We start from the raw sequence: 56,569 nt of genomic DNA on the forward strand, positions 1-56,569 counted from the left end.
TCCTCGCGGCGCGCAGCGCCCCTCGTCCTCGCGCTCGCCGCCGCGGCCTCGCTGATCGATCTGGGCGGCTCCCACCGGCTCGAGCAGGGGGACTCGCTCGTCCCGGTGCTCGTGTCCCTGCAGCGCTGGACACCGTTCTTCTGGGACCAGGAGCGGTTCGGGATGCTCGTCCCGCTGCTCGCGCTCCCCGTCCGCGACCCCCTCTGGAACCTGCTCCTGCAGCGCGCGCTGACCGCGTTCGCCGGCCTGTCCGCCCTGGTGCTGCTCGCGCGCCACTCGCTCGCGGGGCGCGACTGGCCGCTCGCCGGGCTCCTCTCGGCCGGCTCGCTGCTCGTGCTCGCGCCCGCGCCGTGGCTCTTCGAGTACCTGGTCTCCCAGCCCTACGGGCTCTCGGCCGCGCTCGCGCTCGCGGGGCTCGCGCTGGCCGAGCCCGGGCCGGGCGCGGGGGACGCGGCGAGGTCGCGGGCGGCGCGCGCCCGCGCGGGGCTCCGGGCGGTCGCGGCGCTCCTCCTCGTGGTCGCGGCGCACTGGGTGAACGCCGTCGCGGGGGTCGTGCTGCTGGGGCTCGCGGCGGCCCGCGCGGCCGCAGACCTGCTCGAGCGGCCGTCACCGGCCGGGATGCGCGGGCGGCTGCTGCGCGAGGTGGCGTTGCTGGCCGCCGGGCTCGCGGCGGGCCACCTGTTCCTGCGGCTGTACCCGCTCCTCACCGGCCGTCGCCTGCGGCTCGCCATGAGCGCGCTCCCCGTCGAGCGCTGGCCCGAGGCGTGGACGTCGTTCTTCGGGCTCGCGTGGCACGACGAGCGGCGGTGGGGGCTCACCCTCGCCGCCGCCGCCGCCGCGGGCCTGACCCTGCTGCTCACGCGACCGCTCCGGCCGCACCTCGCGGGCGCCCTCGTCCGCGCCGGCGCCCTCCTCGCGGCGGCGCTCGGCTATGCGCTCTTCACGGGCGCGCTGGAGTGGGTCGAGGCGAACGCCTTCCACTGGCGCTACCTCGCCCCGTCCGCGGTCCTCGTCCACCTCGCCGCCGTCTCGCTCCTGGCCGAGCCGATCGCGCGGCTGCCCAGGCTCGCGCCGGCGGCGGGCGCGGCCGCGCTGGCGCTCCTGCCGGTCGCGGCGATCGTGACCTACGGCGCGCCCTCGCTCGGCGGCGTGCGGGCGGACCTCGACGCGGCGACCGGGGCGCGCACCGAGGACGTGCTGGCGGCGGGCTGCGACCTCGTGGCGGGGGACTACTGGTCGGTCTGGCCGACGGTCTGGCACGCCGCGCTCGTCGCGCGCGAGCGCGGGCTCGACCGGCGCGTGTACGGCCTCACGCACCGCGCGAACCCGACCGCGCAGTTCTGGAAGGGGCGTGCCCCGGAGACGCTGCGGATCTGCCGCCCCACCGGCGAGGAGGAGCACGCGGAGCGCTGGCTCCGCGCGTTCCACCTCTGGCCGGTCCGGGGAGCGGGGCGGCAGGGGACCGTGGACGTGCTCGTCCCGGTCGCCCGGGAGAAGGCTACAGGCGGAACGACGCCAGCAGCATCGCGCTGAGCGTCGTGTCGTCGTAGTCGCCCGCGAAGTACGGGTTCACGCCGAGCTCGGCGCCCAGCTCGAAGCTCGGGGTGACGGCGAACCGCGCGCCGCCGGCGAGGCGCATCGCGAGGCCCAGCTCCGAGTCCGAGTAGTCCTCCGCGAACCCCGCGTAGCGGTAGTCGTACTCGTGCGAGAACGTCCCGACGTAGAGGCCGAGGCCGGCGTCGCCGTAGAACCCGAACCGCGGCGCCACGTCGAAGGAGAGCCGCGCCGCCGGCAGCAGCTTGAACAGGTTCCAGCTCCACTGCTCGCGCACGTCGCCGTAGCCGTCGCGGAAGTAGAACGAGTCGCCGAAGTGGGTGAAGCCGAGCGACACGACGAGCGACAGGTTCGCGTTCGGCCCGACGCGCGTGGGCATGAACTCCACGTCGCCGCGGAGCGCGAGGCCGCTCTCGGGGCCGCCGTCCTCGAACCCGAGGAGCACCGCGGCGTTGCTGAGGCCGCTGCCGCCGCGCGCCCGGTGGCCCTGCGCGAGGGCGGTGGTGGAGACGAGGAGCGCGGCAAGGACGACCGCGGAGCGGAGCACGTTCTTCATGATTCCTCCGGGAGGGTGCGCGCCGGGAGAGGCGCGGGCGCGCATGTTAGCCACAGGCCGGCCGGGTGCAAAGGGAGCGGGCGGCGGTGCCTGTGTGGCGGGGCGGGGAGGTGTGCGGTGCGCTCCCTGCCGCGTACGGGTCAGGCCGGCGTGCCGCCCGCGGGCTGCGACGCGAGCACGTCGCGCTGGTGGAGCGGCGCGAGGCGCTGGAGCACCAGGAAGCCGGGGATCGCCAGCGCGATGCAGGAGACGAAGAACAGCGAGTACCCCAGCCGCTCGGCGAGGAAGCCGCTGGGGATCCCGGAGAGCGTCCGGCCGAAGCCGAAGAGGCTGGAGAGGAGCGCGTACTGCGTGGCGCTGTAGCGCTTGTCGCAGACGCGCAGGATGAGCGCGAGCAGCGCGGCCGTGCCCATGCCCTGGGAGGCGTACTCGGCGGCGATGCCCACGTAGGTCCAGCCGCGGGCGAGCGCCGAGATGGGCTCGAGGGTGGCGCAGAGCGCCACGTCGAGCGGCGCCGCGCGAGCGGCGGCGGCGAGCGCGTAGAAGCCGATCGCGCCGGCCTGCGCGACGCCGAACACCCACAGCGCCCGCCCGAGGCCGAGGCGCGACATGAGCGCGGCGCCGACCCCCGTGCCGGCGATCGTGGCGGCCGTGCCGATCACCTTCACGGCGAGCCCGATCTCGGCGTTCGAGAAGCACATGTCCTTCAGGAACGGGTTCACCATCGTGCCCGCGGCGTTGTCGCCGAACTTGTAGAGCACGAGGAAGGCGGCCACCGTGAGGGCCTGCGGACGGCCGAAGTAGGTCCGGAACGGCTCGACGACCGCGGCCGCGAGCGAGCGCGGCGCCGAGGCCGGCCGCGCGGGGGGATCGGCCCACAGCGTCAGGCCGATCGACGCGAGGAACAGGACGCCCAGCAGGGCGAACACGGCCGGCCAGGGCAGCCACTGCGCCGAGAAGATCGCGAGCGCCCCCGCGATCAGCATCCCGATGCGGTACCACATGACCCGCAGGCCGCTCGCCGGGCCCTGCTCCTCCGGCTCGAGCACCTCGACCGAGTACGCGTCCAGCGCGATGTCCTGGGTCGCCGAGGCGAGGGTGATGAAGAGCGCGATGGCGCCGAGCGTCGCCGCGGCGCTCGCGGCGAGCGCCATCCGGCCGGTGGCCGCATCGCGCTCCAGGGCGAAGCCCGCGTAGGCCGCGAAGGCGAAGAAGCCGAGGGCGAGCGCGATCTGGGCCACGACGATCCAGCTGCGGCGGCGATCCGGCCGCGGCAGCGCGTAGCGGTCCACGAGCGGCGCCCACAGGAACTTGAGGCTCCAGGGGAGCGACACGGCCGAGAGGATGCCGATGGTCTTCAGGTCGACGCCGGCGCTCCGGAGGAAGATCTGGAACGTGTTGAAGACGAACCCGAGCGGCATGCCCGAGGCGAGCATGAGGACGCCGAGCACCTGGACGCGCTTCGACTTGAGGACGTTGGCCAAGGCCCGACGAGACTAGACGCGGGCAGGCCGCGGCACAAGCCGCCGGTCGGCGCTCGAAAGGTCGCGGGCCGGGAGGTAGCGCGGGGTCGCGGGCGGGGTCGCGGTCGCGGTCGGGGTCGGGGTCGCGGGGTCGGGGTCGGGGTAGCGGGCGCGGGCGCGGTCGCGGTCGGGGTCGGGGTCGCGGTCGGGGTCGCGGGCGCGGTCGGGGTCGGGTGTGTAGGATCGAAAGGTCGGGGTCGCGGTCTCTTCATTCGTCACATCCCACGGCGACAGCACGCGCATTCGGGCAGGTCGTGTGCCGTCGCCCGTACGCAGACGGGGCTCGGGCATCGAGGGGAGAAGCGCTCAGTTCTCGGCGCGCCTCGCGCATCGCACGGGCGGGTCTTCGTCGCCGTCGACGCGAGGACTGGGGAGCGGGCGGAGCAGGTCCGAGGAAGGTCGCGCAACCGTCTAGCGGCATTCACTAATAGTACCTGCTATCTCCAGCGACAGCGCTTGCGGGCCACTCGAGTCCCAGTTGCGGTGGGTGAACGTTGCCCTCTTGACGAGGTTCGAGGCGAAACGCGCTTCGACGTCCGCGGTACGTCGAGAGCACGTACCTCGCGAGCGCAGGCAGGCCGCGCCGTGCGCGTCCGGCGCGCCGCGTGGACGGCGAAGGGGCGGGGCCGGAAAACGGCGCAGGCGCGATCCTGGTGCGTCTCGGGGGGTGCGGAAATCGCGTGTTACGAAGGGTGCACAGGAGGTGCACCATGCCCGCGATCGCCCCTTCCGCCCTCGACTCGACCCTGCTCGCCCAGCGCCTGCGCGAGCTCGCCGGCGAGGAGCGCGACGTCCAGGTCGAGTTCCTCCTCCACCTCGAGGAGTTCGATCGCCGCCGCGCCTACGTGGAGGCCGGCATCCCTCGCTCTGGGCGTATTGCCTGGAGGTGCTCCACCTGCGCGAGGGCGCGGCCGGGCGACGAATCCAGGCGATGCGGGTGCTGCGCCGGTTCCCCAGCCTCGAGGACGCCCTGCGCAATGGCCGCCTTTGCTTGTCCACCGTCCAGCTGCTCGGCCAGGTGCTGACCGAGGAGAACCTGCCCGACCTCGTCGCCCGGGCCGCGTACCGCACCAAGGCGGAGGTGGATCACCTCGTCGCCTCGCTCCAGGCGCGCACCGCTCAGCGGGCGGGCCTGCGCAAGCTGCCCGACCGCGCCTCAGCCGCGAGCGCCCTGGCGCTGCCGCTGGCGGCAGTGGATGACGGACCTGCCGAGCCGCAGGAGGCGATCCCCGCGCCGCCGGCGGCTGCTGGTGGGTCGCCGGCCACGGTTTCCGCCCCACTCGACCCGCCTCGCCCGAAGGCGCGGGCGGAGACCCGTGCGGTGAGCGAGAGCGGCTGGTCGCTGCGGGTCACCATCGACGCGTCCTGCAAGGAGGACCTCGAGACGCTCACCGCGCTGCTCTCGCACAAGTTCCCGGACGGCGATCTCGCGGCGGTGCTCCGCGAGGCCATCCGCTGCGCCATCGAGACGCACGGCAAGCGCAAGGGCGCGGTCGCGCCGCAGCTGCAGCGTCAGCGGAAGGCGGACCGGGACCCACGGCCCTCTGCCGAGCCCGCCGCGCCCACGAGCACGATCCCGGCGGCAGTGCGGCGCGAGGTCTGGAAGCGCGACGGTGGACGCTGCGCCTGGGTCGCTCCGGACGGGCGGCGCTGCGACAGCCGCTGGCAGCTGGAGCTCGACCACATCCAGCCGCTCGCTCTGGGGGGTCTCTCGACGCTCGAGAATCTCCGGGTCGCCTGCAGGTCGCACAACCTGTTGCACGCCGAACAGACCTACGGGCGCGAGCACATGGACCGCTTCCGGCGTGAGAGCGTCTCCGAGCGGACGGGGCATGCCGGCACCGCGCCAGCTGCCATTCAGCAGGGCTTGTGGGCAACGTGACCGCGGTCGGCGGAACGGGAGCAAAGCCGACCGCAGCGCCTTCCGGCGACGCGGCGGACGCGCGGCGACGCCGCCCCTCCGGCCCTCGTAGGCCGCTTTCCCTCGCTCGTACTGCTGCCTCGTGCGTGCCCACCGCGGGCGCGCGGTCGGCACCTCGTCCCGAGTCCAGCGCGAGCCGATGTGACGAATGACAAGGTCGCGGTCGCGGTCGGGGTCGCGGTCGGGGTCGCGGTCGGGGTCGCGGTCGGGGTCGCGGTCGGGGTCGCGGTCGGGGTCGCGGTCGGGGTCGCGGTCGGGGTCGCGGTCGGGGTCGCGGTCGGGGTCGCGGTCGGGGTCGCGGTCTGACTATTGATCACATCTCGCCGCGCGCCGTTTCGAGGGCGAGGAAGTAGCCCTCCTCGATGCTGAGCAGCTTCTCGAAACCTCGCCCGAGCACCTGCCAGCCCGGGTCGCCGTTCGAGACGAGGTGTCCGCCCAAGGCGGCGACGGCGAGCATCGCCTCTCGCACGGTGAGCGACTCGGGGAGCTCCCGTTTCCGTCGCTTCTTGTAGGCGAACCGCAGGCATTTCACTTGGACGGAAGTGAGCGCCGTCGCGGCAGGGGCGTCGCTTGCATCTCGCGCCAGCGTTCGCAACGCCAGCAGTCGCCAGGCAACCGAGGCGAGGACTGCCAGCGCATTCAGGAGCGCAGCGCCGGACTCGAGTTGACGCTTCTCGATGCTGCAACCGGTCTTGAGCGACTTGAAGAACTCCTCGATCACCCAACGAGCACGGTACGTGTCGACCACTGCCAGCACGTCGTCGGTTGTCGCTACACTCTCGTTCGTCCAGAGCCACCACTCGACGGGTTCACTGTTCGGCGGAGTGTCCACCTCCGCCACGTGAACGAGATTCAAGGTGAGCTGCGCATGGGGACTGCGGTTGGACGTGACGGGGCGCGGGATGGTGACCTGCCCGGCGCTGACCTGGAGCTTCGCGACGCGGCTGATACGAGCCGGATGGCGCTTGCGGGTTGACGGCATCTGCTGCCGCCGACGGGTCGCGAGTGGCACCTCTCTCTCCGCAAGAACCGGGGCGTCTCGCATCGCGGACGTCACGGTGGTGTGTTCACCGTCGGTGTCTTGATTCGGCGGACGTGGAAGCCGTCGATCCGTCGCCAGCCGAACCACGAAGCGCGCCTCGGCGGCAACCATGTGCGAGAACAGGGCGTAGTTGTCGCCCTCGCGATCCATGACATGCACCGCGGACGCCTTTCCTGCGAGCGCGGCATTCGTCTCGTCGAACAGCGCCCTCCATCGAAGGGACGAGTTGTCCGGATTTTCCTGGTTCTTCCCGTGCTTGAGCCGCTTCGCCTTCTCGGTGCGCGAGAGGGTGTGGAGACCGAGGACGCCGAGCGGCAGGCGACTGCCGTCGGCGGCGACGGCCAGCGCGAAGTGGCCGAAGAATCCGTAGCTCCGGCCACGGCCCACGCGGCCGAGGCCCTTCCGGGGGAACAGGCCGAAGTTGAACTGGCTCGTGTCGTGGACGACGAAAACCCGCCGGAGAACGGCAGCGCGTTCGATGGTGCGGCGGACGTGCGGCCCGAGGCACCGCTCGGGCGTGACCTTCGGATTGTTGAAGAAGCGGTAGGTGCCCTCGAGCGCCGCGTCGTCCGCCGCCGCCTCGGGAAAGCTGCTCGATGGGTCCGCCGCCAGCGAGGTCGCAATCGCCGAAAGGCGCCTCGTCAGCCGTTCGTCATTGAAGTCCGCGGCGCGGAGCTCGTCGCGCAGAAAATCAGCCCGTCCAATGTCGTGGCGAGTCACCCCACCCGTAGATCACGGGGCCGACCGCCCCGGCAAGATGTGTAGGATCGAAAGGTCGCGGTCGGGGTCGCCGTCGCGGTCCTTCGACGTCGCGCCGTGGCTGCCGCCGCGTCGCGCAGCCTGTCCTGAGCGTAGCGGCCGGAGGCCGCGGAGCGAAGCGCTCAGGGTGGCCGGCCTCAGGAGATCCGGCGGTCGAGCTCGAGGTCGCGGCTGCCGTCCGCGCTCACCCGACCGGGCGCACCGCGCGCCGGAACTCCTCGGCGCCGAGGGTGTTCAGCACCTGCCGCCGGCGCACCCAGCCGCGCCGCGCCACGGTCACGGCGTTGCGCAGGTAGCCGAGATCTCGCACCGAGTGCGCGTCCACCGAGAGGACCACGCCGATGCCGCGCGAGGTCGCCGCCCGAAGCCAGCGCGGCTCGAGCTCCAGGCGGCGGGGATCCCCGTTCACCTCCACCGCGCCGCGCGAGGCGGCGAGCGCGTCGAGGACCTCCTCCACGCGGCAGGCGAACGACGGCCGGTCCAGCAGGAGGCGCCCCAGCGCGTGGCCCCAGATCTTGAACACCGGCAACGACATGCAGCGCACCAGCCGCCGCGTCATCGCGTCCTCGTCCATCTTCATGCGCGAATGGACGCTCGCGACGACCACGTCCAGCTGCTCGAGCACGCGATCCGGGAAGTCGAGCGCGCCGTCCTCCAGGATGTCCGACTCGGTGCCGCGCAGAAGCCGCACGTTCACCTTCTCCTGGACGCGCGCGATCTCGTCCCACTGCCGCCGGAGCCGCTCCACGTCGAGCCCGCCCGCGTAGGAGGCGGTGACCGAGTGGTCGGTGACGGTCAGGTACTCCACCCCGAGCGCCTCGGCGGCGCGCGCCATCTCCTCGAGCGACGCGCGCCCGTCCGACCAGTTCGTGTGGCAGTGCACGAGGCCGCGCACGTCCTCGAGCCGGACCAGGTCCTCCGGCAGGGTGCCCGCGCGCGCCGCCTCGAGCTCGCCCGTGTCCTCCCGCAGCTCCGGCGGGATGAACGGCAGCCCCAGGGCGGAGTACAGCGCGGCCTCGCTCTCGATCGGGACCTTCGCGGCGGGATCGGGGGCGATCTCCTCGCTCCCCGCGTCCCGCACGCCGGCCGGCAGCCGGTGCAGGCCCCACTCGCTCAGCGTGAACCCGCGCTCCCGCGCGAGCCCACGCAGCTTCACGTGGTGGGCCTTCGAGCCGGTGAAGTGGTGGAGCAGGGTGGGGAAGTCCTCGGGCGGCACCACGCGGAGGTCCACCTGCAGGCCGGAGGCGAGCTCGACGCTGGTCTTGGTGCCGCCCCTCGCGAGCGTGCGCGCCACGAGGGGATGGCCGACGAGGCGCACGGAGAGCGCGCCAGGGTCGCGGGAGGCGGCGACGACGTCGAGATCCGCGACGGTCTCCTTCCCGCGCCGGGTCGACCCCGCTACGGCGACGTCGAGCGCGGCCGGCTCGCCGCGCAGGTGCGCCACGATCCCTTCGCCCACGGCGAGGGCGTCCGCGAGCAGCACGCGCCGCTCGGTGGCGCGCTCGCGCATGCGACGCAGGCCGTCCAGGATCCGCTCCTCGGTCTTGGCGCCGAAGCCCTTCACGCCGCGGACGCGCCCCGCGCGGCAGGCGGCCTCGAGCTCGGAGACGGTCCCCACCCCGAGCGCCGCGTGAAGGGCCGCGATCTTCCGCGGGCCGAGATCCGGCACCTGGAGCAGCTCGAGGATGCCGGGCGGGTGCTTCGCGCGCAGGCGGTCGAGCAGCGCGAGCGTGCCGGTGCGGTGCAGCTCGGCGATCTTCTTCGCGAGCGCCTCGCCGATGCCGGGCACCTCGGTGAGGCGCCCCGACTCGACCCGGGCGGCGAGGTCCTCGACCGCCTCGACGGCCCGCGCCCCGTTCTCGTACGCCCGTACCTTGAACGGGTTCTCACCCTCCAGCTCGAGGAACGTCCCGAGCTCGCGCAGCGCCCGCGCGACGGCAAACTTGTCGAGCATCGGCCGCTATATATAGAGGGCGACCCCGCCATGCCGCCTCCCCGCGTCGTCACCGTCCTCGTCGCTGCGCTCGCCGTCACGGTGGGTGGCTGCCGTGGCGCGCACGGCCGCGCCGCCGCGCAGCCGCCGCGGGAGGTGCTCGTCGAGGTGCTGCCGCGGACGGCGCGGGTGGAGCTGGACGGGCGCCCCCTCGCGCCGGGCGACGGCGCGATCGCCGCCCCCGCGGCGGAGGAGGAGCACGTGCTGCGCGTCTCGGCCGACGGCTTCGAGCCGGAGGAGCGGGTCCTCCCGGCCGAGAGCCTGGACGGCGCGCGAATCGCGACGGCGCTCCGGCCGAGCGGCTTCGACGCGGCGGGCGCGATCGACTACGACGACGCGGCGGGGCTCGCGATCGCCGCGACCTGGCTCGCGGAGGCCGGCGAGCCTCGCGACGCGATCGACTATGCGGAGCGCGCCATCGCGGTGGACCCGGGCGTCGCCCTCGCCCACCGCGCGCTGGGCGACGCGCGCGCGCGGGAGGGTGATCGCGCCGCCGCGATCGCCGCCTGGGCGGAGTACCTGCGGCGCGCGCCGGAAGCGCCGGACGCGGCGGCGGTGGAGCGGCGGATGGAGGCGGCGCGCGGCGACGTGCAGCTCCGCTAGGGGCGCGCCGGGCGCCGGGCACGAAACTCTCGAGCCCCGCCTCTCACGCGAGGCGGTGGCGATCAGGACGGCGAGGAACATGGGACACGAGGACCACAGGAGAGAGGCCCCGAGGACGGTGAGGGTCTTCGTCGTGACCGCGTCCGACACACGCGGCGAGGCCGAGGACGAGAGCGGCGCGTATCTGAAGACGGTCGTCGCCGCGTCGGGCCACGCCCTCGCCGGATACCGCTTGGTGAAGGACGAGCCCGCCCTCATCCGGGCGGCGCTCGACGAGGCGGTGCGCGCGGGCGCGGACGCGGTGATCGTGAACGGCGGGACCGGCATCGCCGCACGCGACCGAACCTACGAGGCCGTGGCGGGCCTGCTCGACAAGCGGCTCGACGGGTTCGGCGAGCTGTTCCGGATGCTCTCGTACGGCGAGATCGGCTCGGCCGCGATGCTGTCGCGCGCGGTGGCCGGGGTGTGGGGCGGGCGCGCCGTCTTCTCGGTGCCCGGCTCCGGCGCGGCGGTGCGGCTCGCCTGGGAGAAGCTCATCGGGCCCGAGCTCGGCCACGTGATCCGCGAGCTCCGCAAGGACTCGCCGCGGCCGGCGTGATCACCGGAGGGGAGAGAGGTGCCCGTGACCCGCAGGCGCTTCGTGCAGCCCTCGCTCCCGCTCCCGCTCCCGCTCCCGCTCCCGCTCCCGCTCCTCGCGCTCGCGGCCGCCCGCCGCGCCCGCGCCCAGGGGCGGAGCCCAGGCCGGCGGCACGTCCTCGTGCGCCCTCGCCGCTTGGCGAGCTCGCCAGCCGAAGCCGGGGCGGTAGGCGCGAGGCAACGGAGCAGGTGGGGTGATATCGGCAAGTGTGCCGATTTCTCGCACATGCTCACACCTGCTGCTAGCATCGCCGTCATGCAGACACCGGTGCGGATCCTGGTGGTCGACGACGCGGAACCCGTTCGAAAGATCCTCGTGCAGACGCTTCGCGCGATGGGCTTCGAGGCGTTGCAGGCCGACTCGGGGCCCGCGGCGCTCCTCCAGGTGCTGGCCTCCCCGCCCGACGTCGCGATCGTGGATCAGTGGATGCCGGACATGACGGGCGCGGAGCTCGTCCGGCTCATGCGCGGCTCCCTCGATCCCCGCGTGCGCTCGATCGCGGTCATCGGACTGTCGGGGCGCCCCGGCAGCGAGCGCGAGCTGCTGGCCGCCGGCGCGCTCACGTTCCTGCCCAAGCCCTTCCGCATCGCGCAGCTCTCCGCTGCGCTGAGGCTCGCCGTGGAGCCCGCGGTCCCCGCCGCCTCCTCCGCGGCCTGAATCACCCGGCGTCGAGGGTGCTGCCGCCGCGATCGAGCAGCGCGGCCATGAGCTGAACGCGGCGCTCCGCGCGCCGCCGGGCGCCCGGCTCGAGCGAGCCGTCCCGCGCAGCGCGCACCTCGATCCGTAGCTCGCCGATCCGCCGGTTCCTTCCGCAGTCCCGCTCGCCGAGCCAGCTCCTCATCCGCTGCTGCATCCCGCACCTCCGTGGTCGACCTGAACGGAATAGCAGGGGGCTCTGACACCCGTTGCCCGGCGGGGACGGGCGGTCCGCGCTAAGTCCGACTGGCATGCGCCGCCGGCCGCACCTCCTCTCCCCCGAGCGCGCCGCGGCGCTCCGGCCGCTGCTCGACGCGCTCGACGCCGCGCTCGATCGCACCGCCCGGATCGCGGCGGATCCGGTCGAGCTCCCGCGCCGCTACCCGGATCCGGGCGACGCGGAGGTGGCGGCGCTCGTCGCCGCGAGCCTCGCCTACGGGCGGGCCGACGTGTTCAAGCCGGTGGTCGAGCGGGTGCTCTCCGCGATGGGGCCCTCCCCGGCGGCGTTCGCGAGGGACTTCGCGCGCGCCCCGGACGCCGCCTTCTTCTCCGGCGCGACCTACCGCTTCAACCGTCCGCCCGATCTCGCCGCCCTCGCGGCGGCCATCGGCGAGGTCCGCGCTCGCCACGGCTCGCTCGGCGCCCGGTTCGCGGCCCTGCTCCGCGAGGCGGGGGGCGGCGACGGCGCGCTGCGGACCGCGCTCGCGCGCTTCGCCTCCGAGCTCCGCGCCGCGCCCGCCGTCGCGCCGCTGCTCGCCGGCCGCGGAGCACGCGGCCTGCTCCACCTGCTGCCCGACGCGGCCGGACCGGGCGCGTCGAAGCGCTGGAACCTGTACCTGCGCTGGATGGTGCGGGGTCCCGACGGCGTCGATCTGGGCCTGTGGCGTGAGGTCCCTCCCTCCGCGCTCGTCGTGCCGCTCGACACGCACGTTCACCGGGTGGCGCGCGCGCTGGGCCTCACCCGGCGGCCCGACGCGAGCTGGCGGACGGCCGAGGAGATCACCGCCTCCCTGCGGCGGGTCGATCCCGCCGACCCGGTCCGCTACGACTTCGCCCTCTGTCACCTCGGGATGAGCGGGGCCTGCCCGGCGCGGCGGGACGCGCGCCGCTGCGCCGCCTGCGCGCTCGGCGGCGCCTGCCTCACCGCGGCGAGGGGGTCGCGTGCGCGAGCGCGGTCGGCTCGCCCGCGTAGCGGCAGCGCCAGAGCTGGAACGTCGTGACCGTGTCGTCGCCGCGCTTCACCTCCAGGGGCGGCAGCGGCGTGAGCGGGCGGCAGGCCTCCTCCCGGCGCTCGCACGTGTGCTTCTCCCGCGGGTCCAGCACGAGGATCCCCTCGCGTCCCTGGAGCTCGGCGGGCACGAACCACAGCCGGTACTGCAACCCCGGGTCCCCCGCGATCTCCGCCGACCAGGTCCGCGGCCGCCCGGGGAGGTAGTACGCGAGCTCGGCCGAGACCTTGTAGTTGCACCCCGCCACGAACGCCTCGGGCCCGAGCGAGGCGCGCTCGCTCTCGACCCTCGCCGCGAGCGCGCGCCAGCCGGCGGAGCCCTCCTCGCGCGCGGTGAAGGGAACGGCGGGCACGAGCGGGACGAGGTGCGCGTACAGGGTCCCGAGCAGCGCGAGGCCGACGCCGGCGAGCCCGATCCGGCGCCGCCAGCGTCCCCCCGTGAGCGCCAGCGCCGTCGCGGCGGCGACCGCCGTGGGGTAGACGGGCGCGAGCCAGTTGCCCTTCACCCAGAGGAACGGCGACGCCGCGGCCGCCACCAGCAGCAGCGGCACGGAGAAGATGGCGCAGACGCGGAAGGCCGGGTCGGCGCGCCGCTGGATCGCCCGCGCCACGCCCTCGAGCGCGAGCAGCAGCACGAGGGGCGTGACGAGGAGGGCCTGCAGCCCCAGGAAGCGCGCGACGCGCACGGGGCGCAGCGACAGGTGCGAGACGCGCCCCTCGGTCTGGAAGGCGAAGCTCGCCAGATCGTGCCGGAGGTTCCAGGCGATCACCGGGGAGAAGGCTGCGAGCGCCAGCGCCGCCCCGGCCCACGGCCAGGGCGTGCGGAGCATGCGCCGGCCGCGGGGGTCGAGGAGGAGCACGAGCAGGATCTGGGGGAGCAGCAGGACCGCCGTGTACTTGCCCAGCAGCGCCCAGCCGGTGGCGGCGCCCGCCGCGAGCAGCCAGCGGGGCCGCTCCTCGTCGAGCGCACGAACCGTGAAGTACAGCGCCATCGCCCAGCCGGAGAGGAGCGGCCCGTCGGGGGTGACGATCACCTGGCCCAGCGAGAACAGCGGGACGGCGAGGCCTGCCCCCAGCGCGACGAGCGCCGCCCGCGCCCCGAACAGGCGCCGCGCCGCGAGCCAGTAGAAGACGCAGAAGATCGCGGAGTGCAGCGCCGCCGCGAGCCGGATCGAGCGCTCCGAGTCGTCCAGCGCGCGGGTGGTGAGGGCGATGGTCCAGGCGGCGAGGGGCGGGTGATCGAAGTAGGAGAGGTCGAGCCGGCGCGCCCACTCCCAGTAGTACGCCTCCTGCGGAGCGAGGGCGAGGAGCCCGGCGTACCCCACGTGCGCGAGCGTCGTCGCCGCCACCAGGCACAGCGCGGCGGCGGCGAGGCGGCGGTCGTGCACGGCGTCCCCGCTCACACGCGACGGAGCTTCTGGCGCAGCTCCAGCGCGATCTCGCCTTCCCGGAAGACGCGGACGGTGCCGGTGGTCTGCGACACCGTCACCGCGACGCACTTCGACTCGGCGGAGATCGACGCCGCGGCGCTGTGCCGCGCCCCCAGCCCCATCGGCAGCTTCACGTCGCGCGACATCGTGAGGAGGTAGCGGCCGGCGGCGAGCACGACCCCGTCCTCCCGGATGATGAAGGCGCCGTCCAGCGCGGAGAAGGTCTTGATGGCCTCGCGGATGGGAGGGTCGAGCGCGTTCCGCTCCGCTTCGCTGATCCCCTGGAACGGGTTCAGGATGAGCTGCCGGCTCTTCTCCATCACGGCGGTGGAGTCGCCGATGACGAGGATGGTGCCCACCGGGTGGCCCTCGTACCCCTCGGCCCCGATCTCCATCGCCGTATGGATGAGGCTCTCCACCACCTGCGACGAGAACCCGGGCGGCAACCCCAGCGTGTCGACCCGGATCTTCTCCTCGGGATCCTCGGAGCCGATCTCCACCTTGACGAGCGTGTCCACCACCCGATCCTGGCCGGGACCGGACAGGGCCAGGATCGTGTCGCCGTCGCGCACGAGCCCCGCGGACTGCGCGGCGACCACGGCGACCTTGATCTTCTCGATCCGCGTGTAATCGTAGGGCGGGATGACGACGGCGGTGTACTTGCGGGCCCTGAGCTGGTTGGCGAGCCCCTCGCTCGTCACGGCGTAGACGAGCTTGCGCTTGATCGGCCGCCCCCGGATCTCGTTCGGCGACATCGGGTGGTCCGAGACGAGCAGCAGCCGGTCCACCTCGGAGCGCGCCGTCAGCGCGAGCGCGCCGCGCAGGAACTCGCGGTCGAACTTCCCGTCGGCCATGGTCCGAGAGCATGTGCCGTAGGCACACACGAGTAAAGCTTCCCGCTGAAGCTTCCCGCCGGCGGCGGCGCAGCGGGGGAGCCGCGCGCGACCGCGCAGAGCGCCCGTCGCCGCCGCGCTCAGCGGTCCGCGACGCGCCGGTGGCCGCCTTGACAGCCCACGGCACGCAGACTAGTTTCTCCGCTCTTTTTCGGTGCCCGCCCCGGGGGGCGCGCGAGCGAGGTGGTCGCTTGAACAAGAAGGATCTCAAGAAGTTCAAGACGATGCTCGAGGAGTCGAAGCGGCAGCTGCTGCTCTCCGCGAAGAAGACGCTCACGGAGGAGGCGAGCTTCGACACCGACGATCTCCCCGACGAGATCGATCTCGCGTCCAGCGAGTACACGCAGTCGATGATCTTCCGCCTGCGCGACCGCGAGAAGTTCCTCCTCGCGAAGATCGACAAGGCGCTCGCCCGCATCGAGAACGGCACGTTCGGGATCTGCGAGCGCTGCGAGGAGGAGATCTCGGTGAAGCGTCTCGAGGCGCGGCCGGTGACGACGCTCTGCATCCGCTGCAAGGAGGAGCAGGAGCAGAAGGAGAAGTCCTTCGGCTAGCTCCCGAGGCGCCTCGCGCTGCACCTCGCGGCCGGGCCGAGCGCCCGGCCGCACGCGTTTCCGGCCCCCTGCGCGACGTCCGCCGCCCGCGTCCGCGCCGCGGTAGGATCGCCCGCATGCCCGCCTCCGCAACCTCGGCCCCTCGCCGGCGCCGCGCGTTCTGGCTCTTCGTGGCGGCGATGGCCGTCGCCCTCCTCGGGGGCGGCACCATCGTCCTCCTCGCGCGCCGGGCCGTGGGTGAGCACCGCGCCGAGCAGGCGCGGATCGAGGCGGAGAACGCGGCGGCCGCCGGACGGGCTCCCGCGCGCGGTGCTCCCTGAACCAGGGCGCCCGCGACGCGCTCACCTTCGCGGAGGGGCTCCGCGCAGGCTCGCCCCCGCCCGCTCCCCGCGCGGCTAGCGGAGCTTCTCCTCCACCGAGCGCATCTTGCCCGCGATCGTGTGCTCGCGATCGCGGCGGTCGTCGATCTTCACGAGCGTGGACACGCGCACTGCACCTTCCGTGAATGGGTGCTCGTGCATCCGCCGCACGACCGCGAGGATCTCGTCGAGGTCGCCCTCGATGATGGTGCCCATCGCGGTGAGCTGGTGGGTGAGCTTCGTGCCGCGGAGGATCCGCTCCACGCCCGCGACGTAGCGCGAGACGCTCGGCGTCCCGGTGCCGAGCGGCGTGATGGTGACGAAGACGACGGCCATCCGTTCTCCTCCCGCCGAACGGCTCCGGCGGACGGCGGCACGAGCGCCCCCTCGGCGCGCGCCGCGCGATGTCGCGGCGCACGTTACCCGCGCCGGCGTGCGCGCTCAACCGTCGTTCCGCTCGGCCGTGGCGCCGCCTGCCGCGCCGCGTTACGGAGAGAGGACGGAGGGTAACCGAGCTGCCCGGACTTGCCGCACCGGGGCACGAACCGATACGCTCGCACGACCGGCTTGCTGCGCCTCAACGACATCCTGGACCGGGTCGCCGGCTACCATCCGGGTCCCGACCTGGACCTGATCAAGAAGGCGTACGTCTACTCCGCCAAGGTCCACCAGGGGCAGATCCGGAAGTCGGGCGAGCCGTACCTCATCCATCCGCTCGAGGTCGCGGGCCTCCTGGCCGAGCTCAAGCTCGACGAGGCTTCGGTCGTCACGGGGCTCCTCCACGACACCATCGAGGACACCCTCGCGACGAAGGAGGAGATCGCGGAGCTGTTCGGGCCCGAGATCGCGGAGCTGGTCGACGGCGTCACCAAGCTCTCCCAGTTCAGCGCCGCGAACACCCAGGAGGAGAAGCAGGCCGAGAACTTCCGCAAGATGGTCGTGGCGATGGCGAAGGACATCCGCGTCCTGCTCGTGAAGCTCGCCGATCGCACGCACAACATGCGGACCCTGGACCACATGAAGCCGGAGTCGCAGGAGCGGATCGCGCGCGAGACGCTCGACATCTACGCCCCGCTCGCGAACCGGCTCGGGATCCAGTGGCTGAAGAGCGAGCTCGAGGATCTCTCGTTCAAGTACCTGCGGCCGCAGGACTACGTCGAGCTGTCGACGCGCGTCGAGGCGGAGCAGAAGGAGAAGGGCGAGTTCGTCGAGGAGGTGGTCGACCTCATCCGCACCCGCCTCACCGGCGCCGGCATCAACGCGCAGGTCTCGGGGCGCGTGAAGCACGTCTACTCGATCTGGCGGAAGATGCGGCAGCTCGACGTGGACTTCGATCAGATCCAGGACGTCATCGGCTTCCGCGTGATCGTCGACTCGGTGGCCGAGTGCTACGAGTCGCTCGGCATCATCCACTCGCTGTGGAAGCCGGTGCCGGGCCGCTTCAAGGACTACATCGCGATCCCGAAGCCGAACCTGTACCAGTCCCTCCACACGACCGTGGTCGGGCCGCGCGGCGAGCGCATCGAGGTGCAGATCCGCACCAAGGAGATGCACCGGATCGCCGAGGAGGGCGTCGCCGCCCACTGGGCGTACAAGGAGAAGGGGCGGGACGGGAAGGGCGCCGAGCTCTCGAAGAAGGACGCGGAGAGCTTCGGCTGGCTGCGGCAGCTCGTCGAGTGGCAGCGCGAGCTCGCCGATCCGCGCGAGTTCCTGGAGACGGTCAAGGTCGACCTCTTCTCCGACGAGGTCTTCGTCTTCACGCCGAAGGGCGCGGTGAAGAGCCTGCCCCGCGGCGCCACGCCCGTGGACTTCGCGTACACCATCCACTCCGAGGTGGGCGAGCACACCGTCGGCGCGAAGGTGAACGGCAAGCTCGTACCGCTCCGCTACAAGCTCAAGAACGGCGACACGGTCGAGATCCTCACCTCGCCGAACGCGCACCCCTCGAAGGACTGGCTCAGCTTCGTCAAGACGAGCCGGGCGCAGGCCCGCATCCGGCAGTTCATCCGGCAGGCGGAGCACCGCCGCTCCCTCGAGATCGGGCGCGACGTGGCGGAGCGCGAGTTCCGGCGCTTCGGCGTGGCGCTCGGGAAGGTGCAGAAGGGCGGCGAGCTCGAGAAGGCGGCGCAGTCCCTGGGCTACCGGGCGGCGGACGACCTCCTCGCCGCCATCGGCTACGGCAAGGTCGCGCCGGCGGAGGTGATCCGGCAGCTGGTCCCCGCCGACAAGCTGGCCGAGACCGCGCCCACCGAGCCGTCGCCGACCTCGCGGCTCACCGAGATCTTCCGCAAGGTGGCGCGCCGCCCGGCGGGCGGCGTGCGCATCAACGGCATCGACGACGTGCTCGTGCGCTTCGGGCGCTGCTGCAACCCGGTGCCGGGCGACTCGATCGTCGGCTTCATCACCCGGGGGCGAGGCGTGACCGTCCACACGCTGGCCTGCGACAAGGTCATGGAGATCGTGCCGGAGCGGCGCGTCGACGTCGCGTGGGACGTGAAGGGCGACTTCAAGCGCCAGATCTCGATCCGGGTCATCACGAGCGATCGCCCCGGCATCCTCGCGAAGATCTCGCAGATCTTCAGCGAGGCCGGGCTCAACATCTCTCAGGCGAGCTGCCGCACGACGCCCGGCGAGCGCGCCGTGAACGACTTCGAGGTGACGGTCGGAGACCTGAAGCAGCTCAACTCGGTCATCCGCAACCTCGAGCGGATCGAGGGCGTCCAGTCCGTCGAGCGCGTCTGATGAGGGCTCGCGCCGTCCGTTGAATCGTCGCCCCCGGGCCGTTACCGTGGAGGTCATGAAGCGGATCCTCTCCACCCCGGCCGCGCCCCAGGCGATCGGCCCCTACAGCCAGGCGGTCGAGGCGCGCGGAGCGCGCACGCTGTTCCTCTCCGGCCAGATCCCGCTCGATCCCGCCACGGGCGAGCTCGTCCCGGGCGACGTCGAGGCGCAGACGGCCCGGGTCATGGAGAACCTTCGCGCCGTGCTCGCCGCCGGCGGAGCCGGGTTCGAGCACGTGGTGCGCACGACCATCTTCCTCGCCGACCTCGGCGACTTCGCCCGCGTGAACGCGGTGTACGGAAGGTACTTCCCCGGCGAGCCGCCGGCGCGCGCCACGGTCGGGGTCGCCGCGCTGCCCCGCGGTGCCCGCGTCGAGATCGACGCCGTCGCCGTCGTGGACTAGGGGTCGAGGGCCGTGCGTCGTCCCCCGCGGGCCGCGCGGGAGGCTCCGGGGCGCCGGCCGGGCCTGCGATCTCGGCCGCTTCGGCGCGGCATGCGCCTCGCGATCCGACGCCTCGTCCGTCGGAGAGCGAGGCCAACGCATGTCACGGATCGAGTCGAGCGCCACACCCCACGTAGCCCTGCCGCCACGCGAGCCCCAGGGGGCGCGCGACCTCCTCTGGAACGGCTTCCGGCCGTCCTACTCCCTGCATGGACGGACCCCCGAGCAGCGCGTCCTCGCGCATCGCGCGAACGTCGCTCACCGCCGCCTGGACCTCGAGGATTTCAAGCGGTTCCTCGGCGAGTGGGTGGCATCGGCCAGGACGTGCCGGACCCTCGACGCGCTCGCGGCGCACCCCCGCGTCATCGATCCCATCCGAGAGCTACAGCCGTGGGAACCCGGCGCGACGACTGCCGAGAACCAGGATCTCGCCGCCGTCCACGGCGACTTCCGGCACGAGCTCGCGGACGCCCTGCGCGAGGTCGAGCGGCACCGGGCACGCCTGGAGCGGCGGCCAGAGCCCCTCGCCGTGAGGCTCGAGGCGACGGTCGGCCTCGAGGCCGCCGTTCGCGGGGGGCGCGTCGGCGCCCAGGTGTCGCTCCCCGACGGCGTCGCCACGGCGAGCCTGGGCGCGCGGCGCGCCACGCTCCGCTGCGAGCTCGATCGCGCGGGCGGGACGCGCTGCTCCGTCCAGCGCGCGGCGTTCACGGCCTCTCCGGACGGGCTGGAGCCGCTCGAGGTGGCCCGCGCCGCGGTGTCCGGCAGCGCGCGGCGCGACGGCTTCGGCCTGACGGCGGGGCCGGCGCTCCGGCTCGGCAGCCGCGGGCTCCACCTCGAGGCGCAGGCGAGGATCGGCGTCCGGGTCCAGCTCCTCGACGTGGAGACGGCCCGCCGCGCGCTGTCGAGCGAGGACTTCTGGACGCGGAAGCGCTGAGCCCATCCCCCCCAAACATCACGGGAGAACGCCATGTCACGTGCCGCGCTGCTCGTCGTCGTCGCCTCGCTGCTCGCCGCCTGCGCTCCCGACACGCACGGCGATCTCCGCGACGCCGTGAGGCTCCACCCCGCCGGCTGGCCTGCGCGCATGACGTTCGCGGGGGTGGGGGTCGGCTCCGCGCTCGGGGAGGCGCGGGCCGCCTTCGGCGGCGAGCTCGTGTTTCCGTGGGACGGGACCCACCTCGCCCACGAGCGCGTCGCCGACTTCGGGACGAAGCTGGACGTCTGGTACGGCCTGACGCGCGACGGGTCGGACGCGCTCTCGGGCCTCACGCTCGAATACACGGGGAACGCGCTCGCCATCTCGCGGCTGGGCGGGCGCTGGCGCGAGGTCTTCTCGGCCATCCCCGGCGCGTGCGGGGAGTCGGCCTGTCAATGGAACGACGAGGAGGGCCGCATGATCGCGCTCCTCACCACGATCATCCGCTGGACGGGGACGTCGTCGTTGACGGTGACGATCGAGCGATGATCGGGCCGTTCCATTTCGCGGCCGACGCGCCGCGAGATGCTCGCAGGCGCACGAGATCGTCCCTCGACTCCGCTCGCGCGCGAGCTACGCTCGGGATGAACGGGCCCGAGGCGAGAGGCGCAGCGACGAGTGGCGAGGCGTACTGCCACCGTCGTGTTTTCATCGCAAGTCGGCAACGGTTCCGCCGGGAACGGCCGTGTCCGCCGCCGCGGGCGGTTCCGAGGCTGGCTCGAGACGAGGGGAGGGGCGACCGAGTCGCCGGCGGTTCGAGTTCATCCCGGATGAACCGCTCGTGGTTCACCTGGACGAACCAACCTCTCTCGTCGTGGTCGCTGTCCGCTCGGGATGCCTGCCCGCGAGGCAGCGCGGCGGAGATCCTCGAGCGCGGCCTCGGAGCGCGCCGAAGTCGAAGGGCGCAGGCTCTGCCTAGGGCTCGAGGTACTCGTACTCCTTGCCCGCATAGTTCCGCAGCACCCAGCGCTTCCCCTCGTGCGAGACGACGTAGTTCGGGTTCACCGGGATCTTCCCGCCGCCCTGGGGCGCGTCGACCACGAAGTGCGGAACGGCCAGCCCGGAGGTGTGGCCGCGCAGATGCTCGATGATCCGGATGCCGGTCTCGACGGGCGTCCGGAAGTGGCTGATGCCCTTCGCGAGATCGCACTGGTAGATGTAGTAGGGGCGGATCCGCATCAGCAGGAGCTTGTGGTTCAGCTCCTTCACGAGCTCCGGCTCGTCGTTGACGCCCTTCAGCAGCACCATCTGGTTGCCGATGACGCAGCCCGCGTCGGCCAGGCGGCGCGCCGCCTCGAACGCCTCGGCGGTGCACTCCTTGGGATGGTTGAAGTGCGTGTTCACGTAGACCGGGTGGTGCCGGCGCAGCATGTGGACGAAGTCGTCGGTGACGCGCTGCGGGAGCGTGACGAGGTTGCGGGTGCCCAGCCGGAAGATCTCGACGTGCGGGATCGCGCGGAGGCGGCCGAGGATGTAGTCGAGCCGCTCGTCGGAGAGCGACAGCGGATCGCCGCCCGAGATCACCACGTCGCGGATCTCGGGGTGCGCCGAGATGTACGCGAGCGACTCCTCGATCTGGCGCTTCGCGGCGGCGCTCGTCGGGTCCGACACCTTGCGCTTGCGCGTGCAGTGACGGCAGTACACCGGGCAGTTGTGCGTCGTGTAGAAGAGCACGCGATCCGGGTAGCGGTGGGTGATCCCCGGCACCGGCATGTCCCGCTCCTCGGCGAGCGGATCCTCGAGGTCGGCGGGCGCGATCGTCAGCTCGCCCATGGTCGGCACCGACTGGAGCCGGATCGGGCAGCTCGGGTCGTCGGGGTCCATGAGCGCGGCGTAGTACGGCGTGATGCCCATGTGAAACTCGGCGTCGCTCTCGATCACCGCGCGGCGCTCGTCCGCCGTCAGGTGGATCACCTTCTCGAGCTGATCGAGGCGCGTGACGCGCTCGCGCTGCTGCCAGTGCCAATCGTTCCAGAGCGCGTCCGGGACGTCCTTCCACGCGGAGCGCGGCCCGGGCGGGAAGCGCGTGCGGACGCCCGCGACCGGCCGGATGCCGTCGTCTCGCGGCGACGTCGCGCGGGCCTCGCCGTTCGGGCGCTCGGGCCGCGCGGGCACCCCCACGAGCTCGCCCCCGCCGGTCAGTGGAAGATTCGCCATGTCGTTCGCTCCACGAGGGGCCCTTCGCTCGGGCTGCCCTGTCCTTTAACACCACGGCTGCCTGCCGCCAGGGTACGCCGCCCCTCCGACTGGGGGGCGTGCCACCTCCCGCAGACACCCCGGGGCGGAGAGCGGGCAGGCCGTCGCTTCGCGGGCGGGCGGCGTTTGACCGCAGCCGCCAGGGCGGTTAGCTTCCGCGCCCCGCCGGAGGTCGGCATCGCGGGCCGGCCGGAGCGGGCGATCCAATGGACTGGCGAGCCCGATTTCCTGACGTCCCGGAGAGCGACTGGCGCGACTGGCGCTGGCAGCACCGGAACGCGCTCCGCACGGCCGAGGAGCTCGGGCGCGTCGTGTGGCTCGGCGAGGAGGAGCGGCGCGGGCTCGCCCAGGCCCTCGGGCGCACGCGCGTGGCGGTGACGCCCTACTACGCGTCGCTCATGGATCCGCGGCACCCGAGCTGCCCGATCCGCCTGCAGGCGATCCCGTCGGCGCGCGAGGCCGAGGAGGCGCCGGGGGATCTGCGCGATCCCATCGGCGAGGAGGCGCACCGGCCGGCGCGGGCGATCGTGCACAAGTACCGCGACCGGGTCCTCTTCCTCGCCGTGGATCGCTGCTCGGTCTACTGCCGCCACTGCACCCGCCGCCGGATCACGTTCGGCGCGGACGGCGGCTTCGACCGGGACGCGATCGAGGAGGGGATCGCCTACGTGCGCGCGCACCGCGAGGTCCGCGACGTCATCGTCTCCGGGGGCGATCCGCTGGTCCTCTCCGACGAGCGGCTCGACGCGCTGCTGGGGGGACTGCGCGCGATCCCGCACGTGCAGCTCCTCCGCGTCGCCACGCGCGCGCCGGTCACGTGCCCGATGCGGGTGACCCCCGCCCTCGCCGCGCTCCTCCGGCGCCACGCGCCGCTGTTCGTGGTGACGCACTTCAACCACCCGGCGGAGTGCACGCCGGACGCGCGCGCGGCGTGCGAGGCCCTCGTGGACCACGGGGTGCCGGTCGAGAACCAGTCGGTGCTGCTGCGCGGCGTGAACTCCTCCGCGCGCCTCCTCACCGATCTGAACGAGCGGCTCCTCACGTTCCGCGTGCGCCCCTACTACCTGCACCAGGGCGATCTGGCGGAGGGGACGGCGCACCTGCGCACGCCGCTCGAGGCGGGCGTCGCCATCCTCGAGGCCATGCGCGGCCGCACGAGCGGGCTCGCCATCCCCCACCTCGCGGTGGACCTGCCGGACGGCGGCGGCAAGATCACGCTGCAGCCGAGCTACCAGCTCGGGCGGGAGGGCGGCGCCCACGCGCTGCGGAGCCACAGGGGCGGACGTTACCTGTACCCGGACCCTCCGGAGCGCGACCTGACCTGCCCCTACGAGCGCGTCTTCTACGGGGAGAGCGAGGGCTGAAGGGCCGGACGCCCGCGGCCTCGCTACAGGTCGCTCCGGCCCTCGACCGCCCGCTGCTCGGCGGCCGCGCGGCGGCGGGCGCGCAGGTACTCGACGATCCCGGGCGCGATCGACACGAGCACCACCACCACGATGACCTTCTCGATGTGGTGCTCGAGGTTCGGGATCGAGTTCCCCAGCCCGTAGCCGAGCAGCGTCATGGAAAGCACCCACGCCGCGCCGCCGACGACGTTGTAGCTCGCGAACCTCCGGTAGCTCATCTGCGCGACGCCGGCCACGACCGGCACGAACGTGCGGACGAGCGGCATGAAGCGGGCGATGATGATCGCCTTGCCGCCGTGCTTCTCGTAGAAGTCGTGCGCCGCCTTCAGGTGCTCGGGGCGGAACAGGCGCGAGCGGGGGCGGTTGAAGATGTGGGGGCCGGCGCGGGCGCCGATGGTGTAGCTCACCGCGTCCCCGACGACCGCCATCGGGATGAGGAGCAGGTTGAGCGCCCAGATGGAGAGGTCGCCCTTCGCCGCGTACACTCCTGCCATGACGAGCAGCGAGTCCCCGGGCAGGAAGAACACGAGCGCGCCGGTCTCGAGGAAGACGATGAGCGCGAGGGCGGGGTAGCCACCCCATCGGATCAGCTCGCCCGGATCCCGGATGAGCTCGACGAACCACCGGATGATCTGCACCGCTGACGTATACACATCGCGCACCCGGGCCGCCAAGCGCGGGGCGCGCCCGGCCGGACCCGCGCGGCGCCGGGCGGCGCTCGTCCGCACGGTCGCCCTCGGGCTCGCGCTCGCCGGGGCGGCGGGGGCGCGGGGGGAGGAGCTCATCCGCGTGCGCGTGTCGGAGTCGCCCGAGCGGATCGAGGAGCTCCGGCTCGAGGACTACGTCGCCGGCGTGGTCTCCGGCGAGATGCCCGCCTCCTTCCCCGCGGAGGCCCTGAAGGCGCAGGCGGTGGCGGCGCGCAGCTACGCGCTCACGCGCAAGATCGAGGCGCAGGCCGCCAACCGGCGCTGGGACATCGCGACCGGCGTGCTCGCGCAGGTCTACCGGCAAGGCGCGAGCGGCCCTGCCCGCGCGGCGACGGCGGCGACCGCGGGCGAGGTGATGGTGGCGGGCGTGGAGCCGCTGGAGGCGTACTTCCACGCGTCGTGCGGGGGCACCACCGAGGCCGGCCTGGCGGCGCTGGGGCGCGGCCACCCCTATCTCCCCTCGGTGGAGTGCGGGCGATGCGCGCGCGCCCCCGGCGCGCGCTGGTCGGTCCGGATCGACGCCCGCGCGCTCGCCTCGGCGGCGCGCCTGCGCGGCGCCGCCACGGACGCGCGCGTGACGTCGCGCACGCCGAGCGGGCGCGCGGAGCGGATCGAGATCTCCGCCGGGCCGCGGCGCGCCACGGTGGCGGCCACCGATCTGCGCCAGCGCCTCGGCTACGGCCGCCTCCCGTCGCTCGCCTTCGCGGTGCGCGCCGAGCGCGGCGCGTTCGTCTTCGAGGGCCGCGGCCACGGGCACGGCGCCGGCCTGTGCCAGTGGGGCGCCGCCGGGCTCGCCCGCGAGGGGCGGGGCTACCGCGAGATCCTCGGCCACTACTACCCGGGCGCGGACGTGGTTCGGATGTACTAGGACGAATCGTGAGGCTATCGGACTTCGACTACGAGCTCCCCGAGGAGCTGGTCGCGCAGGAGCCGGTCACGCCGCGCGACGCGTCGCGGCTGCTCGTCCTCCCGCGCGAGGGCGCCGCCGAGCACCGCGCGTTCACGGACCTCCCGGACCTGCTCGCCCCGGGCGATCTGCTGGTGTTCAACGACACGAAGGTCATCCCGGCGCGGCTCGTCGGGACGAAGCCGACCGGGGGCAAGGTGGAGCTGCTCCTGTGCGAGCCGCTCGGCGGCGGGCTCGGGAGCCGCTGGCGCGCGATGGGGCAGGCCTCGAAGCCCATCCGCGAGGGCACGACGCTCCTGTTCGAGGGGCTCGAGGCGCGCGTCGAGGCGAGCGAGGGGGAGGGCTTCTACGTCGTGACGCTCGACCGCGAGGGCGAGGCCCTCGAGGCGGCGCTCGCGCGCGCCGGCCGGATCCCGCTGCCACCCTACATCCGCCGCGCCCCTTCCGACGTGGACCGCGAGCGCTACCAGACCATCTGGGCGCGCGCGCCCGGCAGCGCGGCGGCGCCCACCGCCGGGCTGCACTTCACGGAGGCGATCCTCGCGCGGCTCGCCGCGCGCGGGGTGGAGCGGACCGCCGTCACGCTCCACGTCGGTCCGGGCACCTTCCTCCCGGTCCGCGGTGACTCGGTGGAGGGGCACCGCATGCACGCCGAGCAATACGAGGTCCGTCCGGAGGCGGCGGCGGCCATCGCGGCCTGCCGCGCGCGTGGGAGCCGCGTGGTGGCGGTCGGGACGACCTCGGTGCGGACGCTGGAGAGCGCGTGGCGCGGGGGAGCGGTCGCGGCGGGGGCGGGGCGCACGGCGCTCTTCGTGCGTCCCGGCCACGCCTTCCGCGCGGTGGACGCCCTCGTCACGAACTTCCACCTGCCCCGCTCGACGCTGCTCATGCTGGTGTGCGCGTTCGGTGGAACCCACCGGGTCCTCGCCGCCTACCGCGACGCCGTCGCGCGCCGATATCGCTTCTTCAGCTACGGCGACGCGATGCTCCTGGCGCGTGCGGATTGACCCACCGTCCGGCCCGGCGTCTGCCCGTGCTATAGGATTCTCTCGGCGAAAGGAGCGGGGGGGCCACGATTGCACAGCGTCTCGGTGAACCTGGAGCCGGCCCAGTTCCTCGCTGGGTTCCGGCCGGAGAACGGCAGCCTGTTCGTCCCCGCGCTGTCGGACTCGCGCGTCGGGGACGAGGTGGCGCTCCGGATCGGCATCTACGGCCAGACCATCCGCGCCACGATCTTCGGGAAGGTCTCGCTCGTCCGGCGCGTCGGCCGCCCCGCGCTCCCGCCCGGCGTCGAGATCCAGCTCGACCGCGGGAGCCTCGCGGCGGCGGGCTTCCTCGCGTCGGCGGCGCGAGGGGACGCCATCAGCTTCCGCGAGCGCGCGCCGCGCTACGCGGTGGCGCGCCGCCTCGTCGTCGAGCACGGCGGAAACCTGTTCGAGACGGCGACGGTCAACGTCTCGGAGGGCGGCTGCGCCATGCGCTGGACGGGAGCGCTCCCGGTCGTCGGCGACGTGGTCGAGCTGAAGCTGCGGGCCGGGTTCTTCCCTCCCAGGGCGCGGGCGATCGTCTGCTGGAACCAGGCGGGCGGCGCCGGCGAGCGGAGCGTGGGCCTGCGCGTCGTCATGCAGGGGCGGGGAGGGCGCGCGTGGCGGGCGCTCGTGGCGGACGTGGCGAGGAGCGGCGCCCGCGCGGCTTGACAGGCGGCGGCGCGCGTACGAAACCCGCCGCGTGATCCGGTTCGAGCTCCTCGCGCAGGACGGTCCCGCCCGCCGGGGCCGGCTGTCGACCCCGCACGGCGTCATCGAGACGCCGGTGTTCATGCCGGTCGGCACCGCCGCCACGGTGAAGACGCTCGAGCCCCGCGACCTCGAGGCGCTCGGCGCGCGCATCATCCTCGCGAACACGTACCACCTGTTCCTCCGCCCCGGACACGAGCGGGTGCGGCGGCTCGGTGGGCTGCACCGCTTCATGTCGTGGGGCGGCGCCGTGCTCACCGACTCCGGCGGCTTCCAGGTGTTCAGCCTCGGGGAGCGCGGCGCGGCGGGGCGCGACCGCGCCGGCCCCGGGCTCGTCACCATCGCCGAGGAGGGCGTCACGTTCCGCTCCCACCTCGACGGCTCGCGCCACTTCCTCTCGCCGGAGCGGGCGATCGAGGTTCAGGAGGCGCTCGGCGCCGACGTCATCATGGCCTTCGACGAGTGCCCCCCCGCGCTCGCGGACCGCGCCTACCACGAGACGTCGCTCGCGCGGACGCAGCGCTGGCTGGTGCGCTGCCGCGACGCCTGGCTCCGTCACGAGGCCGAGAAGGAGGGGGCCGGCGCCACCCCCTGCGCGCTCTTCGGCATCGCGCAGGGTGGGCTCCACGCGGAGCTGCGCGCCCGCGCCATCGCCGACGCGGCCGCGCTCGAGCTGCCGGGGTACGCCCTCGGCGGCTACGCCGTGGGGGAGGAGCCCGCGCAGATGTGGGACGGGGTCGCGCGCGACGCGCCGCTCCTGCCGGCCGACAAGCCGCGCTACCTCATGGGCGTCGGCACGCCGGAGGACCTGCTCGCCGGCGTGGCGGCCGGGGTGGACATGTTCGACTGCGTGCTGCCGACGCGGACCGCCCGGAACGGGCTGCTCTTCACGAGCCGCGGCAAGCTCGTCATCCGCAACGCCCGCTACGCGGACGACGACGGTCCGGTCGACCCGTCGTGCGGCTGCTACACGTGCAGCACGTTCACCCGCGCCTACCTGCGCCACCTCTTCAAGGCCGGCGAGATCCTGGCGCTCCGCCTCAACACCTTGCACAACCTGCACTTCTACCTGTCGCTCATGCGCGACGCGCGAGCGGCCATCGAGGCGGGGAGCTACGAGACGTTCCGGCGAGGGCGGCTCGAGGCGTGGCGAGAGGCCGCAGGGTAGGACCCCGGCGCCGGGCGAGCGTGCGGGCCCACGGCCGGAAAGGGGTTGCGGGTAGGCGCCAACTCAGGCTAAAAGACGGCGCTTTTCCCTTTCCGTACCCAGCGGAGACCTATGCATCCCGTCCTGCACGCGTTCCTGTCGCAGACCGCTCCCGAGGGGCAGGCGCAGAACCCGATCATGGGGTTCCTGCCCTTCATCCTCATCGCGGTGGTCTTCTACTTCGTCTTCTTCCGCCCCCAGGCGAAGCAGGCGAAGAAGCACCAGTCGTTCCTCTCGGAGCTGAAGAAGGGGGACGAGGTGGTGACCCAGGGCGGAATCATCGGCACGGTGGTCCTGGTCGAGGATCGCACCGTGCTCGTCGACGTGGGCGGGGGGACCAAGCTGAAGATCCTCAAGGCCCAGATCGCCGGACAGTGGAACCCTGTCGCGACCACGCCGGCCAAGGCGGAGGCGAAGAAGTAGATGGAACGCTCCTGGTACTGGCGCGTGGGGCTCGTCGTCGCCGCCACGCTCTTCTCGCTCTGGCAGCTCGTCCCGAGCTGGTTCTACTTCAAGCTCGCGCCCGAGCAGCGCAGCACCGAGGCGGTCGCGGAGGCGGTGCCCGGCTGGGCGCCCGACTCGGCGAAGCACCTCAACCTCGGGCTCGACCTGCAGGGCGGCATCCACCTCGCCATGGGCGTGGACGTCGAGCGGGCCGTGAAGGCCAAGGTCGCGCGCCGCGGCGACGAGATCGCCGAGTTCCTGAAGTCCAAGAGCGTTCCGGCGGAGTCCGTGACGACCACCGCCGGCGGCACTCGCATCGCGGTGAAGACCTCGGCGCCCGATCAGGTCGAGTCGGCGGTCCTCGACGCGGGCTACGGCGACGAGATGTTCTCGCCCGGCACGGAAGGTGACGTGGTCACCTTCGCGTTCAAGGACAGCGCGCTCCGCGACTTCCAGGTGAAGGCGGTCGAGCAGGCGGAGAAGACGATCCGCAACCGCGTCGACAAGTGGGGCGTCTCCGAGCCCGACATCAAGCGCAAGGCGAACAACCAGATCCAGATCCAGCTGCCGGGCTTCAAGGATCCGGAGAAGGCGAAGGAGCTGCTCGGCCGCACCGCGCAGCTCGAGTTCAAGATCACGGACGACGAGAACCCGGCCCTCGATCCGCTGCGCGGGCAGCTCCCCGCCTGCTCCGAGGCCGAAGGCCTCCGCCTCCCCCTCCCGCAGGCCGGCTGCTGGGCCACGGAGACCGTCGAGCTCCCGAACGGCGGGGCTCGCGCCGTCACCCTCCTCGCCGCCAACACCCGCGCCGAGCTCGAGAAGCTCATCCAGGAGAAGGCGGCCCCGCTGCTCGACCCGCAGAAGAACGTGATCGGGATCGGCGAGGACTCGCTGCCCACGGGCGCGGTCCGCACGCCGTACTACCGGACCTACCTGCTGCGCGCGAAGACCGAGCTCACCGGCGACTACATCGCCGACGCGCGGGCGGCCATCGACCAGTCCCAGCAGTTCGGCCAGCAGGGGCGGCCGCTCGTGCAGTTCACCATGACCGCCGAGGGCGGGCGGCTCATGCAGAAGCTCACGAGCGAGAACATGCGGCGCCGCATGGCGACGGTCCTCGACGACAAGGTCGAGACGGCGCCGTACATCCAGGGCGAGATCTCCACCAACGGGCAGATCACGCTCGGGTCCGGCCGGAACCCGCAGGAGATGTTCGAGGAGGCGAACGAGATCGCGCTCGTGCTCAAGGCCGGGGCGCTCCCGGCGCCGGTGACCATCTCGGAGGAGCGGACCGTCGGCGCGACCCTCGGGCCCGAGCTCGTGAAGCGCGGCACCGTCGCGGCCCTCGTCGGCCTCGGGCTCGTGCTCCTCTTCATGGTCGCGTACTACCGCGCGAGCGGGCTCATCGCGGACGTGGCGCTCGTGCTGAACGGCCTCCTCGTCCTCGCCATCATGGCGATGATCGGCTCGACGCTCACGCTCCCCGGGATCGCCGGCTTCGTCCTCACCCTCGGCATGGCCGTCGACGCGAACGTGCTCATCAACGAGCGCATCCGCGAGGAGCTCCGCGCCGGAAGGACCATCAAGCTGGCGGTCCAGCAGGGCTACGACAAGGTGTTCTGGACGATCGTGGACTCCCACGTGACCACGCTCGTCGCGGCCCTCGTCCTCATGAACTACGGCTCCGGTCCGGTGCGCGGCTTCGCCGTGACCCTCACGATCGGCCTCGTGGCCTCGATGTTCACCTCCATCGTCGTGACCCGCGTCATGATGGAGTACTTCACGCGCCACGAGACGGCGCGGCTGAGCGTGTGATGCGATTCAAGAGCTTCGACATCGTCCCCCACGGCACGAAGTTCGACTTCGTCGGGAAGCGCCACATCGCGGTGGTGCTCTCGCTCATCGTCAACGCGGCCGTCCTCCTCTGGGCGGTGCCCGCCATCCACGGCCTCAACTTCGGCGTGGACTTCGCGGGCGGCACCGAGATGGAGGTGAAGTTCGCGCAGCCCGTCGACGCGGGCGCGATCCGCAAGAGCGTCGAGGACCTCGGCTTCAAGGGCGCGTCCGTCCAGACCTACGGCGACGAGGAGGAGCACGCGTTCCTCATCCGCGTCGAGCGCATCGCGCTCATGGGCGAGGAGGACGTGAAGCGCGTCGTCGACGCGGTCCAGGCGAAGTTCCCCGTCGAGCGCTGGAGCTTCAACCCCGAGATCGGCGACAAGATCGACTTCGAGTTCAAGCAGCCGCCGAGCCCGCAGGCGCTCCAGGCCGCGGTCGAGGGCGCCGGCGTGGGCGTCCGCGAGGTGCGCGCCGAGCAGGGCCTCGCGGCCGGCACCCGGTCGTTCGCGGTCATCACGCAGGGCATCCGCGAGAAGATCGAGCGCGACCTCTCGACGCACTTCGCCCAGGCGCAGCCGGAGGTGCGGCGCGTCGAGTACGTCGGCCCGGCGGTCGGCCGCGAGCTGCGCAACCAGGGCTTCAAGGCCGTGCTGTACGCGATGGCGCTCATCGTCGTGTACGTCGGCCTGCGGTTCGACTTCCGCTTCAGCCCCGGCGTGATCATCGCCATCCTCCACGACGCCATCGTCACCCTGGGCTACTTCGCCTTCACCGGGCGCGAGTTCAACCTCACCTCCATCGCGGTGCTCCTCACGGTGGTCGGCTACTCGGTGAACGACACCGTCGTGGTCTACGACCGCATCCGCGAGAACCAGGCGAAGTACAAGGGCAAGTCCCTCGCCGAGATCGTGAACCTCTCGATCAACGAGACCCTGGGCCGGACCTTCCTCACCTCGTTCGCGACGGCCCTCTCGCTGGTCGGCCTGCTCGTCTACGGCGTCGGGACGCTCTTCGACTTCTCCGCCGCCATGCTCGTCGGAATCGTCTCCGGCACCTACTCGACGTGGTTCATCGCCGCTCCGATGACGATCTGGTTCGAGGAGCGGGCGGCCAAGAAGAAGGCCTCGACCCCCGCCGCCGCGGCGCCGTCCGCGCCCGGGCGCGCCGCCCAGAAGTAGCGCGTCCTCGCGGCCATCTCCGGGGCCCCGTCGCCGAGGAGGCGGCGGGGCCTCGCCGCTTCGAGGGGCTCGTCACACGAGGGCGAGCAGCACCGTCAGCGTCGGCAGGCTGCAGAGCGTCGTGAAGATCACCGCCGTCGTGACGAACGACGGCGCGATGCCGTGCTCGACGGCGATGATGGCGACGAGGATGGCGGCGGGGGTGCCTGCCTGCAGCACGCCCGTGGCGCGCTCGACCTCGCCGAGCCCGAAGGGGCCGACGATGGCCGCGGCGAGCAGGGGCGCCGCGACGAGGCGCAGCCCCGTCACGGCGAACACGTCGGGGGTGACGCGCAGCCGGCCGGCCTCGGCGAGCTGGAGCCCGAGCGCGAGGAGCATGGCCGGGATCATCGCGCTCCCGAGCAGGCCCACGGATCGCGAGACCGAGAGCGGCAGCGCGACGACGTCGCCCGCGACGAGCATGGCGGGCGGGACGACCCACAGCGCGGGCGTGCGGAGCACCGACGTGATGGCGGAGAGGCCGCCCCCGCGGACCCAGGCGGCGGCGCCCACGCAGACCACGAACGAGGTGACCAGGATCGCGATGTAGTAGATGGTCGCGGGCGCGAGCGCTCCGGGGCCGAACCGGAACTGCACGAGCGCGAGGCCGAAGTTGCCGACGTTGCCGAAGACGGCCAGCATCACGTACGCGGCGGTGACCTCCGGCGTGCGACGCAGCGCGCGCGCCACCGCGAAGCCGAGGAGCGCGAAGGCAGCGTGCGCGACCACGGCGAAGGCCACCATGCGAGCGGCGCTCCCGAGCGGCACGTCGGAGCGGGCGATCACGTCGAAGGTGAAGGCCGGGACGAACAGGTAGTAGGCCGCGCGCGAGACGGTGCGCGCCTCCAGCGCCAGGCGGGGCCCGAGGGCCCAGCCGAGGGCGACGATCGCGAAGACCGGGGCGACGACGTCGAGGAACACGGCGGGCAGCTGGCCGAGCATGGCGGTCCCGATGGTACCCGGCAGACCTGATTGGTGACCAGTCGGGCGGCCGCCGGCGTCCCTGAGCAGCGCCGCAGGGTTGAGGTCCAAGCCGATCCACGACCCGGCGTGCGCAAGTTCGCACGCTGATCTCACCGAGGGTACGAAGAAAGAGCGGCGGGTGATCCTAGCCGATCACCCGCCGCGAACGGCCTGTCGCTGGGTAGGAGCCCGGCGTGAGCCAACGACCCCGAGATCTTACGGGAGGAGATCGGTGAGGGAAAGACGAGTTCGCCGGGTGGCCGGGCTGCTGCGTGCCCGCCTCCCGGAGCTGGACCTTGAGGCGGTGCCCGACGTCCGCGCCAGGGAGGGACGCTGGTCGCTGGCGGAGATCCTCACGGGGGTCCTTCTCGGCATCGTGGCCGGGGCGCGGAGCTTGGCCGAGGCCGAGGAGCTGACCGACGGGATGAGCCCCGCGGCACGCCGGCTCGCCAGCGTGCCACGACGGCTTCCGGACACCACGGCGCGCGACGCGCTCTGCGCCGTGCCGCTCGACGGGCTTCGCGCGGCGCTGCACCGGCTCGTGCGGGCCGCGTGGCGCCGCAAAGCGCTCACGCCGGTGGACCTGCCGGTCGGGGTGGTCGCGCTCGACGGCAAGGTCACGGCGTTGCCGACGCTGAACCATCCGCTCATCCAGAACCAGCACCCCGACGTCGGGCTGCCCTACGGCCTCGCCCGCACGGTCACCTGCGCGCTCGTCTCGGCGCCGGGGCGGCCGTGCATCGACGCGGTCCCGATCCCGGCGGAGACAAACGAGGCGGGTCACTTCCAGCACGTCCTCGCGGGCCTCGTTGAGACCTACGGCGCGTTGTTCCAGGTGGTGACCTACGACGCGGGCGCGCTGTCCGAAGCCAACGGCGCTGCGGTAGTCGCGGCGGGCAAGGACTACGTGTTCGCCCTAAAGAACGATCACTTCACGATGGTGAAGCTCGCGACCGAGCTGCTCGACCCGCACGAGATCGCGGCGCGGCGCGAGGACGTCCTCGACAACGCGACGACGGCAACGCGCGAGATCCAGATCCTCGCCGTGGACCCGAGCCACGGATACGGCGCGGGCAAAGGGCCCGAGGAGTCGGTCTGGTCGCATGCGAGGACCTTCCTGCGCGTGACCTCGACGGTGCGCCGCTCCGGCGTCGTGATCGAGCGTGACAGTCGGCTCTTCGTGTCGAGCCGAGCGGCCGACCAGCTCACGCCGGACCAGTGGCTCCAGGTCGTCCGCGCGCACTGGGGTGTCGAGAACAACAACCACCACACGCTCGACACCGCCTTCGCCGAGGACGAGCGGCCGTGGATCGCCGCCGACGCGAACGGCATGCTGGCGGTGCTCCTGCTCCGCCGCATCGCGTACACGCTGCTCGCGCTCTTCCGGGCGGTGACGCTCCGCTCGGACGACCACCGCGCGATGCGCTGGCTCGCCCTGCTGCGCTGGGTGCGCGACGCGCTCATCGTCCTCTCCGCGGAGCACGTCGAGAACCTGCGTCTTCGCTCGCTCGCCGTCGCCACACGCTGACATCGCCGGGCTCCTACCCGCGGCGAGCGAACATCGAAGGGACCTGAGGGCGGGCGGCGGGCGCGTCGGCGCCGGCCGGCTGCGGCCGCTGCTTGCCTCGACGTCCAGGCCGACCGCCGGCCCGGCACCCCGGAACGAGAGCCTAACCCTGGGATCGGCGTGACCGATCAGGTCTGTGGTACCCGGGCCGGCGGGCGGGCGCTGTCACCCTCCTGTGCTATCGACCGGAGCCGTGGACGCCAACGCGCGGAGGCGGTGGATCGAGACGGCGGTGGACGCCGCTGCCGCCGCGCGCCTCGCGGAGGCGCTGCGGCTCCATCCCGTGGCGGCGCGGGTGCTCGCCGGGCGGGGGCTCGCGGACCCCGCCGACGCCGAGGCGTTCCTGGCCTCGCGGCTCTCCGAGCTCCCGGATCCCTTCACGATGAAGGGGATGGACGCCGCCGTGTCGCGGCTCGTCCAGGCGGTGGAGGCGGGCGAGCGGATCGCCTGCTACGGCGACTACGACGTGGACGGCGTCACCTCCACCGCGCTCCTGTGCGGCTTCCTCCGCGCCGCGGGCGCCGACGTCGTGACCTACACCCCTCACCGGCTCGTCGAGGGCTACGGCCTCAACACGGAGGCGGTCCGCAAGCTCGCCGCGCAGGGGGCGCGGCTCCTCGTCACGCTCGACTGTGGCATCACCAGCGTCGAGGAGGTCCGCGCGGCCGCGGCGCTCGGGCTCGACACGGTGGTCGTGGACCACCACACCGTGCCGGTGGAGCTGCCCGCCGCGCGCGCGATCCTGAACCCGCACCAGCCGGGCTGCGCCTACCCGTCGAAGGGGCTCGCCGCCGTGGGCGTCACCTTCGCGCTCGCGATGGCGCTGCGGCGGACCCTGCGCGAGCGCGGCCGCTTCGGCGGCGGACGCGCGGAGCCGAACCTGAAGGACGCGCTGGACCTCGTGGCGCTCGGCACCATCGCCGACGTGGTGCCGCTCGTCGGGGCGAACCGGATCCTCGTCCGCTGGGGGCTCGAGGCGATCGCCAAGAGCCGGCGGCCGGGCCTGTGCGCGCTGAAGCGGGTGGCCGGGATCGCCGAGGGCGGCGAGGTCACCGCGGGCCAGGTCGGGTTCCGCCTCGCCCCGCGCATCAACGCCGCGGGGCGGCTCGACGACGCCGGGCGGGGCGTGCGGCTCCTGCTGTCCGACGACGAGGCGACCGCGCGGGCGCTGGCCGAGGAGCTCGACCGCGAGAACGCGGCGCGGCAGGAGATAGAGCGGCGGATCCTCGACGAGGCGACCGAGGACGCGCGCGCGCGGGTCGGGGCGGGCGTCCGCGGTCTCGTCCTCGCGCGCGACGGGTGGCACGCGGGGGTGGTGGGGATCGTCGCGTCGCGGATCGTGGAGCGCTTCCACCGCCCGGCGGTGCTGGTCGCCCTGGAGGAGGGCTCGGGGAAGGGGAGCGGACGCTCGATCGAGGCGTTCCACCTCTACGACGCGCTCGCCGCCTGCTCGGGGCACCTGGCGCGCTTCGGCGGTCACCGCCACGCCGCGGGGGTCACGGTCGAGCGCGGGAGCCTCGCCGCGTTCCGGGCGGCCTTCGAGGCGCACGCTGCGGCGCAGCTCGCCGAGGAGGACCTGGTCCCGCGCTGCCGCATCGACGGCTGGCTCGAGGAGCGGGACGTGACCGAGCGGATCGCGGAGGACCTCGCGAAGCTGGGACCGTTCGGCGCGGGTCACCCGGAGCCGGTGTTCGCGCTGCGCGGCGCTGCCACCCGGGCCCGCACCGTCGGGGCGGGGAACGCGCACCTCAAGCTCGCGCTCGGACGCGGCATCGACGCCATCGGGTTCGGCATGGGCGACCGGCTCGCCGCGTGCGCGGGGCCGGTCGAGGCTGCGTTCACGCTGGGCTTCGACGCGTGGGACGGCGCGCGCCGGCTGCAGCTCAAGCTCCGCGACGTCCGTCCCGCCGCGGCCGGCGTTCGCGCGGCAGACTGAGCGCGCCTGTCAGGCGAGTCCCCAGCTCGCCTTCCGGTCCGTGAAGAGCGTCCCGAGCCTCGCGAGCTCGTTCACGTGGATCCTCTCGGCGTGCTGCTCGAAGCGCGCGCGGCACCGGCCGGAGCAGAAGAAGTAGCGCCGCCGCTTGTACTCGAGCTCCTGAGCGTCCGCCTCGATGACGGGTCTCCCGCAGATGGGGTCGACCGAAACGCCGCCTTCGTCTGCCCTCATGGCCGCTGCCTCCTCGCCACAGGAGCTTTCTGCAATGGAGGGGCCACGCGGTGCGGACTGGCGCAGACACTGGCGCGGCGTCGCGCGCCCGCCCGGCTGTCGGAATTGCAGGCGCGTCCCTGAAAAATCGTCACGCCTGCTCGCTGTCGAGGCGCGCCCGCCCGGGTGCGGTCCAGCCCGCACGGGCGCGTGGGATCGTGACACCTGCCGCGCTTGACCTGCCAGGTTCCGCGATGTTAGCTGCCGGATCCACTGCAGGGAGGCTGCCATTGGCGCGCTTCATCACCGAGCTCAAGCGAACCCACACGTGCGGTGAACTCACGAAGGCCGACGTCGGGAAGGACGTCGTCCTTTTCGGGTGGGTGAACAACCGGCGCGACCACGGCGGAGCGGTGTTCATCGACCTCAGGGACCGGACGGGTGTCACCCAGGTCGTGTTCGAGGCGGACGTCCGACCGGAGGTGCACGACCTCGCCGGGCAGCTCCGCCTCGAGTACTGCGTGGGCCTCCGCGGGAAGGTCGTCTCGCGTGGCGCGAACGCGAACCCGAAGCTCCGCACGGGGGACATCGAGGTCCACGCGACCGAGCTGGAGCTCTTCAACCGCTCGGAGCCCACGCCGTTCCAGATCGAGGACAAGCTCGACACGAGCGAGGAGAAGCGGCTCCAGTACCGTTACCTCGATCTCCGCCGCGCGCCCCTCCAGAAGACGCTCATGACCCGCGCGCGCGTGAACCACCTCACGCGCAACTACTTCACCGACCTGGCCTTCCTCGAGCTCGAGACGCCGTTCATGGTGAAGTACACGCCCGGCGGGGCGCGCAACTTCCTCGTCCCCTCGCGCCTCAACCCCGGCAAGTTCTACGCGCTGGCGGAGAGCCCGCAGCTCTTCAAGCAGCTGTACATGATGGCCGGCTTCGACCGGTACTTCCAGATCGTGCGGTGCTTCCGCGACGAGGACCTCCGCCTCGATCGCCAGCCCGAGTTCACCCAGATCGACGTGGAGATGTCGTTCGTCGAGCAGAACGACGTGTTCGACGTGATCGAGGGGCTCGTCGTCCGCCTCTGGAAGGAGGTCCTCGGGGTCGAGCTCCCGCGGCCGTTCCCGCGCATGCCCTTCGACGAGTCGATGGCGAAGTACGGCAACGACAAGCCGGATCTCCGCTTCGACATGCCGCACGTGGTGCTCACCGAGCTGGTGCGTCAGCACGACGGCGGGGGGCTGCCGCTCCTCGAGGAGGCGGTGAAGGCGAAGGGCATCGTCAAGGCGATGCGCGTGCCCGCCTCGGCGAACCTGTCCCGGACCGAGATCGACAAGCTCGAGGAGTACGTGAAGGGGATGGGCGCGAAGGGGCTCGCGCGCGCCAAGATCGGCGACGGCGGCGAGTGGACCCAGTCGCCGTTCGCGAAGACCGTCACGCCGGCGCTGCGGGAGGCGGTCAACGCCGCGTGCGGCGCGCAGCCGGGTGACCTCCTGCTCTTCCAGTTCGGCAAGGAGTCCGTCGTCCACACCGTCATGGCCAACCTCCGCGTGCACCTCGCGAAGCGGATGGGGCTCATCCCGGAGTACGGCTCCGGCGGGCAATGGCGCTTCCTGTGGGTCGTGAACCCGCCGCTCTTCGAGTTCGACGAGGAGTCCGGCCAGTGGGCCGCGGCGCACCACGCGTTCACGCGCCCGCACGACACCGACGTGCAGTACCTCGAGACCGATCCGGGCAAGGTGAACTGCTACCGGTACGACCTCGTGCTGAACGGCTTCGAGATCGGCGGCGGCTCCATCCGCCTGCACGATCCCGCCGTCCAGGCGCGCGTGTTCAAGGCGATGGGCATCTCGGACGAGGAGGCGAAGAACAAGTTCGGCTTCCTCCTCGAGGCGCTCAAGATGGGGGCGCCGCCCCACGGCGGAATCGCGCTCGGCATGGACCGGCTCGTGATGCTGCTCACCGGCGCCGAGTCGCTGCGCGACGTCGTGGCCTGGCCCAAGACGCAGAAGGGCACGGATCTCATGACCGGCGCCCCCGGCGACGTGGACGCGAAGCAGCTCCGCGAGGTGTACGTCAAGTCGACCTACGACCCGGGCAAGTAGCGGGGCCGCCCGGGGCAGGGCTGGCGCACGGCGAGGCGGTTCCGGTACCGTTCCGGACATGGCCTACCTCGTCCGCTTCGCCTCCACGCCCGAGGATCGCGACGCCGCCTTCGCGCTGCGGCGCGCGGTGTTCGAGGAGGAGCAGAACATCCCGCGCCCGCTCGATCGGGATCCGCACGACTCGAGCGCCGACCACGTGGTCGCGTTCGACGACGGCGGTCGCTGCGTCGGCACCGGGCGCATCGTCCGGCTGGACTCGCGTACCTGCCAGGTGGGCCGGCAGGCGACCGCTCCGTCGTATCGCAAGCAGGGGGTGGGCGCCGCGGTGCTCGAGTGCCTCGAGCGGATGGCGCGCCTCCGGGGCATCGCCGAGCTGACGGTGCACGCCCAGCTGCCGGCGGAGCCGTTCTACCGGGGCCACGGCTTCGTCCGCGAGGGCGAGGTCTTCCGGGATCAGGGCGTCCCGCACGTCCTCATGCGCAAGCGGCTCGCGGGCTGAGAGAGCGTGAAGAAATCGGCCGCGCCCCATCGATGGGGGGGGTGGCCGTGATCTGCTCGGAGCGTGAGCGAACGGTTGATCGCCGCGGCCTCGTGGCACCGACCCTCGGCCAACGTCGAACCCGACGCACACCTGGACTCCGGCCTCGACGCCGACGCCGACGCCGACGCCCGACCCCGACCCCGACCCCGACCCCCGACGCCGACCTCGACCTAGACCCCGACCCCGCGACCGCGACCGCGACCCCGACCGCGACCGCGACCCCGACCGCGACCGCGACCCCGACCGCGACACCCCACCTCGACCCCGACCTCGACCCCGACGTCGACCGCGACCTCGTCATTCATCACATCGGCTCGTCCTGGACTCGGGACGAGGTGCCGACCGCGCGACCGCGGTGGGCACGCGCGAGGGAGCAGTACGAGCCAGGGAAAGCGGGCTACGAGCGGCGGAGGGGGGGGCGTCGCCGCGCCGCGCTGCGGTCGGCTTAGCTCCCGTTCCGCCGTCCGCGGTCACGTTGCCCACAACGGCTGAATGGCACCCGGTACGGCTCCGCCGTACCCCGTCCGCCCGGAGACGCTCTCGCGCCGGAAGCGATCCATGTGCTCGCGCCCGTAGGTCTGTTCGGCGTGCAACAGGTTGTGGGACTTGCAGGCGACTCGGAGGTTCTCGACCGTCGAGGGTCCGCCCAGGGCCTGCGGGTGGATGTGGTCGAGCTCCAGCTGCCAGCGGCTGTCGCAGCGCCGCCCGTCCGGAGCGACCCAGGCGCAGCGTCCGCCGTCGCGCTTCCAGACCTCGCGCCGCACTATCGCCGGGATCGTGCCCGTGGGCGCGGCGCGCTCGGCAGAGGGCCGTGGGTCCCCGTCTGCTTTCCGCTGCCGCTCCGGCGCGATCGCGCCCTTGCGCTTGCCGTGCTTGTCGATGGCGCAGCGGATGGCCTCGCGGAGCACCGCCGCGAGATCGCCGTCCGGGATCTTGTGCGAGAGCAGCGCGGTGAGCGTCTCGAGGTCCTCCTTGCAGGACGCGTCGATGGTGACCCGCAGCGACCAGTCGCTCTCGCTCACCGCGCGGGTCTCCGCCCGCGCCTTCTGGCGAGGAACGTCGGGCAGCGCGGAGACCGTGGGCGGCAGCGACCCACCAGCAGCCGCCCGAGGCGCGTGGATCGCCTCCTGCGGCTCGGCAGGTCCGGCATCCACTGCCGCCAGCGGCAGCGCCGGGGCGCTCGCGGCTGAGGCGCGGTCGGGCAGCTTGCGCACGCCCGCCCGCGGAGCGGTGCGCGCCTGGAGCGAGGCGACGAGGTGATCCACCTCCGCCTTGGTGCGGTACGCGGCCCCGGGCGACGAGGTCGCGCAAGTTCTCCTCGGTCAGCACCTGGCCGAGCAGCTGGACGGTGGAGATGCAAAGGCGGCCATCCCGAAGCGCGCCCTCGAGGCTGGGGAACCGGCGCAGCACCCGCATCGCCTGGATGCGTCGCCCGGCCGCGCCCTCGCGCAGGTGGAGCACCTCCAGGCAATACGCCCAGAGCGAGGGGTACCCGGCGTCCACGTACGCGCGGCGGCGATCGAACACCTCGAGGTGGAGGAGGAACTCGACCTGGACGTCGCGCTCCTGGCCTGCGAGCTCGCGCAGGCGCTGGGCGAGGAGGGTCGAGTCGAGGGCGGAAGGGGCGATCGCGGGCATGGTGCACCTCCTGTGCACCCTTCGTAACACGCGATGTCGGCCCCTTCGGAAACGCACCAGGATCGCGCCTGCGCCGTTTTCCGGCCCCGCCCCTTCGCCGTCCACGCGGCGCGCCGGACGCGCACGGCGCGGCCTGCCTGCGCTCGCGAGGTACGTGCTCTCGACGTACCGCGGACGTCGAAGCGCGTTTCGCCTCGAACCTCGTCAAGAGGGCAACGTTCACCCACCGCAACTGGGACTCGCGTGGCTCGCAAGAGCTGTCGCTGGGGATAGCAGGTACTAATAGTGAATACCGCCGTCGACCGAGCGTGCGCGCACCTCCTCGGACCTGGTCCGCCCGCTGCCCAGTCCTCGCGCCGCCGGCGACGAAGACCCGCCCGTGCGATGCGCGAGGCGCGCCGGGAAGGACCGAGCGCTTCCCCCCTCGATGCCCGAGCCCCTCTCCGTCGACCGACGGCACACGACCACCCCACGCGCGTGCTGTCGCCGTGGGATGTGATGGATGAAGAGACCTCGACCCACCTCGACCCCCGCCCCGACCTCGACCCCGACCCCCGACCTCGACCGCGACCTCGACCTCGACCGCGACCTCGACCTCGACCTCGACCTCGACCTCGACCTCGACCTCGACCTCGACCTCGACCTCGACCTCGACCGCGACCGCGACCCCGACCTCGACCCCGACCCCGACGTCGACCTCGCCCCTCGACCTGCCGCCCCTCGACTACGCGCTCCTGCGGAGCGCTACGCTGGGGCGAGCGGATTCATTCACGGTCTCTGAGCGGGCGGCGGGCCCCGCGGGCGTGACCGGCGGCGCGGCCCGGCGCGGCCTGGGGGCCTAGCTCGCTCCGACACCCGTGCCGATCGGACAGGAGACCCCCGTGCCGCCCAGCCCGCAGTAACCGGCGGGGTTCTTCGCCAGGTACTGCTGGTGATACTCCTCGGCGTAGTAGAAGGGCGGGGCGTCGAGGATCTCGGTGGTGATGGGGCCGTGGCCGGCGGCGCGCAGCGCGGCGGCGTACGCCTCGCGCGACGCCTCGGCGCTGCGGCGCTGGGCGGCCGAGTGCACGTAGATCCCGGAGCGGTACTGCGTCCCCGTGTCGTTGCCCTGCCGCATCCCCTGCGTCGGGTCGTGCGACTCCCAGAACACGCGGAGCAGCGTCTCGTACTCGAGCCGGGCGGGGTCGTAGATCACGCGCACCGCCTCGGCGTGGCCCGTCCGTCCCGTGCAGACCTCCCGGTACGTCGGGTTCGGAGTGAGCCCGGCCTGGTAGCCGACCGCCGTCGCGTAGACGCCGGGGAGGCTCCAGAACACCCGCTCCGCGCCCCAGAAGCAGCCGAGCGCGAAGTCCGCCACGGCGTGGCCCTCCGGGAACGGCGGCACGATCCGGTTGCCATTCACGAAGTGCCGCTCCGGCACCTCCAGGGGCTCGGCGCGGCCCGGCAGCGCCTCGGCGGGGGTGGGGAGCTCGAGCGACCTTCCGACCATGGAACCTCCTCGGCGGATCTAAGCCGCGCCCTGCCTGGGCGCAGGACCGCCGCCGGCGCCCCTGCGCGGGCAGGCGCCGTGCCGCTCGGGAGCGCGGCCCTCGCCGGCGTGCGCGCGCCCAGCAGATTAGGGGCGTCCTCCCCCCGGCGGCGCGTTACGCTGGGCGCGGCACGGACTTCATGGACTTCGACGTCATCATCCTGGGCGGGGGCGTGAACGGGACGGGCACGGCGCGCGACTGCGCCATGCGCGGGCTGCGCGTCCTGCTCCTCGAGAAGGCCGACTTCGGCGTGGGGGCGAGCGGAAACTCGTCCGGCATGATCCACGGCGGCATCCGCTACATGCTCTCGGACCGGCACGTCACCGCGCTCGCCGCCCGCGACTCCGGGTACATCCAGCGGATCGCCCCGCACCTGCTCTTCCGCATCCCCTTCCTCCTGCCGTTCACCTCGCGGAGGGAGGGGGCGACCCTCCGCGACCGCGCGGCGTGGTACGCGACCGAGGTCTACGTCGGCACGTACGATCTCTTCCAGCCGCTGAAGCGCGGGAAGCCCTCGACCCGGCTCTCCGCCGAGGAGCTGTACCGGCTCGAGCCGGGGCTCCGCCCGGGCCTCCACGGCGCGGTGACGCTCGACGAGTGGGGCATCGACGCGTTCAGGCTCTGCGCCCTGAACGCGCTCTCCGCCCGGGCCCACGGGGCCGAGCTCCGCACCTGGACCGAGGCGCGCGAGCTCCTCGCCGAGGGCGGGCGCGTCCGCGGGGTGCGCTTCCGGGACGTGCTCACCGGCGAGACCGGCGAGGCGCGCGCGCCCGTGGTGTTCAACGCCGCCGGCGCCTGGTCGCCCGCGCTCGCGCGCCGCAGCGGCGCGGAGGTCCCGATGCGGCCGGGGAAGGGCGTCCACCTCACCCTCGACCGCCGCTACTCCAACTACGGCGTCATCCTCTCCGCGGTGGACGGGCGGCAGATGTTCGTGATGCCGCACGAGAGCGAGTCCATCGTCGGGACGACGGACGACGACTACTACGGCGATCCGGACGACCTCGAGGCGACGAACGACGAGGTCGAGTACCTCATGGAGGGAGCGGCGTCGCTCCTGCCCGGCGTCCGCAACGCCCGCATCACGCGCGCGTGGTGCGGCCTGCGCACGACGATCTACGCCTACGGCCCCAACGAGGACGCGCTCTCCCGCGAGCACCAGCTCCACGACGGCGCCCCCACCGGCCACGCCGGGCTCCTCTCGCTCGTGGGCGGGAAGCTCGCGAGCTACCGCGCCCAGGCGGAGGAGGCGACGGACCGCATCCTCTCCCTGCTCGGGCGGAGCGGCGCGCCGTGCCGGACGCACGAGGAGCCGCTCCCGGGCGGCGACGCCGTGCCCGATCCGGCGGCGCTCGCCCGCGCCCATCCGGTGGCCGCGCCGGTGGCGGCGCGGCTCGTCTACCGGCACGGCAGCCGCGCCGGGGAGATCCTCCGCCTCGTGGAGGAGGACCCGCGGCTGGGGCTCGTGCTGTGCCGCGACGAGGGCGTCCTCGCCGCCGAGGTGGTGCACTGCGTGCGTCACGAGCAGGTCAGGCGGCTGCAAGACCTCCGCCGGCGGTGCCGCATCGCGGTCGGCGGGTGCGCCGGGCTCGACTGCGCCCGGGGAGCGGCGCAGCTCGCCGCGCGGGAGCTCGGCTGGTCTCCGGAGCGGGCGCGTGCGGAGCTCGCCGACCTCCTCGACGCAGGCTGGCGCGAGCGGCGGGCGATCCTCGACGGCGCACAGCTCGTCCAGGAGGAGCTCGTGCGCGGGGCCCACGCCGGCGCGGGGGTCCCGTGGTGATCCCGGCCGCCGCCGGGGCGGACGTGCTCGTGGTGGGCGGCGGCATGGCCGGGACGATCGCCGCGCTCGCGGCGCGCGACGCGGGCGCGCGCGTGGTGCTCGTCCGCCGCGCGCCGGGCGCGACCGCGCTCTCCTCCGGCGCGATCGGCGTGGCGCCCGACTTGCTCGCCCTGCCGGGCGAGCCGTTCTCCTCCGCGCTCGGCCCCGTCGAGGCGGCGCGGCGGATCGCGCGCCTCCGGCCGGACCACCCGTACGCCGTGCTCGGGCCCCAGCTGGAGGCGCTCACCGCGGCGCTCGACTTCGCGTCGCGGGCGCTCGCGCCGCTCCTCGCGCCGCCGCTCGACCGCCCGCGCTTCCTCGCGACGCCCTTCGGCACCGCGGTCCCGGCGGCGCTCTGCCAGCGCTCCCAGGCCGGCGGCGACCTCGCGGCGGTGGAGGGCACGCTCGTCGTCGCCGGCCTGCGCGGCCACGCCGGCTTCGACGCCGCGCAGGTCGGGAAGGGGCTCGAGCGCCAGCGAGCGCGCGGGGGGCCGGCGGTGATCGCGGTGGAGGCCGACCCCGGGCTCGCGGGGCTCGCGCTGCTGCGGCCGCACGAGCTCGCCCGCGCGCTCGAGGCGCCCGGCGCGGCGGAGGCGCTCGGCGCGTCCATCCGGGCCGCCTTGCCCGCGGGGGCGGGGGCCGTGCTGGCGCCGCCCGTGCTCGGCCTCGATCCCCGGGCGCGGGTGCCGGAGCGCGTCGCCGCAGCGGCGGGGCTGCCGGTCGCGGAGACGCTGTCCGACGTGCCCAGCGTGCCCGGGCTCCGGCTCCAGGCGGCGCTCGACGCCGCGCTCCGGGCCGCGGGGGTGGAGCTCGTCCAGGGAACGGTCGAGGACGCCTCGGGGCCCGGCGCGCCCGCCACCGTCGGCGGGGCGCGGATCACGGCGGCGCGCTGGGTCCTCGCCACGGGGCGCTTCGTGGGCGGAGGCATCGCCCGCCGCGGCACGCTGCGCGAGACGACGCTCGGGCTCCCGGTGCAGGCGGCGGAGGGGCGCGAGGCGGGCATCGATCTCGCGGCCCGTCCCGCCGCCTCGCTCACCCTCCGCGCCCGCACCGGCCCGCAGCCACTCCTCTCCGCGGGGGTGGGGATCGACGCCGGGCTCCGGCCGCTCGACGCGGGCGGCCGCCCCGCCGCAGAGGGGCTCTTCGCCGCGGGAGCCGTGGTGGGGGGCCACGAGCAGGCCAGCGACGGCACCGGGCTCGGAGTGGCGATCCTGACGGGCTGGCTGGCCGGCCGGGCGGCGGCGCGCGCCGGGGAAGGGGGCTGAGGATGGCGACGCGGGCCGCCGCGCTCTCGTACCTCGCGTGGCGCGCGCTCGTCGCGCACCCGCTGCGGCGGCTCTTCCGGCGGCGGGGCACCGGCCTCGAGCGGTTCACGGCCGCCTACGTCGCGGAGGGGCTCGGGCCGACGACGGCGGAGGACCGCGCCGTCGCCGAGGCGGCCTCCTCGTGCGTGTCCTGCGGGCTGTGCGAGCCGCGGTGCGAGCTCGCCGGCGCGGCGCCGGCGGTCCGCGCCCTCGGGCTCCACGCCGCCTTCCGGCTCTATTCTCGCAGCGCCGCCGCGCTGCCCCTCGCGGCCGAGGCGCTCTCCGCGTGCGCGGGCTGCGCGGGCTGCGACGCGCTCTGCCCGACGGGGGTGCCGATCTCGCGGATCGTTCGCCACCTGCGCGCGAAGGTCGTGCCGGGCGCCGCGGCCGAGGCGCCGGAGGAGCCCGATGACGCGGCGCGGCGGCGCGCCGGCGACGATCGCCTGCTATCCTCTCGCACGTGAAGCCCTTCCTGATCGTGAACCCGCAGAGCGCCGCCGGGGGGACCGGCCGGCACTTCGACGCCATCGCCCGGGCGGTGCGCGCCGAGGTGGGCGAGTTCGAGTGCTCCTTCACCGTCGCGCCGGGCGACGGAGCGCGGCTCGCGCGCGAGGCGGTCGCCGCGGGCGCGGGGCTCGTGGTGGCGGTCGGGGGAGACGGGACGGCGAGCGAGGTCATCCACGGATTGGTGAACGGGGACGCCGCGGCGCCCGGGGACGTGGTGTTCGGCTTCATCCCGCGCGGCACCGGGGGCGATCTCCGCAAGACGCTCGGGATCGGCCGCGACCTGGGCTCCGCGGCGCGCGTGCTCGCGGGGCGCACCGTCGCGGTGTGCGACCTCGGCCGCGTCACCTTCGCCGGGCACGACGGGACGACGCGGGTCCAGCACTTCGCCAACGTCGCCGGCTGCGGCGTCTCCGGCGAGGTGTCGCGCCTCGTCAACGAAGGCCTGAGGCTCCCGAGCGGGAGGCTCTCGTTCATGCTCGCGTCGGCGCGCGCGCTGATCGGCTGGACGGACCGGAGCGTCCGCTGGCGGGTGGACGGCGGCGAGTGGACCGAGGAGCGCATCACCGCGCTCTCCGTCTGCAACGGACGCTACTTCGGCGGCGGCATGCAGGTCGCGCCGGACGCGAGGATGGACGACGGCCTGTTCGACGTGGTGGTCTGGTCCGGCCTCGGCCTCGGCGACTTCGTCACCAAGAAGCGGATGCTCTACGACGGCACCCACGTGCGGCTCCCGAACACCCGCGTGCTGCGGGCGCGGACCGTCGAGGTGGAGCCCGCCGGAGACGCGCGGGTGCTGCTCGACGTGGACGGCGAGGCCCCGGGCACGCTGCCGGCGCGCTTCGAGCTCCTGCCGGGGGCGCTCCGGATCCGGGTGGGTTAGTCGCCTCACGGTGAACGGAGGCGTGCTTACCCTGGGGACCATGGTCCCAGCGCTCGCCCTCCTGCTCCTCGCCCTCGCCGGGTCCGGCCCGGCCGGGGCCGTGCCCCCCGACGCGACCGCCAGCGCAGACGGCTCGACGGTGCACCTCGAGGCTCCGGACGACGTGAAGCGGCTCTGCGACGCGCTGGCCCCGGTGGAGCGGCTGCGGACGAAGGGCGACGCGGTCGCGCGCGGCGAGGCGGAGCGCGCGCACGAGCGCGCGCGCCGGCGCGCCCTCGCGGCTCGCTACGCCGCGACGGTCCCCGCCGCCGGGCTCGCGCTCGCCTTCGATCCCGCCGAGGGTACCCTGGCGCTCTCCGAGCCCGCTCAGCTCCCGGTGGCGCACGGCACGGCGCGCCTGTGGCCGGCGCTGGACGGGGGCCTCCCCGTCGAGGCGAGCGCCGACGCCGCGCGCCGGATCGTGGAGGCGCAGCGCGCCGGACATCTCGCCCTCGCGCTCGAGTTCGCGCTCCCCGACGAGGCGACGTGTGGAACGGGCGCGCGCGGCACCCGGTTCGTCCTGCCCGTGGAGCCGGTCGCGTGGCGCTGGACGAACGACACGAAGGTGGTCGCCGCCGGCGGCGCCGCCGCGGAGCGGCCGCTCGCCACGGCGGCGCAGGGGGCGGCCCCGCGGATCACGGTGGGCGCCCCGATCGCCGGCAACGCCGGCGCGCGCCGCGGCGTGGCCGATCGCTCGGGGGAGCTCGAGGCCTGCTACGCCGAGGCGCTCCGTCGCGCTCCTGGGCTGGACGGCGTGCTGGTCGCGCAGGTGGGCGGCGGCCGCACGCACATCGCCGCCGACTCGGTCGGCGACGCCGAGCTCGCGGCGTGCGTGGTCCGCGCGCTCGGCTCCCTGGGGAGCGGCGCGGCGGCGGTGCCGATCCGCTTCGACCTCGTGGCGACGAGCCCCGGCCCGTCGCCCACCCCGGCCGTGCGCTGAGGGTCGTGATCCGGTCCCCGCACCGAGCCGGCGCGGGCGCCCCGCGTCACGGCGCGCGCCAGTAGGCGGTGGCGACGAGGGTGCGCTTCTCGCGGATCTCCGCGCGCTTCTTCAGCTCGGCGATGGCCCGGTCCTTCTCGGCGTACCGGTGCCCCTCGGTCGCGCGCAGGTCGTCGAGCTTGCGGCGGTACTCGCGCTCCGCGCGCTCGCACAGGGCGCGGCGGTCGCGGAGCGGGGTCTCCGACCGGTCGTGCAGCGCGGCGCGCGCCTTCGCCCACGCCGCGCGCGCGTCCTCGACCGACTTGCGCGGCGCCGCGAGGGCGTCCTCGATCGAGCGGTCCCAGCGGTCACGCGACTCGTCGTAGGCCGCGGCGATCCGCTCCTGGAGGTCCTGCGTGAGGCGGAGGTGGATCGTCTGGAGCGCCTCCTCCTGCGCCGTCCCGATCGACACCGTCGCGCCGCGCGGTCCGGCCTTCGCCTCCTCGGCGGGCAGCGCCGCGAACACCTCGGCCTCCTCCGGCGTGAGCGCGTGGAAGCGCTCGCCGTCGTGCCAGAGGATGAGGTGGATCACCTTCTCCTCCGAGACCAGCGCGTCGAAGGCGAACTTGTAGGCGAACCACCAGCCCTCGCGGCCGGCGAGGCGTCCGAGCTTCGCCGGGAGGTTCACCGCCGGGAGCTCCAGGAACGAGACCGCGTCCTGCGGGCGCGAGCGCACCTTCTCGGCCGCCTCGCGCACCAGCTTCGCGCGCCGGGTCCGTCCCTTCCCGGCCGGCTCCGGCGCGGGGGCCTCGGCCGGGAGGGCTGGACCTTCGTCCTCGAGGACGGCCGCGACGAGCGCGTCCTCCTCGGCCTCGCGGCGCGCGACGGCCTCCTTCGCCTTCTGCTCCGCGACCCGCAGCCGGCCGCGGACCTCGCCGTCGAAGCGCTCGAACAGCAGCGCGCGCGCCGCGGCGAAGCGGGCGGAGATCCGGTCGTCGAGCTCGCCGCGGAGCTTCTGGAAGGCGGCGTCGATCTGCTCGCCCGAGCGGCAGGACTGGTAGATGTCGAGGACCCGCTTCTCGAAGTCGATGCCCGTGCCGAGCGCGCCGAGGATCTCGTCGGACGAGCCGAAGACGCCGTCGAAGAGCGCGAGCTTCTGCGAGAGGAGCTCGTAGAGCCGGTTGTCGGCGGCGTTCTGCCGGTTCAGGAAGTTCAGGACGAGCACGTCCCGCTGCTGCCCGTAGCGGTGGCAGCGCCCGATGCGCTGCTCCACGCGCTGCGGGTTCCAGGGCAGGTCGTAGTTCACGACGAGGTTGCAGAACTGGAGGTTCAGGCCCTCCGCGCCCGCCTCGGTCATGATCAGGATCTGCGTCCGGTTCCGGAACTCCTCCACGAGCGCCTGGCGCTTGTCCGTCCCGCCCACGTCGCCCGAGAGGCAGGTGACGGTGTAGCCCTTCGCCTTGAGCAGGCGCGCGAGGTAGTCCTGCGTCCGCCGGAACTCGGTGAACACCACCGCCTTGTCGGGCCAGTTGCAGGCCTTCGCCACCGTGAAGCAGCGATCGAGCCCGCGCACGAGGGCGTCGCCCTTCGCGTTCACCTGGATCTCGCGGGCGAGCCGCGCGCAGGCGCGGAGCTCGGAGAGCTCGTCGTTCATCCGGCGGAGCGCCGCCTGCCCCTTGGGCCGCGCGCTGCCCCCCTGATCGTCGAAGAGCTCCTCCACCTCCTCGGCGAACCCGTCCATCTCGAGGAGCAGCTCCGCCTGGGCGGAGCACTCCACGCCCGCGATCTTCTGGTCGAGCGTGTCGGCGAGCCGGTCGAGCGTCGCCGCGAGCGCGAAGGACGAGGACGCGAGGATCTTCCGGTAGACGAGGACGAACAGCTGCCGCCGCGCGGCCGGGATGGCGAAGGCGTCGTCGCGGCGCAGGTACTCGGAGACGCGATCGTAGAGCTCCTGCTCCTGGGCGGTCGGCGCGAAGTCCTCCACGATGGAGCGTCGCGCGGTGTACTTGACGTACTCCTTCACCTGTCGCCGCAGGGTGCGGATGAACACCGGCGCGAGCCGCGCCTTCAGGTCCGCCGCCCGGTCCTCGGTGAGCTCGCCCGAGGCGTACTGAGACCGGAACGCCTCCTCGTTCCCGAGCAGCGCGTCGTCGATGAAGGCGGCGAGCCCGAGCAGCTCCATGAGGTCGTTCTGGAGCGGCGTGGCGGTGAGGAGCAGCTTCGGGGCCTTGCGGAGCGCCTTGCGGAGCGCCTGGCCGGTGCGGTGGTCCTTGCGGTACGCGTTCCGCAGCCGGTGCGCCTCGTCGATCACGGCCACGTCCCAGGGGACGCGCTCGATGTCCGCCTGGCGCAGGGCCGCGAACGGGTGGGAGCAGATCACGATCCCGCCCGTGTCGAACGGGTTCGTCCGCAGCCCCTGCCGCTCCTTCTCCCTGACCGAGTCGCCGTCGACGACCTCCGCCTCGAGCCCGAACTTGGAGCGCAGCTCCTCGCGCCACTGGGCGCGCAAGGAGGCGGGGACGAGGATGACGGCGCGCCCCTTGCCCTCGGCGGCGAGCTGGGCCAGCACGATGCCCGCCTCGACGGTCTTCCCGAGGCCCACCTCGTCGGCGAGCACGGCGCCGCCGGTCGGCAGCGCGGCCAGCGCGAACGCCGCGGCCTCGATCTGGTGCGGGTTGAGATCCACCGCGGAGTGGGCGAGGGCGCCGGCGAGCCGGGTGGTCCCGCCGCCGCCGCGCGCCGTCAGCGCCTCGGCGGCGATCCGCTGGTGGAACGGGGTGAGCTGGGGCTTGTCCGCTCGAGAACGCGACGCCACGTGAGACACCCCGCCCATCCCGCCGACCTCCCCGCGCCGCGCGCTGCGGCACTCCGCCGCCCGTTCCCGGGACCGCGCGAGCGCCATGCGCCCAACCACCCGGCCGTGGCTCCACGCGCTTCCCTCGCGTCGCGGCGCAAACGGCAGTATCCCCTGATATCGGCGGCACTGTAGCAGCAACTCGATCGAGGGGGCAGTCCCGATGTACCGTCGCGGTCGGGTCGGGGAGGAGCGCGGGAGTGAAGTTCGCGTGTGACCGCTGCGCAAAGCGCTATGCGAGCGTCGACGAGCCGGCGCCCGGACGCGTGTACCGTGTCCGGTGCAAGTGTGGGCACGTCATCGTGGTGCGCGGGACCGGCGCGCCGCGGGGCGCTGCCGAGGCGCGGCGCAGCGGGGTGGAGGCGCCGCCGCTGCCGCCGCCGCTGGAGGCGCCTCGCGCCGCCGCCCCGCCGCCCCGCGAGTCGCATCGGCTCGAACCGCAGCCGCCGCCGCCCGGGGAGCCGCCGCCCCTGCGCGCGTCCGACGAGGCCGCGCGCCCGCGCGAGGGAGATCCGGAGGTAGTCCCCGCGCCGGCGCTGGGCCCGCCCGACGAGGCGCCGTCGGTGGTCGAGCCCGTTCGACACGATCCAGGCGACACGGAGCCCACGATCGCCGACGACCCGTTCCTGCGCGGCGGGGGCGAGCCGGAGGCGCGCGGGTCCGCCAGGCTCGTCGGGGGGGAGCGCGCCGCGGCGCCCGTGCCCACGCCGTTCGGCCCCGCCCCGGGAGCGCTGGCGGCCACCGACGCGCGGCCGGTCCTCTCGCTCGGCCTCGACGACGGCGCGAGCGCCGCGCGCCGGCGGATCCTCGCCGCGGCGATCCTCGCGATGCTGGCGATCGGCGCGGCGCTCGCGGTGTGGAGGCCGTGACGAGGCGCGGTCGCCCTCTCAGCGCGCGAACACCTCCGAGACGGGGGTGACGCGCACCGCCTCGCGGCGGATGCCGAGCTTCGTCGCGCCGATCGCGCGGTCCTCCTCCAGCAGCGCGGCCGGCTTCTCCGCCTCGTAGGTCACGGTCGTCGCACCGTCGGCGACGAGCGCGCCGGCGAGCGCCCGGGCGTCCTTCGCGACGATGACGAAGGAGAGCTCCCGCGCGGACAGGTGGCGCTTGATCGCGGCGTTCACGTCGTCGCGGGTGAGCCTGGCGAGCCCCTCCCGCATGTAGCGCGTGAACTCGGGGATGCCGTACCAGCGCGAGTCCAGCGCGTAGCCGACCTGCTCGTCCTGGCGCGCCGTCATGACGAACACGTTCTTCACGAGGTACTCGCGGGTGGCCTCGAACTGCTCCTGCGTGAGCCCCTCGCGGACGAGCCGGCCGAGCTCGTGGAGCGCTATCCGGATCGCCATCTGCGCGTTGGCGGGCACCACCGGCCTGATCCACACCTCGAAGAGCTGGGCGCGCCGCGCGACGTTGGGATCCGGGAAGAACTGGAACATGCCGCCCGGGAACGCCTCCACGTAGGCGTAGTCGCCGTAGTTCATCCCGCGCTCCTCGCGGATCCGCTGGTAGAGGTGCGAGCTCGAGGAGCGGTGCTCGCCCAGCCAGGTCTTCGCGAGCCAGAGCGCGACGAAGTCCGGGTGGCCGCGCACGACCTCGATGGGATGGCCGAAGGAGATGGCCACTCCGCGCGTGTCCTTCTCGACGATCTCGACCTCGAGGCCCTTCGGGCGGCGGCCGGCGACGGTCGTCGGCGGGAGCTTCTCGCCGGCGGGGAGCTTCGCGAGCTCGGCCTGGAGCCGGGTCCGGAGCGGCGCGGGGGCGTCGCCGCCGAGCCCCAGGGCGACGTTGGCGCGGGTGTAGTGCGCGCGCACGAACGCCTTCACGTCGTCGAGCGTCACCGCGCGCAGCCCCTCGACGGTGCCGAGCGCCGGGTGGCCGTAGGGCGTGCCGGCGAAGACGTTCGCCTGGAGCCGCTCCTTCCCGAGCTCCTCGTCGTTCGTCTCGCGCAGGTCCTGCACGAGGGCGTTGAGGCGCTCGTCCTTCACGCGGCGGAAGTCCTCCTCGCGGAACCCCGGATCCGTGAGCTGCGGGAGGGCGACGTCGGCGAAGCGCTCCCAGCCGTCCCTCGGGAACGTGCCGGTGAGCGTCACCAGCTCCTTGTCCACCTGCGCCTCGAAGCTGGCGGCGAGGGGGTGGAGCGCCTCGCGGATCTCGTCGATGCGCATGCGGCGCGAGCCCGCGTCGGCGAGCATCGCCGCGGCGAGCCCGGCGAGCCCCTCCTTGCCCTTCGGATCGCGCGCGCTGCCCGCCTCGAACAGCAGCTTCACGGTCACGACCGGCAGCTTGGAGGGGACCGCCACCACCGGCACCTCCTGCGCGGCGGGCGCGGCGCCTCCCGCGCCGGCGCGCGCGGCCTGGAGCGTGGCGAGCGCCGGCGCATCCCCCACGCCGGCGGGGAGGGGATCCTTGGAGAGGGTGGTGACGACGAGCCGCTCGTCGGTGAAGTACCTGCGCGCCGCGGCCAGGAGGTCGTCCGGCGTCAGCGCGTCGTAGGTCCGGTACAGCCGGTTCGCCGTCCGGTACGACCGATCGTACATCGCGTAGCGCGCGACGGTCCCGGCGATGGCGTCGGTCGAGTCGAGCCCGCGCAGGAACGCGTTGCGCTTGTGCGCCTTCTGCTCGGCGAGCCGGGTCCGCGGCGCCGCCTCGGCGCGGGCGCGCGCGAAGGTCCCCAGGATGGCGTCGCGGACGTAGACCGCGTCGGCGGGCGACTTGAGCCGCGCGTACACGGTGACGAGCCCCGGATCGACGTTGGCGCCCGAGTCCGCGAAGAGCGCGTCCACCTTCTGCTCCTCGACGACGAGCCGCTCGTAGAGGTCGCTCGTCTCGCCGAAGTGGAGGTCGAAGAGGAGGTCCACGGCCGGCCAGTCCTTGCGCACGTCGGAGAACGCGGGGCCGTGGAACGCCACCGCCACCCACGGGAGGGTGGGGGTCGCCCACGGGACGTGGGCGTAGACCGGTCCCTGCGGCGGCGGCTCGCGCGGGACCTCGGCGCGGTGCGAGCCGCGCCTCCACTTCCCGAAGTGGCGCTCGACGAGCGGGAGGACCTTGCGCGGGTCGACGTCGCCGGCCACCACGAGGGTCGCGTGCTCGGGGCGGTACCAGCGCGCGTAGAAGGTCTTCGAGTACTCGTACTGGTTGGGCATGTCCTCGATGTCGGCGAGGAAGCCCATCGTCGTGTGCTTGTAGGTGTGGGCGCGGAAGGCGCTGTCCCGCTGGACCTCGTCGAGCTTGCGCAGCGGGTTCGAGGCGTTCTTGTCGTACTCGCCCAGGATCGCGCGCGACTCCGTCTTGAAGGCCGCCACGGAGTAGTCGAGGTTCATGAAGCGGTCCGCCTCGATCTCGAGGACCTTCTCGAGGTCCTGCTTCGCGAACGTGAGGTGGTAGTTCGTGAGGTCGTCCGAGGTGTACGCGTTCTGCCGCGCGCCGATGCGCGTGACCACCGCCTGGTAGGCGTCGGGCGGGTAGGCCTTCGTGCCGCGGAACATCATGTGCTCGAAGAAGTGGGCGAAGCCCGACTTCCCCGGCTCGACCTCGTTCCGCGAGCCGGTCTGGATCGCGATCTGGACCGACACGATGTCGGGGAAGCCGGTCGGGACGACGAGCACCTTCAGGCCGTTCGGGAGCGTGCGCTCGACGGCCGGAAAGGCCAGGACGTCGCGGGCGGCGGAGGGCGGCGCGGCGAACGCCGTGGCCGCCGGAGCCACGACGGCGAGGGACAGCAGGAGGGCGGGGGTGCGCATCACGTTCACCTCGAGTGCTCAGCGGGCGCCGACCTGCGCGGGGACGCCGAGCTCCTGGAGCAGGTTCGGCGCCTTCGCGACGTCGCCGAGGAACCAGAGCAGGTAGCGGGAGTCGACCTGGATGGAGCGGGTGGACTCCGCGTCGAAGAGGAAGTCGGACGCGATCGTCTCCCAGGTCCCGTCGAAGAGCAGGCCCACCAGCTCGCCGCGGGAGTTCAGCACGGCCGAGCCGGAGTTGCCGCCGGTCGTGTCGACGCTGGAGAGGAAGTCCACGGGCACGTCGCCGAGCTTCGCATCGACGAACGGGCCGCCCCCCCGCGCGCGCTGCGCGCGGATCGCCTCGCGCACGGGCGCCGGCACGTCGAACTCCTCGTCGCCGGCGCGGTGCTTCGCGAGCACGCCCGCGAGCGTGGTCTGGGGCAGGTAGTAGAGCCCGTCGCGCGGCGACACCCCCTTCACCACCCCGTACGTCACGCGGAGGGTCGAGTTCGCGTCGGGCGCGAGCACGCCGCCCGCCCTGGCGACGAGGGCGCGCGCGTAGAGCGGGCCCACGCGCGAGCGCGCGCCGTCGCGCGCATACTGCTCCTCACGCAGCTGCCGCTCGAACGGCCGGAGCGCCGCGAACAGCTCGAGGAAGCGGTCCTTCCGGCCGGTGAGGTCCTTCGTGGACGCCCGCTCGAGCAGCGCGAGGCGGGTCTTCCGGTCCGCCAGCCGCGTCCCGGCGTAGAGCCGGTCGAGGAACGCGTCGATCCGCCGGGCGGCCTCGTCCGGCGGCGCGCCGGGGGTGAGCCCGACGGCGGCGTCGAGCGGCGGGATGCGCTGGTCCGCGGGGAGCGCCGCCGCCTCCACGAGGGCGTAGCGGAGCTGCGCGCGATCCGCGCCCAGGTCGAGCGTGCGCTCGAGCCGCTCGAGCGACTCCCGGAGGCGGGGCCACTCGCGCTGCTGGTACGCCGGGTCGCGCTCGAGGTCCTTCTTCGGGCGCTCCTCCGCGACGCGCGAGATCGCTCGCGCCGCGGAGAGGAGCGAGGAGTTCATGGTGAGCGACTGGAACACGAGATCGCGCTCGCGGGTCCGCTCCTTCGCCGCCTGGAGCCGGTCGAGCGCAGGGAGCGCGGCGCCGAGCTCGGCCTGGCGCGCGGGCTCCGCCTGGAGCCACGCCACGAGCGCCTGCTCGTCCCGGGCCTTCTTCTCGAGGAGCCCGCCCCTGGCGGCGCCCTCGAGCACGCCCTCGCGGTTCTTCATCGAGTTCGCGAGCCCCCGCACGCGGGGGTTCACGCGGATCGCGGTCTCCGGCGACTCGCGGGAGAGCCGCTCGAGGATGGCGAGGAGGTCCTTGTTGCGGCGCACCGTGCCCGGGTACGCCCACTCCATCTGCTCCTTCACCTCGCGCAGCGTCTTGAGCCGCTGCGTCCGCCCGGGATAGCCGGCCACGAACACGAGGTCCCCCTCGGACGCGCCCTTCGGGGACACCTTCAGCCAGCGCCTCGGACGGTAGGGGACGTTGTCCTTCGCGTGCGGTCGCGGCGCGCCGTCCTTGCCCACGTACGCGCGGTACAGCGCGAAGTCGCCCGAGTGGCGGGGCCACATCCAGTTGTCGGTCTCGCCGCCGAAGTTCCCGACGTTGCCGGGCGGAGCGAACACGAGCCGCACGTCCTGGATCTCGAGCTGGCCGATCTCGAACCAGCGCGCGCCCTCGAAGAAGGAGGCCACCGTGCAGCGGAGGCCCGGCTTCTCGCAGCGCGCGGTGCGCGCCTTCACGCGGCGCTCGAGGAGCTTGCCCCGCTCCGCGTCGCCCACCCTCGCGTCGATGCCTCCCGCGATCTCCGCCGTGACCTCCTTCACGGACACGGTCACGAACACGCGCGCGCCTGGGCCGCTCCACAGCTCCTCCGCGCGCGCGCGCGCCACGAACCCGTCCTCGAGGAGGTTCCGCTCGGGCGTCGAGTTGAACTGGAGCGTGCCGATGACGCAGTGGTGGTTGGTGGCGACGAGGCCGTCGGGCGAGACGAACGAGGCGCTGCACCCGCCGAGCGAGACGATCGCGCCCATCGGCTGGCCGGTCAGGTCCGCGAACTGGCGCGCGTCGCCGTCGAAGCCGAGCTGCTGGAGACGCGGGGCCAGGTCGGGGATCTGCTGCGGCATCCACATGCCCTCGTCGGCAGGAGCGAGGACGGGGAGCGCGAGCGCGAGCAAGGCGGCGAGGCGAGCTTTCACCATCGTCATCTCCTCTTCGGGGGACCGCGACGTAACCATGCAGGCGGCCTGCGGGCAAGCCATCCCGCGCGCGCGGCGCCGGCCCGCGCGCGAGGCGGGAGCACCGGCTTCGTGACGTGCGGGCCCCGAGGGGAGAGGGGCGCCGCGCCGTGAAATAGCCGCGCCGGGTGCGCGTAACCCAGCTCGACGGAGGTCACG

At 73.5% G+C, this 56,569-nt stretch carries 47 protein-coding genes and 2 pseudogenes (1 of these 49 running past the window's edge); 32 read left to right on the plus strand and 17 right to left on the minus strand.

Features of this window, described 5'->3' with window-relative positions; genetic code table 11:
• A protein-coding gene (locus ANAE109_RS06600; RefSeq protein ID WP_011985611.1) for a hypothetical protein crosses the window boundary here: on the plus strand, positions 1-1,533 show its 3' portion. 27 nt of this gene lie to the left of the window's left edge; the window shows 1,533 of its 1,560 coding nt (coding positions 28-1,560); its start codon lies beyond the left edge, outside the window; it ends in the stop codon at positions 1,531-1,533.
• Here ANAE109_RS06600 and ANAE109_RS06605 read toward each other — a convergent pair.
• Positions 1,499-2,110: an outer membrane beta-barrel protein gene (locus ANAE109_RS06605; protein ID WP_011985612.1), complete on the minus strand. Its 612-nt coding sequence runs from the start codon at positions 2,108-2,110 to the stop codon at positions 1,499-1,501. The two genes, ANAE109_RS06600 and ANAE109_RS06605, sit on opposite strands and share 35 nt — an antisense overlap.
• 140 nt (positions 2,111-2,250) lie before the next feature.
• Positions 2,251-3,594, minus strand: a complete 1,344-nt coding sequence (locus ANAE109_RS06610; protein WP_011985613.1) for an MFS transporter — start codon at positions 3,592-3,594, stop codon at positions 2,251-2,253.
• A 749-nt stretch (positions 3,595-4,343) separates the two neighbouring features.
• Between ANAE109_RS06610 and ANAE109_RS06625 the strand changes: the two are divergent.
• Positions 4,344-5,515 (plus strand): annotated as a pseudogene (locus ANAE109_RS06625) (HNH endonuclease).
• A gap of 180 nt (positions 5,516-5,695) precedes the next feature.
• Entirely contained in the window at positions 5,696-5,860 is a 165-nt protein-coding gene (locus ANAE109_RS25485; RefSeq protein WP_200860887.1) for a hypothetical protein, read from the plus strand.
• Positions 5,861-5,867: 7 nt separating this feature from the next.
• Here the strand turns inward: ANAE109_RS25485 and ANAE109_RS06630 are convergent, their stop codons facing one another.
• Together ANAE109_RS06630 and polX are read right to left on the minus strand one after the other, a co-directional pair.
• On the minus strand, positions 5,868-7,316 hold the full coding sequence (locus tag ANAE109_RS06630; protein WP_011985615.1) for an IS4 family transposase: 1,449 nt from the start codon (positions 7,314-7,316) through the stop codon (positions 5,868-5,870).
• A 223-nt stretch (positions 7,317-7,539) separates the two neighbouring features.
• Positions 7,540-9,309, minus strand: coding sequence for a DNA polymerase/3'-5' exonuclease PolX (gene polX / locus ANAE109_RS06635; protein ID WP_011985616.1), 1,770 nt, complete (start codon positions 9,307-9,309; stop codon positions 7,540-7,542).
• A gap of 30 nt (positions 9,310-9,339) precedes the next feature.
• On the opposite strand from polX, the gene ANAE109_RS06640 reads away from it, so the two are divergent.
• The 3 genes from ANAE109_RS06640 to ANAE109_RS24770 all read left to right on the plus strand — a co-directional run bounded on the left by ANAE109_RS06640 (position 9,340) and on the right by ANAE109_RS24770 (position 11,245).
• Positions 9,340-9,951, plus strand: a complete 612-nt coding sequence (locus tag ANAE109_RS06640) for a tetratricopeptide repeat protein (protein WP_011985617.1) — start codon at positions 9,340-9,342, stop codon at positions 9,949-9,951.
• 79 nt (positions 9,952-10,030) lie between these two features.
• A complete protein-coding gene (locus ANAE109_RS06645) occupies positions 10,031-10,549 on the plus strand; it encodes a molybdenum cofactor biosynthesis protein B (RefSeq protein ID WP_011985618.1) in 519 nt (172 codons plus the stop codon).
• Positions 10,550-10,843: 294 nt separating this feature from the next.
• Positions 10,844-11,245: a two-component system response regulator gene (locus ANAE109_RS24770; RefSeq protein ID WP_158305872.1), complete on the plus strand. Its 402-nt coding sequence runs from the start codon at positions 10,844-10,846 to the stop codon at positions 11,243-11,245.
• Between the two features lies 1 nt (position 11,246).
• Here the strand turns inward: ANAE109_RS24770 and ANAE109_RS06655 are convergent, their stop codons facing one another.
• Complete coding sequence (locus ANAE109_RS06655) at positions 11,247-11,441, minus strand: hypothetical protein (RefSeq protein ID WP_041448165.1); 195 nt, start codon at positions 11,439-11,441, stop codon at positions 11,247-11,249.
• Between the two features lie 94 nt (positions 11,442-11,535).
• Here ANAE109_RS06655 and ANAE109_RS06660 point away from each other — a divergent pair, with 94 nt between their 5' ends.
• Complete coding sequence (locus ANAE109_RS06660; RefSeq protein ID WP_041448166.1) at positions 11,536-12,504, plus strand: TIGR02757 family protein; 969 nt, start codon at positions 11,536-11,538, stop codon at positions 12,502-12,504.
• On the opposite strand, the gene ANAE109_RS06665 is transcribed toward ANAE109_RS06660, so the two are convergent.
• Both ANAE109_RS06665 and ANAE109_RS06670 read right to left on the minus strand, forming a co-directional pair.
• Positions 12,425-13,900 carry a glycosyltransferase family 39 protein gene (locus ANAE109_RS06665; protein ID WP_234945257.1) on the minus strand — a complete coding sequence of 492 codons (1,476 nt, stop codon included), beginning with the start codon at positions 13,898-13,900 and terminating at the stop codon, positions 12,425-12,427. The genes ANAE109_RS06660 and ANAE109_RS06665 overlap by 80 nt on opposite strands.
• Positions 13,901-13,911: 11 nt before the next feature.
• A complete protein-coding gene (locus ANAE109_RS06670) occupies positions 13,912-14,796 on the minus strand; it encodes a diadenylate cyclase (protein ID WP_011985622.1) in 885 nt (294 codons plus the stop codon).
• Positions 14,797-15,026: 230 nt separating this feature from the next.
• On the opposite strand from ANAE109_RS06670, the gene ANAE109_RS06675 reads away from it, so the two are divergent.
• Positions 15,027-15,389 (plus strand): TraR/DksA C4-type zinc finger protein, encoded by a 363-nt coding sequence (locus tag ANAE109_RS06675; protein ID WP_011985623.1) that lies wholly within the window; start codon positions 15,027-15,029, stop codon positions 15,387-15,389.
• Positions 15,390-15,505: 116 nt separating this feature from the next.
• On the plus strand, positions 15,506-15,709 hold the full coding sequence (locus ANAE109_RS06680) for a hypothetical protein (protein WP_041448167.1): 204 nt from the start codon (positions 15,506-15,508) through the stop codon (positions 15,707-15,709).
• Positions 15,710-15,784: 75 nt separating this feature from the next.
• On the opposite strand, the gene ANAE109_RS06685 is transcribed toward ANAE109_RS06680, so the two are convergent.
• A complete protein-coding gene (locus ANAE109_RS06685; RefSeq protein WP_011985624.1) occupies positions 15,785-16,084 on the minus strand; it encodes an MTH1187 family thiamine-binding protein in 300 nt (99 codons plus the stop codon).
• 231 nt (positions 16,085-16,315) lie between these two features.
• On the opposite strand from ANAE109_RS06685, the gene ANAE109_RS06690 reads away from it, so the two are divergent.
• The 4 genes from ANAE109_RS06690 to ANAE109_RS06705 all read left to right on the plus strand — a co-directional run bounded on the left by ANAE109_RS06690 (position 16,316) and on the right by ANAE109_RS06705 (position 20,436).
• Positions 16,316-18,490: a bifunctional (p)ppGpp synthetase/guanosine-3',5'-bis(diphosphate) 3'-pyrophosphohydrolase gene (locus ANAE109_RS06690; RefSeq protein ID WP_041448168.1), complete on the plus strand. Its 2,175-nt coding sequence runs from the start codon at positions 16,316-16,318 to the stop codon at positions 18,488-18,490.
• 55 nt (positions 18,491-18,545) lie between these two features.
• Entirely contained in the window at positions 18,546-18,932 is a 387-nt protein-coding gene (locus ANAE109_RS06695) for a RidA family protein (protein ID WP_011985626.1), read from the plus strand.
• Positions 18,933-19,071: 139 nt separating this feature from the next.
• Positions 19,072-19,905: a hypothetical protein gene (locus tag ANAE109_RS06700; protein WP_011985627.1), complete on the plus strand. Its 834-nt coding sequence runs from the start codon at positions 19,072-19,074 to the stop codon at positions 19,903-19,905.
• Positions 19,906-19,938: 33 nt separating this feature from the next.
• Positions 19,939-20,436: a hypothetical protein gene (locus ANAE109_RS06705; protein WP_011985628.1), complete on the plus strand. Its 498-nt coding sequence runs from the start codon at positions 19,939-19,941 to the stop codon at positions 20,434-20,436.
• Positions 20,437-20,862: 426 nt separating this feature from the next.
• Here ANAE109_RS06705 and ablA read toward each other — a convergent pair whose 3' ends face one another.
• A complete protein-coding gene (ablA, locus tag ANAE109_RS06710) occupies positions 20,863-22,104 on the minus strand; it encodes a lysine 2,3-aminomutase (RefSeq protein WP_011985629.1) in 1,242 nt (413 codons plus the stop codon).
• Between the two features lie 245 nt (positions 22,105-22,349).
• Between ablA and ANAE109_RS06715 the strand changes: the two genes are divergently transcribed.
• Positions 22,350-23,507 (plus strand): KamA family radical SAM protein, encoded by a 1,158-nt coding sequence (locus ANAE109_RS06715; protein ID WP_011985630.1) that lies wholly within the window; start codon positions 22,350-22,352, stop codon positions 23,505-23,507.
• 23 nt (positions 23,508-23,530) lie between these two features.
• Here ANAE109_RS06715 and ANAE109_RS06720 read toward each other — a convergent pair whose 3' ends face one another.
• The gene (locus ANAE109_RS06720) at positions 23,531-24,187 is read right to left on the minus strand and encodes a DedA family protein (RefSeq protein ID WP_200860933.1); all 657 of its coding nucleotides are present in this window, start codon (positions 24,185-24,187) and stop codon (positions 23,531-23,533) included.
• Between ANAE109_RS06720 and ANAE109_RS06725 the strand changes: the two genes are divergently transcribed.
• The 7 genes from ANAE109_RS06725 to secF all read left to right on the plus strand — a co-directional run bounded on the left by ANAE109_RS06725 (position 24,177) and on the right by secF (position 31,567).
• The gene (locus ANAE109_RS06725; protein WP_083776996.1) at positions 24,177-25,124 is read left to right on the plus strand and encodes a SpoIID/LytB domain-containing protein; all 948 of its coding nucleotides are present in this window, start codon (positions 24,177-24,179) and stop codon (positions 25,122-25,124) included. The two genes, ANAE109_RS06720 and ANAE109_RS06725, sit on opposite strands and share 11 nt — an antisense overlap.
• An 8-nt stretch (positions 25,125-25,132) precedes the next feature.
• A complete protein-coding gene (gene queA, locus ANAE109_RS06730; RefSeq protein ID WP_011985633.1) occupies positions 25,133-26,170 on the plus strand; it encodes a tRNA preQ1(34) S-adenosylmethionine ribosyltransferase-isomerase QueA in 1,038 nt (345 codons plus the stop codon).
• Between the two features lie 69 nt (positions 26,171-26,239).
• Positions 26,240-26,860, plus strand: a complete 621-nt coding sequence (locus ANAE109_RS06735) for a PilZ domain-containing protein (RefSeq protein WP_011985634.1) — start codon at positions 26,240-26,242, stop codon at positions 26,858-26,860.
• Between the two features lie 31 nt (positions 26,861-26,891).
• Entirely contained in the window at positions 26,892-28,067 is a 1,176-nt protein-coding gene (gene tgt / locus ANAE109_RS06740; protein ID WP_011985635.1) for a tRNA guanosine(34) transglycosylase Tgt, read from the plus strand.
• A gap of 111 nt (positions 28,068-28,178) precedes the next feature.
• Positions 28,179-28,529 carry a preprotein translocase subunit YajC gene (gene yajC / locus ANAE109_RS06745; RefSeq protein WP_011985636.1) on the plus strand — a complete coding sequence of 117 codons (351 nt, stop codon included), beginning with the start codon at positions 28,179-28,181 and terminating at the stop codon, positions 28,527-28,529.
• A complete protein-coding gene (gene secD, locus ANAE109_RS06750) occupies positions 28,530-30,365 on the plus strand; it encodes a protein translocase subunit SecD (protein WP_011985637.1) in 1,836 nt (611 codons plus the stop codon).
• Positions 30,365-31,567: a protein translocase subunit SecF gene (gene secF / locus ANAE109_RS06755; protein ID WP_011985638.1), complete on the plus strand. Its 1,203-nt coding sequence runs from the start codon at positions 30,365-30,367 to the stop codon at positions 31,565-31,567. The genes secD and secF overlap by 1 nt, the downstream gene beginning before the upstream one ends.
• Before the next feature lie 72 nt (positions 31,568-31,639).
• Here secF and ANAE109_RS06760 read toward each other — a convergent pair whose 3' ends face one another.
• Positions 31,640-32,548: an AEC family transporter gene (locus ANAE109_RS06760; protein WP_011985639.1), complete on the minus strand. Its 909-nt coding sequence runs from the start codon at positions 32,546-32,548 to the stop codon at positions 31,640-31,642.
• A gap of 253 nt (positions 32,549-32,801) precedes the next feature.
• Between ANAE109_RS06760 and ANAE109_RS06765 the strand changes: the two genes are divergently transcribed.
• Both ANAE109_RS06765 and recJ read left to right on the plus strand, forming a co-directional pair.
• On the plus strand, positions 32,802-34,097 hold the full coding sequence (locus ANAE109_RS06765) for an ISAs1-like element ISAnsp9 family transposase (RefSeq protein WP_011985640.1): 1,296 nt from the start codon (positions 32,802-32,804) through the stop codon (positions 34,095-34,097).
• A 232-nt stretch (positions 34,098-34,329) separates the two neighbouring features.
• Positions 34,330-36,072, plus strand: coding sequence for a single-stranded-DNA-specific exonuclease RecJ (gene recJ / locus ANAE109_RS06770; protein ID WP_049768535.1), 1,743 nt, complete (start codon positions 34,330-34,332; stop codon positions 36,070-36,072).
• Positions 36,073-36,081: 9 nt separating this feature from the next.
• Here recJ and ANAE109_RS06775 read toward each other — a convergent pair whose 3' ends face one another.
• On the minus strand, positions 36,082-36,303 hold the full coding sequence (locus ANAE109_RS06775) for a YHS domain-containing protein (protein ID WP_011985642.1): 222 nt from the start codon (positions 36,301-36,303) through the stop codon (positions 36,082-36,084).
• Positions 36,304-36,572: 269 nt separating this feature from the next.
• On the opposite strand from ANAE109_RS06775, the gene aspS reads away from it, so the two are divergent.
• Together aspS and ANAE109_RS06785 are read left to right on the plus strand one after the other, a co-directional pair.
• A complete protein-coding gene (gene aspS / locus ANAE109_RS06780; RefSeq protein ID WP_041448170.1) occupies positions 36,573-38,387 on the plus strand; it encodes an aspartate--tRNA ligase in 1,815 nt (604 codons plus the stop codon).
• Between the two features lie 58 nt (positions 38,388-38,445).
• Complete coding sequence (locus ANAE109_RS06785) at positions 38,446-38,886, plus strand: GNAT family N-acetyltransferase (RefSeq protein WP_011985644.1); 441 nt, start codon at positions 38,446-38,448, stop codon at positions 38,884-38,886.
• 512 nt (positions 38,887-39,398) lie between these two features.
• Here ANAE109_RS06785 and ANAE109_RS23315 read toward each other — a convergent pair.
• Positions 39,399-40,566 (minus strand): annotated as a pseudogene (locus tag ANAE109_RS23315) (HNH endonuclease).
• A gap of 502 nt (positions 40,567-41,068) precedes the next feature.
• Here ANAE109_RS23315 and ANAE109_RS25225 point away from each other — a divergent pair.
• A complete protein-coding gene (locus tag ANAE109_RS25225) occupies positions 41,069-41,347 on the plus strand; it encodes a hypothetical protein (protein WP_041448171.1) in 279 nt (92 codons plus the stop codon).
• A 57-nt stretch (positions 41,348-41,404) separates the two neighbouring features.
• Here the strand turns inward: ANAE109_RS25225 and msrA are convergent, their stop codons facing one another.
• Positions 41,405-42,055, minus strand: coding sequence for a peptide-methionine (S)-S-oxide reductase MsrA (msrA, locus tag ANAE109_RS06805; protein ID WP_011985649.1), 651 nt, complete (start codon positions 42,053-42,055; stop codon positions 41,405-41,407).
• Positions 42,056-42,234: 179 nt separating this feature from the next.
• Here msrA and ANAE109_RS06810 point away from each other — a divergent pair, with 179 nt between their 5' ends.
• From ANAE109_RS06810 to ANAE109_RS06830, 5 genes are read left to right on the plus strand one after another with little or no spacing between them, the layout of a single operon-like run.
• The gene (locus tag ANAE109_RS06810) at positions 42,235-43,872 is read left to right on the plus strand and encodes a glycerol-3-phosphate dehydrogenase/oxidase (RefSeq protein ID WP_011985650.1); all 1,638 of its coding nucleotides are present in this window, start codon (positions 42,235-42,237) and stop codon (positions 43,870-43,872) included.
• Positions 43,869-45,176 (plus strand): glycerol-3-phosphate dehydrogenase subunit GlpB, encoded by a 1,308-nt coding sequence (gene glpB, locus ANAE109_RS06815; protein WP_234945258.1) that lies wholly within the window; start codon positions 43,869-43,871, stop codon positions 45,174-45,176. The genes ANAE109_RS06810 and glpB overlap by 4 nt, the downstream gene beginning before the upstream one ends.
• A 2-nt stretch (positions 45,177-45,178) precedes the next feature.
• Positions 45,179-45,679 (plus strand): 4Fe-4S dicluster domain-containing protein, encoded by a 501-nt coding sequence (locus ANAE109_RS06820; protein WP_011985652.1) that lies wholly within the window; start codon positions 45,179-45,181, stop codon positions 45,677-45,679.
• The gene (locus tag ANAE109_RS06825) at positions 45,676-46,602 is read left to right on the plus strand and encodes a diacylglycerol kinase family protein (protein ID WP_011985653.1); all 927 of its coding nucleotides are present in this window, start codon (positions 45,676-45,678) and stop codon (positions 46,600-46,602) included. Before ANAE109_RS06820 ends, ANAE109_RS06825 begins: the two co-directional genes overlap by 4 nt.
• A 40-nt stretch (positions 46,603-46,642) precedes the next feature.
• A complete protein-coding gene (locus tag ANAE109_RS06830; RefSeq protein ID WP_143827915.1) occupies positions 46,643-47,581 on the plus strand; it encodes a hypothetical protein in 939 nt (312 codons plus the stop codon).
• A 46-nt stretch (positions 47,582-47,627) separates the two neighbouring features.
• On the opposite strand, the gene ANAE109_RS06835 is transcribed toward ANAE109_RS06830, so the two are convergent.
• On the minus strand, positions 47,628-50,393 hold the full coding sequence (locus tag ANAE109_RS06835; protein WP_011985655.1) for an SNF2-related protein: 2,766 nt from the start codon (positions 50,391-50,393) through the stop codon (positions 47,628-47,630).
• 221 nt (positions 50,394-50,614) lie between these two features.
• Between ANAE109_RS06835 and ANAE109_RS06840 the strand changes: the two genes are divergently transcribed.
• Positions 50,615-51,283 (plus strand): hypothetical protein, encoded by a 669-nt coding sequence (locus ANAE109_RS06840; protein WP_011985656.1) that lies wholly within the window; start codon positions 50,615-50,617, stop codon positions 51,281-51,283.
• An 18-nt stretch (positions 51,284-51,301) separates the two neighbouring features.
• Here the strand turns inward: ANAE109_RS06840 and ANAE109_RS06845 are convergent, their stop codons facing one another.
• Together ANAE109_RS06845 and ANAE109_RS06850 are read right to left on the minus strand one after the other, a co-directional pair.
• Positions 51,302-54,157: a pitrilysin family protein gene (locus ANAE109_RS06845; RefSeq protein ID WP_011985657.1), complete on the minus strand. Its 2,856-nt coding sequence runs from the start codon at positions 54,155-54,157 to the stop codon at positions 51,302-51,304.
• Between the two features lie 18 nt (positions 54,158-54,175).
• Positions 54,176-56,374 carry a S46 family peptidase gene (locus tag ANAE109_RS06850; protein WP_011985658.1) on the minus strand — a complete coding sequence of 733 codons (2,199 nt, stop codon included), beginning with the start codon at positions 56,372-56,374 and terminating at the stop codon, positions 54,176-54,178.
• Positions 56,375-56,569: the final 195 nt, after the last annotated feature.

Origin of the sequence: Anaeromyxobacter sp. Fw109-5 (genome assembly GCF_000017505.1) — a bacterium.
Taxonomy (GTDB): Bacteria; Myxococcota; Myxococcia; order Myxococcales; family Anaeromyxobacteraceae; genus Anaeromyxobacter.

Coding starts and splice junctions, on each gene's coding strand:
- ANAE109_RS06695 (WP_011985626.1), top strand. CDS start 18,546: ATGAAGCGGATCCTCTCCACCCCGGCCGCGCCCCAGGCGATCGGCCCC.
- ANAE109_RS06775 (WP_011985642.1), bottom strand. CDS start 36,303: ATGAGGGCAGACGAAGGCGGCGTTTCGGTCGACCCCATCTGCGGGAGA.
- secF (WP_011985638.1), top strand. CDS start 30,365: ATGCGATTCAAGAGCTTCGACATCGTCCCCCACGGCACGAAGTTCGAC.
- ANAE109_RS06640 (WP_011985617.1), top strand. CDS start 9,340: ATGCCGCCTCCCCGCGTCGTCACCGTCCTCGTCGCTGCGCTCGCCGTC.
- ANAE109_RS06685 (WP_011985624.1), bottom strand. CDS start 16,084: ATGGCCGTCGTCTTCGTCACCATCACGCCGCTCGGCACCGGGACGCCG.
- ANAE109_RS06605 (WP_011985612.1), bottom strand. CDS start 2,110: ATGAAGAACGTGCTCCGCTCCGCGGTCGTCCTTGCCGCGCTCCTCGTC.
- ANAE109_RS06725 (WP_083776996.1), top strand. CDS start 24,177: ATGATCTGCACCGCTGACGTATACACATCGCGCACCCGGGCCGCCAAG.
- ANAE109_RS06680 (WP_041448167.1), top strand. CDS start 15,506: ATGCCCGCCTCCGCAACCTCGGCCCCTCGCCGGCGCCGCGCGTTCTGG.
- polX (WP_011985616.1), bottom strand. CDS start 9,309: ATGCTCGACAAGTTTGCCGTCGCGCGGGCGCTGCGCGAGCTCGGGACG.
- msrA (WP_011985649.1), bottom strand. CDS start 42,055: ATGGTCGGAAGGTCGCTCGAGCTCCCCACCCCCGCCGAGGCGCTGCCG.
- ANAE109_RS06850 (WP_011985658.1), bottom strand. CDS start 56,374: ATGGTGAAAGCTCGCCTCGCCGCCTTGCTCGCGCTCGCGCTCCCCGTC.
- ANAE109_RS24770 (WP_158305872.1), top strand. CDS start 10,844: ATGCAGACACCGGTGCGGATCCTGGTGGTCGACGACGCGGAACCCGTT.
- ANAE109_RS06760 (WP_011985639.1), bottom strand. CDS start 32,548: ATGCTCGGCCAGCTGCCCGCCGTGTTCCTCGACGTCGTCGCCCCGGTC.
- ANAE109_RS06715 (WP_011985630.1), top strand. CDS start 22,350: ATGGACTGGCGAGCCCGATTTCCTGACGTCCCGGAGAGCGACTGGCGC.
- yajC (WP_011985636.1), top strand. CDS start 28,179: ATGCATCCCGTCCTGCACGCGTTCCTGTCGCAGACCGCTCCCGAGGGG.
- ANAE109_RS06700 (WP_011985627.1), top strand. CDS start 19,072: ATGTCACGGATCGAGTCGAGCGCCACACCCCACGTAGCCCTGCCGCCA.
- ANAE109_RS06785 (WP_011985644.1), top strand. CDS start 38,446: ATGGCCTACCTCGTCCGCTTCGCCTCCACGCCCGAGGATCGCGACGCC.
- ANAE109_RS06835 (WP_011985655.1), bottom strand. CDS start 50,393: ATGGGCGGGGTGTCTCACGTGGCGTCGCGTTCTCGAGCGGACAAGCCC.
- ANAE109_RS25225 (WP_041448171.1), top strand. CDS start 41,069: ATGAAGAGACCTCGACCCACCTCGACCCCCGCCCCGACCTCGACCCCG.
- ANAE109_RS06670 (WP_011985622.1), bottom strand. CDS start 14,796: ATGGCCGACGGGAAGTTCGACCGCGAGTTCCTGCGCGGCGCGCTCGCG.
- ANAE109_RS06645 (WP_011985618.1), top strand. CDS start 10,031: ATGGGACACGAGGACCACAGGAGAGAGGCCCCGAGGACGGTGAGGGTC.
- ANAE109_RS06705 (WP_011985628.1), top strand. CDS start 19,939: ATGTCACGTGCCGCGCTGCTCGTCGTCGTCGCCTCGCTGCTCGCCGCC.
- ANAE109_RS06810 (WP_011985650.1), top strand. CDS start 42,235: ATGGACTTCGACGTCATCATCCTGGGCGGGGGCGTGAACGGGACGGGC.
- ANAE109_RS06830 (WP_143827915.1), top strand. CDS start 46,643: ATGGTCCCAGCGCTCGCCCTCCTGCTCCTCGCCCTCGCCGGGTCCGGC.
- ablA (WP_011985629.1), bottom strand. CDS start 22,104: ATGGCGAATCTTCCACTGACCGGCGGGGGCGAGCTCGTGGGGGTGCCC.
- ANAE109_RS06820 (WP_011985652.1), top strand. CDS start 45,179: ATGGCGACGCGGGCCGCCGCGCTCTCGTACCTCGCGTGGCGCGCGCTC.
- ANAE109_RS06655 (WP_041448165.1), bottom strand. CDS start 11,441: ATGCAGCAGCGGATGAGGAGCTGGCTCGGCGAGCGGGACTGCGGAAGG.
- ANAE109_RS06660 (WP_041448166.1), top strand. CDS start 11,536: ATGCGCCGCCGGCCGCACCTCCTCTCCCCCGAGCGCGCCGCGGCGCTC.
- secD (WP_011985637.1), top strand. CDS start 28,530: ATGGAACGCTCCTGGTACTGGCGCGTGGGGCTCGTCGTCGCCGCCACG.
- ANAE109_RS06845 (WP_011985657.1), bottom strand. CDS start 54,157: ATGCGCACCCCCGCCCTCCTGCTGTCCCTCGCCGTCGTGGCTCCGGCG.